Here is a 57,671-nt window from a genome sequence, read left to right as displayed (position 1 = left end):
AATGGCAGGCAAATATCTAGTACAGGATCGCGTGAGCAAGACTGTCTATGAGAGCCCGCAGTTCTTATATATGCTCGTAGGTATGTGCTTGTTTAGCCAATACGACAAGTCAGATCGTCTTGATTTCGTCAAACGCTTCTATGATGCGACCTCAGAGTTCAAAATCTCACTACCGACGCCTATCATGTCAGGTGTGCGTACGCCATCGCGCCAGTTCAGCTCGTGCGTATTGATCGAATGCGGCGATAGCTTAGACTCTATCAACGCAACCACTAGCGCTATCGTACGCTATGTGTCACAGCGTGCTGGTATCGGCATCAATGCAGGTCGTATCCGCGCCCTTGGTAGCCCTATTCGTGGCGGTGAAGCACAGCATACTGGTTGTATCCCATTCTACAAATTGTTCCAAACGGCTGTTAAGTGCTGCTCACAAGGCGGCGTCCGTGGCGGTGCTGCAACATTGTTCTACCCACTATGGCATTTAGAAGTTGAGTCATTACTGGTACTCAAAAACAACCGCGGCGTCGAAGACAACCGTGTCCGTCATATGGACTACGGCGTACAGTTAAACAAAACCATGTACACGCGCCTGATCAAAGGTCAAGACATCTCGCTATTCTCACCGGGCGACACCCCAGGTCTATATGATGCGTTCTTTGAAGATCAAGACAAATTCGAAGAGTTATACACCAAGTACGAAAATGATCCTAACGTACGTAGCCGTCAGATCCCAGCCGCTGATTTGTTCAGTCTAATGATGCAAGAGCGCGCGAGCACTGGTCGTATCTATATCCAAAACGTCGATCATTGCAACACCCATAGCCCATTTGACGCGACGGTTGCGCCGATTCGCCAGTCAAACCTATGTATGGAAATCGCGCTACCGACCAAGCCACTTGATAACATCAATGACGAAGAAGGCGAAATCGCCCTTTGTACGCTATCAGCGGTCAACTTGGGTAAAGTCGACAACGTCAGCGACATCGAAGAGCCAGCCGAGCTAATCGTCCGTGCGCTTGATGCCCTGCTCGACTATCAAGACTATCCAGTAAAAGCCGCTCAAAACGGCAGCATGCGTCGCCGTACGCTCGGTGTGGGCGTAATCAACTATGCGTATTACTTGGCTAAGAATGGCGCACGCTACTCTGACGACAGCGCGCTTGGTCTAACTCATCAGACGTTTGAAGCATTGCAATTCTATCTCTTGAAAGCGTCAAACAAATTGGCAAAAGAGCAAGGCGCGTGCCCTGCGTTCAATGAGACCACGTACTCACAAGGTATCTTGCCGATTGATACGTACAAAGCCGACTTGGATAAAATCTGCCAAGAGCCGCTACATTTAGATTGGGAAACGCTACGCGGCGAGATCACTGAGCACGGTCTACGTAACTCTACCCTAACCGCCTTGATGCCGTCTGAGACCTCTAGTCAGATCGCCAACGCGACCAACGGTATCGAGCCACCACGTGGTCTGGTCTCTATCAAAGCCTCAAAAGATGGCATCTTAAAGCAAGTCGTGCCTGAGATTGATAAGCTAAAAGATCAGTACGAGCTACTATGGCAAATGCCAAACAATGACGGTTACCTAAAGCTGGTCGCTATCATGCAGAAGTTCGTCGATCAGAGTATCTCTGCCAATACCAACTACGACCCAGTTCGTTATGCTGGTGGCCGTGTACCGATGAAGATATTGCTAAAAGACTTGCTAAACGCTTATAAAATGGGTGTGAAGACGTTGTACTACCATAACACTCGTGATGGTGCGAACGATGCCCAAGCGGATATGGAAGATGATTGTGCTGGCGGTGCTTGTAAGATTTAGGTTTGCAGGAGAGGCTCTTTAAATAGAATTTCTGATGGATGGCGGGTTTGGCTTTTGGGTTAAGCTCGCTAATTAGGATTATGGAATATCATATGGAGTTGTGAGTGAAAGTATCTAATGATAAAAGCATTAAGATTCCTATTAATAATATTTATTTGAACGATAAGTTTGATCGTGAACCTGAAGTTCTAAATATTGTTGAGCTAATAACAAAAATCTCTGATCCTTGTACTATTGCCATAGATAGCCCATGGGGAACTGGAAAAACAACATTTCTCAAATTTCTTGAAACTGAATTAGGCAAAAAAGAGATTAAAGTCTCTTATTTTAACGCTTGGGAAAATGACTTTGGCCGAGACCCATTTTTATTAATACTTAATCACATTATCAAACAATTTTCGCAAGAAAAAGATATTGAAGAAATAAAAAAAACAGCTATCAAAGTTCTTAAATCAATTGCTGTCAACGGATCTAAAGCCATAGTTGACCTAGTCGCACCGATTGGTATAGGCAATAGACTAATTGAGATCTCAGAAGAAGCGATTTCAGCATTAGCAGGTGAAGTCTTTGACAACTTCACTAAGGAAGAAAAAGAGGTTAAGTTATTGCAAGATAAGTTAAGCTTATTGATCGAGAAGGATAATAAAATGGTTATCCTGATTGACGAACTTGACAGATGTAAGCCTAGCTTTTGTATTGAACTGCTTGAAAGAATTAAGCATATATTTGATACACCAAACATTATATTCGTACTAGGAACTGATCTAGAACAACTTGGAAAGGCCATTTCAGGTGTTTATGGCGAAAGTTATAATGGACAGAAGTACCTAGAAAGATTCTTTGATTTCGAAATTAACTTAAACACACCTGATTATAATAAGTTTTGGCAAAGCCTTTCTGAAAATTATACAGGTAAAGATAGTATAAAAACTCTAGACAATAGAGCAGATATTGAAGCCTACGGACTATGGTTTACTCAACATCTTCAGTTATCTGCTAGAGATGTTACTAGGCTATACACTAAATTCTATCTAGCTTCTTTATCAGAATATGCAGGTGAGAACTTACCCTTAATACTTTTACTATCTGTAGTTAAAAGTTATTCCAGAGAACTATTCAATAATATAAAGCTAAATACGTTTGATTTAGATGATCTTTTGGACTTATTAAAAATAAGAGATATCACTTTAGTTAATACTAATAGTGAGATAACGTCGAAAATACTTGTTCTAATTCACAACTTATTATTAGCCAATCAAAACGAAATTGAATCCCTTGAAGTAATAAAATTATTGTCAGAAAGCTTTACTAACTTAAATATGCAAGGTCTTTCTAAACAATTTATTGAAGGTTATAAAGATAAGGGTGAACTTTCAATAAATAATTTAGATTCTGTGTACAAGGCAGTAGATTTACAAGGTATTTCTCATAAACAATATGCTAATGTCGTATCATCCATACAAACTCATGTGGGACAAGCTACAATTACTTCTAGTAACTGATGACTTATATTCATGATCGTAGGATAAGTTAATAATAGTCTATCTTGCTTTACATCCCAAAATATTTAAATTTAATACAATAACAAATAAAACCTAATTTTCGTGCTAAAATTAGCCCTATATTTAGAGCTTAATTTTAATGGGGAATAGGTCATGCAACCAATATTTGCGACACAAACAGCCAGTATCTCAGAGCTAAAAAACAATCCCTCTGCCTTGATTAAACAGTCAGATGGTGAGTCGATTGCCATTTTAAACCACAACAAACCCGTGGCGTACTTGGTCTCATCAGACGTGTTTGAGCGCATGATGGAAGCGATGGACGATATGGCACTCAGCCAAACCGTAAACGCACGGATGAATGATGGGCAAACACCCATCAAGGTCACGTTAGATGACTTATAGTCTTGAGTTTCACCCGTTAGCGTTAAAAGAATGGAAAAAGATAGCGCCAAGTATCCAGCAGCAGTTTAAGAAAAAATTACAGCAGCGACTCTCAAACCCTCATGTGCCTGCGTCAAAGCTCTCTGGACACACTGATACTTATAAAATTAAATTACGCACCATAGGCTATCGTCTGGTATATACCGTCAAAGATGACGTGGTGGTGGTTTATGTATTGGCAGTTGGTAAAAGAGAAAACAACAAGGTATATGACAGTCTGGCGACGCGTCAGCCATAATCAAAACCTAGATAGAATTAAAACGACGGAGGTCATGTGCAATATACCGCAATCATCAAAGACGGTGGTTTGTTTATCCCAAATGTATTTTCAGACCTAAACGATGGTGGCTCGCATATCGTACAAGTCGAGGTTGATATTGCAGAGGTGCGTCAGCAGTTAGGTGTGGATGAAGCACCAAAGGCAGCCGTCACCAAAAAATCCGTGGCAAAAGCAGTCAAAAAGCCAGTATCGAGAGCAGCTAAAAAAGACTTAAAAACAGCAGCGGAAGAGTCTGATGTCAGCACCCTACGTAAAAGCGCACTTGATGAATTAGAAGCACTCGATGATAGTGAGCTGAGCGAGATATTCAAAGCCTATATGAACGATGGGCAAGAGTCGTCGCAGATATCACTAGAGAACCTCTAAGCTAAAACGCTATAATCCAAAAACGTGTCATAACATCAAATCAAAACCAGTCAAACCCATATAAATTAATAACCGTATCAATTATAAAGGCAGTCCCATGACTTACTCGATTTTTTCTCAAACGCCAAACAATGCGCTAAAAGAGCCGATGTTCTTTGGTCAGCCAGTCAACGTGGCGCGCTATGACCAACAAAAGCATCCTATCTTTGAGCAATTGATTGAAAAACAGCTGTCGTTCTTTTGGCGTCCAGAAGAAGTCGATGTATCCCGCGACCGTATCGACTTTAGCAATCTGTCCTCGCATGAGCAGCACATATTTTTGAGCAACCTCAAATACCAGACCCTACTCGACTCTATCCAAGGTCGTAGTCCAAACGTGGTGCTATTGCCGCTGGTGTCTATCCCTGAGCTTGAGACGTGGATTGAGACATGGTCGTTCTCTGAGACCATTCACTCACGCAGCTATACGCATATCATTCGTAATATCGTCAATGACCCAAATATTATCTTTGACGACATTATGCAAAACGAGCACATCTTAGGTCGTGCTTCTGATATCGCTCAGTACTATGACGAGCTGTATCGCAACTCACAGCTATATAGCTTGTATGGGCCAGGTACGCACAACATCAATGGCGAGCAAGTCACGGTTGATTTGAGATCATTGAAGAAACAAATGTACCTATGCATTATGGCGGTCAACGTCCTAGAAGCCATTCGTTTCTATGTCTCATTTGCTTGCTCATTTGCCTTTGCTGAGCGTAAATTGATGGAAGGCAATGCTAAAATTATTAAACTGATCGCGCGTGATGAGGCGCTGCATTTGACGGGTACGCAGCACATGCTGAACCTCATGCGTAACGGTCGTGACGATCCTGAGATGGTCGAGATTGCCGCAGAATGTTTCGATGAAAGCATTGAAATCTTCCGCAAGGCGGCTGAGCAAGAAAAAGAATGGGCAGGCTATTTGTTCAAAGACGGCTCGATGATAGGTCTCAACAAAGACATTCTGTGCCAATATATCGAATACATCACCAACTTGCGTATGGAAACCGTCGGCTTGCCAGCGGCGTTCCCGAACTCAAAGTCAAACCCAATCCCATGGATCAATACGTGGTTGTCGTCTGACAATGTGCAGGTCGCGCCGCAAGAGACCGAGATTAGCTCGTACTTGGTTGGTCAGATTGACTCTGACTTATCAGACAGTGATTTTGATGACTTTGAATTATAAAAGCTGAATTGTAAGAGCTTTGAGCTAGAAAGACTTTGTATGATAAAGGCTTGAGCGGTAGAAATTTGAAGTTATGAAATTTCTACCGCTGTAATCGTCTTATGGGTTAATAGTAGGGATAGTAATAGCATAAACATATCCCAATAGGATTAACGATGACTTGGGTAATGACCAGTAAAAAGCAGTTCTATCTACATGACGACGAGAGTCTGCTAGATGGACTGCTACGCACCGGACACGATGTCAACTATCAATGCCGCGAAGGCTATTGTGGCAGCTGCCGAGTCAAGCGCATTGCTAGCTCACATACGGTCGACTATCCATTTGACCCGCTAGCGATGATTGAAGAAGATGAAATCCTTCCCTGCTGTTGCCGTGTACGAGGGGTCATCTATATCAATCATGAATTTATTGAGAAGCCTTAGCAGAATAGTAAGAACTAAAGACTGGCCTGAACATTAGCTTTGATAAAATTTAACTCAATAAAAAAGCGCGCCCCTTTAGAGAAGGAGCGCGCCTTTTTGTGCAATTTAGCAATACACTTTATTGTGTTACAGAGTCTTGCTCGAAAAGTTTCATCAGCTCTTCGCGCATGCGATCACGCTCTGCTTCTGACATCATAGGTGCTTGTTGATCACCTTGGATACTACCGCCCATACCATCCATACTCTCACCCTGTAGAACGACAGGACGATCAATAGGCTCTTGTGCGGGACGCTCCTCCAGCATTATTTTTACTTGAGCATTTTTACCTTGGCGTAATATCTGGGCATTCAGCTCAGTTGTTGGTGGCTTGCGAGCGACATACTGAATCAAGGTATTTGCATCAGTCATCTCGACACCATCGATGGTTAGAATGATATCACCAACACGTAAACCACTCTTGGCAGCTGGGCTACCTTCAATCACATTTAGCACTTCTACACCTGTTGAAGTCTCTAGCTGCGTTGGGTCACGTAGCTGTGACTGAATCTCGATACCGAGCCAACCACGACTGACGCGACCATCTTTGATCAGCGCGTTCATTACTTGCTCTACCAATGATGTAGGAATCGCAAAGCCAATACCCATCGAGCCACCAGAGCGCGAGAATATCACCGTGTTGATACCCACCAGCTCACCACGAGCATCGACCAGCGCGCCACCTGAGTTACCTGGGTTAATCGCCGCATCCGTCTGGATAAAGTCTTCGAACTTATTGACGCCCAGTCCAGTACGACCAGTCGCTGAGATAATCCCTTGGGTTACCGTCTGACCAACCCCAAATGGATTACCGATAGCCAATGCCAAATCGCCTACACGTATCGGATTTTCGCGGAAACCAAGCGGTGTCAATCCCGTCATATCGACCTTAATCACGGCTAGGTCACTATCTGGGTCAGTACCGATAATTTTGGCGCGACTCTTACGACCATCGTTAAATGCGACTGTGATTTCATCCGCTTTTTCGATGACATGCGCATTGGTCACGATATAACCGTCTTCTGATACGATCACACCAGAGCCTAAATTGGTATTGCCCTGCTCTTGTGATGGGCCACCATGATATTCAAAAAACCGGCGCAATACAGGATCATCCATATAAGGATGCTCTGTCATCGTTTGTGTGGTATAGATATTGACAACCGACTGCGACGCACGCGCAACTGCATTATGATAAGAAGAGATGGGCGCTGGCGTGTCTGCCACTGGTGCTGAGGCTTGCTGCTCAGCTGGCGTGGTTCTCGGCGGCTCCCACGTGGCCTCCGACGTCGACTTCATACTCGTGAACAACCAGATAAACGCTACTAACACTAGCAGCAATAAGACCCAAGGTAACCATTTTAATAAAGACGCCTTGTTATTGGTGTTCTGGGATGACGACATATAGAACCTCTATAAATTTAATGCAGACGGACAGTGAGAAATAAGGTGAGAAAACTGCGACTATTCGGCCATCATGGCTTGATTAGGCGATTAACAGCCAGAGCTAGGCAGACTCACATGTATAAATTATAACCGCAATGCCGTGAAATAGTAACGTATCGTGTACCATTTCAGTTATCCATCTTGTCTACTCTTTTACAGTGCCATGTTAAAATCACCGCTATCAGACATTTGCGATAGATAATGGTCAATTATTTATCTCTTATCAGTCTCCGTCTTTAAATAAACTTTTTTGAAGCACTATATTTGAATAATAATGCATTACTGCAAGGCAATAACAATAAGGAAATCTAATGACCCAAAATACTACTGAACCTTCGACCAAAAGTATCAGCGCACAAGCATTGACGCAATTTTGTGATGAGTATCTATTTGCTAGTGCGTTCAAAGACTACGCGCCAAATGGCCTACAAGTAGATGGCGGTCGTCCAATACAGCGTATCGTCACAGGTGTGACTGCGTGCGAGGCGCTGATTGATGCAGCTATCACTGACAATGCCGATGCGATTATGGTCCATCACGGCTATTTTTGGAAAGGAGAACCTGCGCCTATCACAGGTATGAAAGGTCGACGTATCCGCAAATTGATGCAACATGGCATCTCTATGATTGGCTACCATTTACCGCTTGATGCACACCCCGTGATTGGTAACAATGCAAAACTGGCAGACGTGCTAGATATGACGATTACTGGCGCTCTCTACCCCAACGAATCACACCCTGTTGGTAATATCGCCACTTGCACACCGCAGAGTGCTGATAGCCTGATCGCAAAGATTACTCAAGCGCTCGGTCGTACCCCACTACATATTTCGTCTAATTATGAACATCACTCTGATAATAATGCGAAAACGACTGCCAATAGTGAGAGAGTAATCAAACGTGTCGGTATCTGTACAGGCGGCGCCCAAGATATGATCGAACAGGCTGCCATTATGGGCTGCGATGCATTTATCTCTGGCGAGATCTCTGAGCGTACCACGCATATTGCTCGTGAGCTGGGTATTGATTATTTTGCCTGCGGTCATCATGCGACAGAGCGCGGTGGCATTCAGGCATTAGGAGAAATAGTCGCCCAAGAATATAGACTGCCAGTTACCTTTATTGATATTGAAAATCCGGCTTAGTACTGCCCATGTATCGCCAATAACATAGCCATAATTAGGAAAAAAGTAATGGGCTGAATAAATAGCAATTATAGGCGCAATTTTGGCAGTTATTGCAAGAGTCATTGATAAGTTTGTGACCAGCACGCGTATAACATGGCTAAATTTAACCGTTTATATCGCAATTGTTAAGTTTTATCGCTTTTTTCTTAACTCCACTTGAATAATGCAAGCAGTAACCGCATATTACTACCTGTAAGAAAGAACGTTTTGTCATGAAACTTCCCATTATTACAGCTTCCGGTTATGGCGCTAAAATAATGCTGGCGGTTATCTGAAACTTTATTATGCTCTGTGAGCAATGAAATTTTGGAACGTCGCTAGCCAAGACACGATGTATACACTCGATATTTGGTTTATACCGTGTTTTTATTTTTAGTGTCGCGATGACAGTTTTGCACCACCTTTTTGATAGTATATTTTTATAAGCTATCAAATATGGTTGAGCTGCTTACCCTCATTGCTGGACAATTAACTTTAGCAGCTAGCCACCTTACTACTAATCACTCAAGGTGTCGTTAGTTATTAAAGTTAGCATTACCAAAGCAGATGTATATATTGATCTAAACGGCCAATCATTACCTCACCGCTTTGCTTGATGTCGTTGTCTCAATAACTTACTCATGACCTTACCTATGTTTGATATATAGTTGTTTGGCCATTAGCCATATTGTGTTATCGATGAAGGAATCATCTGATTTACATCCTTCTTATAGTCGTGCGTCCAGATTTTGAGACGACTGTTTTATGCTTTTATTTTGAGCATATAAGCAACACATCGATAGCGGGCTGACCCATAAATCCACATCGCTAACTCTTAGAGAGAGCATGCTAGTGGCGCTATAATCAAGCAAGATGACTGGTACTTATTTTATTCAAAAGTATGATGTCGTCTGAAATGCTGTATTGATACATGCCAAATGATGTGCATGTATTTTTACGCGTTTTTGCGGTAAGAAGGATGGCTAAAATCAGGAGACATCCATGCAACGTATTACTTATCGTGTCAAAGTATCTGCGCAAGGTGCCAAACGTCGTATTTCTCATTTACTGCGTCCATCTAAACGCCTACTTAACACCAAAAGTAACATCGTTTCATCTACCCCTACTGCGTCGGGTCGTTTTGCCAGAACCAAGAAGCTGGCACAAGTATCCAGTATCGCTCTGCTCTCTTTACCTGCACAGAGCCTAACGACAATGGATACAAAGGTACCAGCCTATGCCAATGTCATGCTGGAAAACACTTTGACCATTGCCGCTGTCCCAGGTGATAGTACTTATTTTGCCACTGATGGTTTCCAACATGGCTTTGGTTTTGATCTCGTGCGCACCTATGCAGACGAGCTCGGTGTGGATATCAATCTGAAAGCCTATGCCAATGAAGAGGCTGCACTTAAGGCCTTGAGATCAGGTGACGCTGATATGGCGTTGACCACGGCTAGTACCAAACTAAAAAGCCAGCTCAATCTATCGTCTATTAATGTCAGCTGTGGCTACGACTCAAGCTTGACTAAAAACGGTCTGCATCCAAAAGTCAGCTGGACGTTCAGCTCACCTAATGATCCACTGTCCAAAAAAGCCAGTTACTTCTTGTGCGATAGCATCAAGCTAAAAAACACACAGAAATTAGCGGCATTCTACAATCAGAATTTGCTAAAAGACGCTTATAGTCAGGATCATTTCCAAAAAACACTGACAGAAAAACTGCCTGATTATCAGTCTTCGTTTGAAGAACAAGCGCGCAATTACAATCATGATTGGGAATTGTTGGTTGCTATGGGTTATCAAGAGTCACATCTTGACGCCAATGCGGTATCTCCGACTGGCGTACGCGGTCTTATGATGCTGACCAATAACACTGCAAAGGCCATGGGCGTGTCAGACCGTGTTGATCCCTATCAAAGTATCGGCGGCGGTGCTCGTTATCTGGAGCAGATGAAAGCAGATTTCGCGGATGTTCCCAAGACTGATCGCGTCTGGTTTGCACTTGCTGGTTATAATATGGGTCCAAATGCGGTGAAAAGTATTCAGCGCAAATTACGCGCCCAAGGCATTGACGACAAGAGCTGGGCGAATGTTTATGCGTACTTGGCGGACAACAAAGCATCAAATAGCCGTTATGGCCAAGCGATGCACTATGTCAGCAACATCAGAAGTTATCTTGAATCTATCAAAACTCAAACTGTCTAGTTAATAGATGCCATTAGATATCAGATATATTAAGACACCCAATTTTTACGTAAAAAAAAGCTGCTCTATATAAGAGCAGCTTTTTTATGCGTTACGATTTATATTAGCGATATGTATGTATATATCATTCGATAATACGCTACTTATTAACGATTAGGAACAGTCAAACGCTGACCACGTTGCAACATAGTATCAGCAGCGATATTATTCATCTCAGCCAATTCTTGGGTTGATACACCATATTTACGAGCTAAACCAATCAAGCTATCACCTGAGCCAACCGTGTAGCTCACCGTCGCTTTTGGCACTTTCAGAGTTTGCCCGCGCTGCAGTTGAGCATTTGTTGCCAAGTCATTGGTCGCTGCCAAATCTTCTACAGAGATACCAAACTGACGTGCTAAGGCAATTAAGCCATCGCCAGATTTGACTTTGTAATTTTCAGTATTGCCCAATTTGGTACCCGTACTTGCTGTGCTGCTATTTTTACTACTGCTAGCAGAACTGCTACTACTCTGACTGCTGTTGCTTTGACTACTAGTAGAAGCCGAAGAACTTGCCACGCTACCGCCCGCAGGAATAGTGATGGTACGACCTAATATCAAGTTAGAAGTCGTGCTCAGGTTATTTGCTGAGGCTAAATCGCTCAAGCCGATATTATAGCGTTTGGCAACACCCGTTAGTGTATCACCTGATTTTACTTTATAACTGACGGCTTTATCATTCAGTTGGCGATCAACTAACTCTTTTGAAACCGGTACTTTAATCGTTTGCCCACGTTGTAGGCGCGCTCTTGCATCAAAGTTACTGTTTACAGCAGCAATCTCTGCTGCACTAACACCCACGCTATTGGCAATACCGATCAAGGTATCACCTGATTTTACTTTATAACTGGTGGTCGCTACTGAGCTTGTATTACTAGCGTTGCTAGCACTGCTAGAGCTTGCGGTACTTGCTGCATCAAAATTAGCGCTAGCAGGTACTTTTAGTGTTTGACCCACATACAGCGAGCTTGTGGTACTCATGCCATTTAAGCTAGCTAACGTGTCTGTCGATACGTTAAATTGACGCGCCAATGCAATCAGGCCGTCACCCGGTTTTACTTTATAGTTCTTAGTCGCCGTGCTTGATTTACTCGGTCTAGTAGATGGTGCTGCAGGTGTTGTGGCAGGAGCTTTGACCTTACCAGGTACTAGCCAGAGCTTTTGTCCTCTGAGCAGATCAGCACGGCTACTGAGATTGTTGTAGCTGGCAAGCTGTGTCACTGATAAACCAAAACGGTTAGCCGTACCAATAAGCGTGTCGCCACCTTGTACAACATAGCTTTCAGGCTGATTGGTGGCTGGGTTACTGGCAGCGCTTAGCGGCTCGATAGTTTTGGCGTTATATAGATATAACGTGCTGCCAGATAGTAAGTTGGCACTGGCATCTATTTGGTTCCATTCTGCGATATCACGCCAGTTTACCCCTGCACGGCTCGCGATATTCGATAAAGTATCGCCACGTTTGACCGTATAAGTGGTACGCGTGCCCTGTGGTTTTGGTTTACTAACTGACGTTTTAGCAAAGCTCAGCTTTTTCTCTTCACCGCTTGCTTCCAAGATAGACTGCTGCGTCTGTACGGCTGATAGGTTGATGTTACCATCTGCATTAATAACGTTGGTCTCAGAGGTATTGCTACGAATTTGGTTGGCAATGAAGTCGCGCTCTTCTTTGCTAAGCGGTGGTTCTTGGACAATCGTATTATTCTGAGTAATCTGAGCTGAGGTAGTCGGTAGACTGTTGCTGCTCTTGAGCTCAGCATTGATTTTTTTGGTTTCTGCATTGGTTATTGGCGGCTCGGTACGTACTGAGGCATTACCACTATAGACAGAGCTGCTAGTCGTTTGAGCAGACGGTGAGATATAGCTCGTTGTTTGCTGAGGTACGCTTGCGCTGGCAGCATAATCAGCCAATGCGCTACTGCTGGATGGCAATGACGACGAAGTGTATGGCTTGCTATTGTAGCTTGGCATCGTTGTGGTTGGGGTACTTGTATTGCTAGAAGCCAATACATTGCCTGTGCCATTACCACGCAATAGGCTCAGTTTGGCATCAGCATTTAAGCTAACATCGTTAGGAATGATAACGCGCTGTGGACCAGAGGAATCCACACGACCTGAAGTCAATGCTGTATTGAGTCGCTCTAACTCATCATAACTCACGCCTGTAAGCTGTGATACTTCAGACAAGCTCACACCGTAGTTGACCGGCACACTACGGAAATGCTGACGGTTAGCGATAGCTGGTAGATATACACCATACTGTTCAGGCTTGGCCACAATTTCGGCTACTGCCAAAAAGCGCGGCACATAATTCATGGTTTCAGTTGGTAGTTGCAGTGACCAGTAGTCTGTTGGTAGTCCACGTGCGGCATTGGCATCAATCGCTTTTTGGATACGACCAGGTCCTGCATTGTAGGCGGCTAGCGCCAGCTCCCAGCTACCAAACTGATTGTGTAGCGCGGTCAAAAAGTCGTAAGCGGCACGCGTCGATTCGATAACGTCACGGCGACCATCGTAGGTGCTGCTTTGATTCAGACCATAGATACGACCCGTACTTGGGATAAACTGCCATAGACCTGCCGCTGCTGCACTACTGGTACCACTTGGATCGTACGAGCTTTCGATAACTGGTAACAACGCCAGTTCTGTTGGAATGTTGCGGCGCTCAGCCTCTCGTACCGTATGGTAAATGTAGCGACTGGCACGCGCCGTCAAACGGTTTAGATAGTCTTGTCTGCTGGTAAACCAACTCTTTTGCCCTTCGATACGCTGATTATAAATCGGCTTACCGCCGTTCATACGATAGCCAGCACGTAAACGATTCCATAGGTCACCATACTGCTGAATAGCAAGTTGGTTGCCCTCCACCATCGTCATGTCAGTGGCTTCTAATAGATCTGCCAATTCATCCAGACTCTCTGCATCCAAAAATGCAGTTGAGTAATCCGCACTACCCGTAGTCGCCCCTTGATTAGCAGGACGCTTGGTAATAACAGCTGAGCTATTGGTTGCACCTTTATTTTTTACTGTTGAGGTGTTGCTACACGCACTGATAAGTAAAGTTGATACCGCAAGCGTCAATGGTAACGCAACAAACGAGCGAGATTTTGATAGCACAGTAGACATGATATTGGAAGTTTCCTAACGACAGAAAGTGATAAGACAAAGTTGAGAGATAGTATAGTATGCAACGTAAAGTAAAGACCAGCCTAATATAAAAGATACTAATAATCATTTTTATTAGTATCTAATAGATTGTATTGACCAGTACTTAGTTAATAGCTATTTGTGATACTGCGCGTAATAATACAGCGTTACCAGTAGATACCGTCAGCGTTACGCGAGATGTCGTAACAAATGATGTTTGCTGACCGTCTTTCGTCCAGCTCTCATTTGTTGTTACATTGGCTTTGGCCTGATCTCCTGTAATAACGATGTTATCTACAGAAATATCGTATCGATAATTGGACGTATCATTCCAGCTGTTTTGCAGCAGCTTCAAATATGCATCTTTGTCTAAGCTAGTAGATTTACCTTTTCTGGATAACGAAATCAACGCATCGTCAGATACCAGACGCGCGACTTGATTGATACTCTGGTTGTTTGCAGATGATTTCATTGCTGCGGCATAGTTTTGCACCAAAGCTTCGGTCATGGTGGCAGCTTGCGCACTGATACTCACTGTGCTGGCCACTGCTACTATCGCAGTTATGCTAGCGCCCTTCAGTAATAGAGCCATTAAGCTCTTTCCCCATAGTCGTTTCATGATAGTCCTTAGCGATGCTATTTTCGTTATTGTCATATATTGGTTATCGTCATATATTGGCAAGGAGCGTCTTTATATCATCTAGTTTAGCAGTATATTGGTATAAGCGTACTCATATAATAGGCCGAGCCTATCATTGAATTCTCACAGCCTTGTGACACCCTGTGTAATTATTGCGAATATAAAAGCACAGGATGCTCACAAAAGCGGTCCTTTAAATCACAGGTTATTATATCGTCTGATTTCAACAACTTTGGTCGTGATAATAGCAATAGCACTCAATCGATAACGCTAGAATTTGTTTTCGCTATTGCTGTCTTCATACTGCTCATCATCACTGAGCTTCATACCCAAACGCTCTACGCGTCTGTCCATCATTTGTCGAGCTAAGGCCTGCATGTCTTCCACGCGATCTATTTCATCGACAATCTCAAGACCTAATAATGTCTCAAAGACATCTTCTAGCGTGACCAACCCTTTGACTTCACCGTATTCGCCAACCGTAATTGCGATATGAATACGGTTTTTTAGCATAAGCTCCAACAGATCAAACAGTTTCATTTTAGAGAATACAAACGTGATGTCTCTTTTGAACTGCGTCAAAGGCTTGTGCATGGCATGGTTGACTTTTGCCAATAGCATGTCGGTTTTTAAAACAAAACCAGTAATGTTATCTAGATCGCCATCATAAATGGGCAATCGAGAAAACGTGAGCTTTGGACGATCAACCAATAACTCAGCCACTGTTTTGTTTTCTTCAAATGCGAGCATCACTGAGCGCGGCGTCATGATGTCTTCAACTTTAATCGCGCCGAACGCTAGTAGGTTGCGAATGATGCGCGACTCTAGTGGATCGATTTGACCCGACTCTTCACCGATACTAGCAAGCGCAGCAAACTCACGACGGCTAAATGCTTGTGGCTCTTTGCCACGTACCAGCAGTTTCGTTAGCCGCTCCGACACCCAAATAAGCGGATAAAGCAGCAAGATGATACCGCGCACGAAATAAGCGACCATACCACTTAACTGACGCCAATATACCGTTCCAAGTGTCTTTGGGATAATCTCAGATAAGAATAAGATAGCCAACGTCATAATGGCAGAAAATAGCCCAAACCAAGCACTACCAAACACGATCGTAGCCTGAGCACCCGCTCCGATAGAGCCAAGTGTATGGGCAACGGTATTCAACGTTAAAATAGCGGCCAACGATTGATCAATATTATCGACCTTTAAGCGTCTTAGCATATTTGCTTTTTTTGGATTCGTTTCTTGCACATCCGCAATATAGGATGGTGTCATGCTCAGTAATGCGGCCTCTGATAAAGAGCACACAAATGAGATACCGATAGCAACAGCCACAAAAAATATCAATAATGCTACGCTAAGTGCGGTTGGTGCTGCTACAGCAGTTGGTGTTGCTACAGCACCAGCTGCCCACACTGCCTGCGGTAGCATAAGAATTGCCAATGCAGATAGTGCTGAAAAAGAAGTATAACCCAATCGAGAACTGGTAGTCATTCTCGGGGGAGGCTCTGCAGATGCGTCTTTACGATGAGCACGCGGACGACACAAACGAGGTACAAACATAAAAGTGGTGAACAAGTTAAGTAACCTAAAAAGAGAAAAGGGAATATGTTGTAACGAGCAAACCATGTCGATTGACAATGTGATATAGAGTATCGATTAATCAATATTCATAGTCGCTCAAAGCTGACTTAGTCACTGTTTTAAAGCGATATTATGCTTCTATAGACAGCATACTAAATGCAGGCAATCATTGCCATTTGATAGTAGCATTGATGATACCAATGCACAATAAGTCGCTATTTTTAAGTTTTTATTTTTTGACACTTTTTATTGTTGCGTTTTGCCTCCATACTCATTATTAGTCAACGCCTCTCTTTGGCTTATCATTTTGTATTTTATCTTTGCTGATTTGAACCTATTGAAGCGTGAATCCTTAGCTGGGTGGTATCTGACTGTATTTGACGTCAAGTTAGCACGACGTAGCACTAAGAAAAACGTGCCCCGTCTATGATTAACAGTTACCAAGTCTGGGATTTTTTGTTACTATGCGTCTAATTTTATTTTTACCTATCCTTTATTGAGAGAGAAATATGGAACAGTTCGGTCAACTTATATTGCCTGTTGCCTTTTTTGCCATTTTTTACTTTTTGGTTATCCGTCCACAGTCTAAACGTACCAAAGAGCACCGTGCAATGGTCAATGCATTGACTGCTGGCAACGAAATCATCTTTGCTGGTGGCTTGATGGGTCGTATTAAAGCGATAGAAGGCGATTACGCCGTCGTAAGCTTAAACAACAACACTGATGTAAAAGTACAACGTGCTTCTGTTATTTCAGTATTGCCTGCTGGTACGATCGAAAGCGTTTAATTGTTACTGAGCTTTATCGGTAGTAATTTAATGGTCGTATCACCACTGGGTGCAATGACCAAATAATGACCGTATATTATTTACGGTCATTTTTCGCTATTAAGGTAGTAAGGTACGGCTGCTATATAAGTTAGCCTAGCCTGTAGATATATTGACTTTGCCTGTTTCACCAATGATATTTTTGGTGACTCGATAAAGATACGTCTGTATTATTTGCTTTACTGTTTTATGTTTTACTATCACCGCGGATGATCGCAATGAAGTCTGCTGAATGTGGCAGTCGACCATTGCTGTCGCTAACTTCCCATCTGCTAACTTGTGGCTCACGTCGCCAGTCGTTTATTAACTTAAAGAAGTGATTATGCAATATCCCGCTTGGAAATACTTACTTATTGCCGTCGTGCTCATCATTGCCGGTCTATACGCTGCCCCTAACTTATACCCTGACGAACCTGCCGTGCAGATTACGAGCGCAGCAGCAGGTACGCAATTGTCTGAAGGTATCTTGACCCAGTCTCAAAGCTTACTCGAAGAGGCGGGTCTAGAGAACCATAATGGTACGTTTGAGGGCAACAGTGCGCTGGTACGTCTTAACAACCCAGTCGATCAGCTAAAAGCGCAAGAAGTACTACGTCAAAACTTGGGTGAGGACTATGTGGTCGCTCTCAACTTGGCACAAACGACCCCGCAGTGGCTGCGTGATATCGGTGCCAGACCGATGAAGCTTGGCCTTGATCTACGCGGCGGTGTACGTTTTGTACTAGAAGTCGATATGGACAAGGCGCTCGAACAGCGCTTGAACAGTGCCAGTCGCGATATGCGACGTGATTTACGTGCCGAGCGAGTGGCGATTAAAGGTATAAAAACTGAAGATCGCGGCGTTGTATTACATTTTGCTGATACAGATACCCGTAATCGTGCGCAAAACATCTTGCAAGGCTCGATGAGTAACACTTTCAACTTACAGTCTTCTATTGATAACCAAGGTCCTGCATTGGTGTTGTCATACAACGATGCCACGCTTGACGAAATCAATAGCTATGCGGTCAATCAGAACTTAACAACGCTACGTAATCGTATTGCTGAGCTGGGTGTGACTGAAGCACTAGTACAATCTCAAGGCTCAAGCCGTATCGTGGTTGAGCTGCCTGGTGTACAAGATACTGCTGAGGCAAAACGTGTTCTTGGTCGTACTGCCAACCTTGAGTTCCGTATGGTAGCAGAAGACGCTGATACCTATACAGGCGGTATTCCTCCAGCAGGTACTGAAGCATTCCCATTTGAGACACTCGATGGTCCACCAGTATTGCTAGATCGCCAAGCGATCGTCACAGGTGATAAAGTGACCAATGCACAGACTGGCTTAGATGAAAGTGGTCTACCGGAAGTAAGCATTACCTTGGACAGTGCTGGCGGCAAGCTGATGCAAAACGCCACTCGTACCGCTGTTGGTAAACAGATGGCTGTCCTGTTCATTGAAAACAAGCAAAGAATCACTTACGAAGAAGATCCAGCAACTGGTGAGACAACTGAAGTACGCACACCTTACGCTGAAACCAAAGTCATCAACCGCGCCAATATTCAAGCAGTACTGGGTTCATCATTCCGTATTACTGGTCTTGATAGTACTGCTGAAGCCGCTGAGCTTGCGCTGTTGCTACGCTCAGGCGCACTTGCCGCACCGATGTACTTTGTAGAAGAACGCACCATCGGCCCATCATTGGGTCAAGAAAATATTGATAAGGGCTTATTCTCTACGCAGGTCGGCTATCTATTAGTCTTTGCATTTATGATCATCTTCTATCGCTTGTTCGGTGTGATTGCCAACGTGGCATTGGCAGTGAACGTTATTATTATTATTGCGATTATGTCAATTTTGGGTTCGTCACTGACGCTACCTGGTATTGCTGGTATCGTCTTGACCATTGGTATGGCGGTTGATGCCAACGTACTGATCTTTGAGAGGATACGAGAAGAGATTGCCAATGGTGTACGGCCAAAATCCGCCATCGTGGCAGGTTTTGATCGGGCATTTAGTAGTATTTTTGATGCCAACATTACAACCTTATTGGTCGCGTTTATCCTATTTGCGATTGGTACGGGTCCGATTAAAGGCTTTGCGGTTACGCTAGCTATTGGTATTGTCAGCTCACTGTTCACCGCTATTTTGGTGACGCGTGCACTGGTACAAATTGCTTATGGTAAGCGTAAATCCATCAAAAGTCTGAGCATCGGTTAGGAGAACATTATGGCGATCGAAAATAATAACCCTTTAGAACAGCAGAATAACCCTGATCGAAATGGCTCAAACGGTGATGCGACTACTGCAAGTACCCGCCGCCGTAACAAACCACGCCGTGATGGTAAAGGTAGCAATACCAAAACCAACAACCCTACCACAGCGAAATCTGGTAAAAGTAGCAGCCGTCGTGGCGGTAAAGGCCAAGCTGGTAAAGACAATCAAGCACTCGCGACCACTGTTGATCCTAATCTAGTATCAAGCGATGCCGCTGATGATGCGGCTGCAGTCGCTGAAGGTGGCATCAAAGCGGTTGGCAATCAACGTATCATTCCATTTATGAAGATAGAAAAGCCAATGGCGCTGCTATCTTTATTTATGGTGATCGGTAGTATCATTGCTATTGCCGTCAACGGTTTGAACTTAGGTCTTGATTTTACTGGTGGTGTCTCAGCAGACATTCGTTATGAGCAGCCTGTCGAACAGGTTGCCGTGGTACAAGCATTGGCAGACAATGGTTTTGATGATGCGGTTGTACAGTATTTAGGTACGCGTGAAGAGCTACTCGTACGTTTGCCGCCCCAGTCTGATAATGTGGATGGGCTAAATACTGACCTAACTCAAGCATTAGCATTGCCTAACAATACCGCTACTATCAGTAACGTCAATATCATTGGTAGCCAAGTGGGTAATGAGATTTACCTCAACTCAGTCATGGCACTCGTGCTAGCATTGGTATCTATGCTTGGTTATGTTGCCTTACGATTCCAGTTCAAACTATCGTTAGGTGCCGTATTATCGCTATTCCACGATGCAGTGGTGACCATTGGTGTATTTGCGCTATTTGGCTTCCCATTTGACTTAACGGTATTGGCTGCTGTTTTGGCATTGATTGGTTATTCATTGAACGATACGATTGTTGTTTATGACCGTATCCGCGAAAACTTCCGCCGCGTCCGTGGTATTACCCCAGAGCAGACGATTGACTTGTCTTTGACTGAAACCCTACGCCGTACTATTATGACCATCTCAACGGTGTTATTGGTCGTCTTGGCCATGTTGTTCTTGGGCGGTGAAGGACTATACTGGTTCTCGGTCGCATTATTTATTGGTTTGCTAGCAGGTACGTATTCATCGACCTATATCGCAAGCTCGATTCCATTACGTATGGGTCTATCGCGTGATGACTTTATTGTGAAAGTGAAACCAGAGTTCGAAGAAGAGATTGTCACTTTTAATGATCCAAAGATGTTTGAACAAGACAATGTCTAATAGAAGTTACTAAAAAAATAATGCACTGACCTAGTGTGTTATTAAGCTTAAAATCATCACTTGTTAAATGCGAATGATGATTGAACAAAGGCACCTGACTCGTGAATAGTGAGTCTAGGTGCTTTTGTCTTTATAGCTATTTTGCCTCACATATCAACCATATCGCACTGCTGTTTTGCCACAGATTAAATAATATATTGCCCTCTTTATCGCCTCAGTATAAACGAGCCAACAATGTCAGCAAATTCCTCAATACCTAATGCCATGCCGCTTATCGATACAAGCTATAAGCGTATCATTGCGATTGCCCTGCCTGTACTACTCGCCAATCTCGCCATGCCATTACAAAGTGTTATCGATACGGCCATTGTGGGCAATATGAATGAGACTGCCAAACTCGCTGGTATGGGCTTGGCGATACAGCTGCTATCCTTGTTACTTGTCAGCTTTAACTTTCTGCAATATGCCTCGTCTGGACTGTCCGCGCAAGCATTAGGACAGCTGGCCAATCATGCTGATAACAACGACCGCACTGCGACAACAGCCTCACCGTTACTGTCTATTTTACAGCGCGCGTTGTTATTAGCCTTCTTAATCGGCGCAGTTTTGCTACTGGCCAAACCGTGGCTGATCGATATTGGTTTACAGGCATTATCTGCCAATCCTGAGAGTGGTCTTGCTGCCAAAACTTACTTAGATGTCCGCTTTTGGGGCGTCATAGCCGAACTGATGAATTTTGCATTTATTGGATGGTTTGCAGGACAAGGTAAAACGCGATACATGCTCTACCAACAAGGATTTATCGCTATCCTCAACATTGTGCTGACCTTGTTTTTTGTGTTTATCATGCAAGTGGGATTGGTCGGTGTGGCGCTGGGTACGACCATTGCATTTTGGTTAGGTGTATTATTGGCATTGTGGCTCAGTCGTCATCATTTAAAAATATCTTGGGCCGCGTTATTCAAAGCTGATAGACAGCATTTTACAAAAGAAAAAATACTTAGGCTATTTTCTTTAAATAAAGATATTTTCGTACGCACTCTTATCTTAACGCTCAGTTTTGCTTGGATTACTCGACTGTCTGCCCAAAGTGGCGATGTCATACTGGCAGCCAATGCTATTTTATTACAAGTACTAAGTATCTCAGCCTTTGCGCTTGATGGCGTTGCAGTCTCTGCTGAGACCTTAAGCGGACAAGCCGCTGGTCGACGTGATTGGCCGCGTTTTCGTACTATCATCAAACGCACAGGCGTCGTCAGCTATGGGCTTGCCATTATGTTAAGTGCTATCTGGTGGCTTGCAATGCCAACTTATCTAGATTTTATGACCAATATTGAATCGGTGTTTGCCCTCGCCTATGAGTACCACCTATATGCAGTGTTGCTACCCCTCGTGGGTGTTGGAGCCTACTGGTTGGATGGTATATTTTTTGGTTTGACAGCAGGCAATGTGATTCGTAATGCCGCACTGATATTAGCTGCTATTTTCTTTCCGTTGAGCTGGCTGCTTTATCAGCAATGGGATATGACCGGTATTTGGCTGAGTGTATGGTGCCTACTGCTATTGAGGCTAATTATATTGGGCGGATTTTTGTACCGTGCTCATCAATCAGATAGTTATGAGAGGCTACAACCAGAGGCTTAAGCATTTTTTATTGTACAGCCACTGATCACACAGTCATTTATCATACAGCCATCACATACCATTTTGACGCAATACAGTGTTTATTTTTAAGTGTAAAACAATCCGTTTATAAAAATAGTGTAAGAAAATTTAGGATGCCATGTGACCACTCATTCAAACGAACTCAGTCATCAACAAGAACGCACTCACGATTGGGCTGAGGGCTTCAAAAAAAGCTTGCCCGTTGCGATGGGATATCTGCCTGCTGGCATTGCCTTTGGTGTACTGGCACAAGTTGCTGGCATCCCTATATGGGCAACGATTATGCTCAGCATTATGCTCTATGCTGGAGCGGCTCAATACGCTTGTTTGCCAATGCTCAGCGCTGGTCTACCGATCGGTAATATCGCGACCAATATCGCCGCCATTAATTTACGCCACGTGTTTTATGGTATACCATTGTTACAGTATCTACCAAAACATAAACTGGCAAAAACGTATTGCTTATTTGCCCTGACTGACGAGACTTTTTCAGTCATGACCAGTTTACCAAACGAGGCACGACAAGCACTCATACTCCCTATTAGCTTATTTAACCAAAGCTGGTGGGTGCTCGCGAGTACCATTGGCGTGATAATTGGAAGTACGCTTAGTGACTTAATTCCACATTTGGATTTTGCCTTGGTTTGTCTGTTTGCGATTTTGGCGTATGAACAATTCCAAAGTATCAAACGTTATTTCCCCATTGGCATCGCTATAATTGGTTTAGTCATTGCCTCACTGTTTACCAGCGATTGGTTGCTGCTAGTCGCCATTACTATCTGTATGCTGATGATTTTGGTACGTGGATTTTGGATGCAGCGTCAAAATATAGGAGAGCGTCATGACCAGTAGTTATCTTATTTTTGCGACGCTTGCCATGGCAGCGGTGACGTTTATTACTCGTGCATTGCCAGCATTAATCCCTAGAAAAGTTTTAGATACGCCTTGGCTACATCGATTGAATGAAAGCTTACCGCTGTCAGTGATGGTGCTACTTATCTTGACCAGTCTGTCTTATCAAAACCTGCCAGTAGACATTGCCTTAAATGATCCTGAATTACATCTATTGATGGCACAGGTTTGCGCACTTGTACTGGTACTTTTTATTTATCATATTAGCAGGCAGCTATTGGTCAGCATGGTCGTTGGTATTGCCGCGATCAATGGTTTTGTCTGGATATTTACCAACTTTTTGACCTAACAGCCGCCTATCTTATACCAACATTCAGTATTGATTTTACTTGTATTTTGGACACAAAAAAGCTGGACTCTTAATAGAATCCAGCTTTTTATTTTCAAGCAATATATTTATTGCTATCTGGCTTAAAGCTCTTCAACACCCATCATATCAACTGGGGTATCCGCTACTATCTGTACGCCTTTTTTACCAGTCTTGGCCGTATCATTACGCTGCTCTTGCAGATGGTCAAGATACGCTTCATTGATCTGGCCCGTGATGTAACAGCCATTAAAGACAGCACAATCAAACCCTTCGACTCTGCTGTGCTTAGTATCTTTGACGGCATCGATCAAATCATCTAGATCTTGGAAGATCAGACGGTCAGCGCCAATGATCTCACGTACTTCCTCAACACTATTACCTGAAGCAATCAGCTCGGTACGCACTGGCATATCAATGCCGTATACGTTTGGAAACTTCACTGGTGGCGCAGCACTCGCAAAAAACACCTTATTAGCACCTGCATCACGCGCCATTTGAATGATCTCATGACACGTCGTACCACGAACAATTGAATCATCAACCAACAGCACGTTTTTGCCTTTAAACTCTAACGGCACCGCGCTTAGCTTTTGACGAACGGACTTTTTGCGCTGCTGTTGACCCGGCATGATAAACGTACGACCGATATAGCGGTTTTTCATAAACCCTTCACGGTACTTGACGTTCATTTTTAGCGCTAGCTCCATCGCTGAGGTACGTGACGTATCTGGAATCGGGATAACCACATCAATGTCATGATCCTCGCCCCACTCTGCAAGGATTTTATCCGCCAATTTTTCACCCATACGTAGGCGTGATTTATAAACTGAGATATTGTCCATAATAGAATCTGGACGAGCAAAGTAAACATACTCAAAGATACAAGGCGTATATTCTTTCGGCTCGACACATTGATGCGTATGCAACTTATGGTTCAAATCGATGAAGATTGCCTCGCCTGGTTTTACATCACGAACGATAGTGAAGCCAGAACCTGTCAATGCGACTGATTCAGAGGCGACCATATATTCGGTGCCACCGTTTTCTGCCATGCGCTTACCAAAGATAAGCGGACGGATACCGTTTGGATCGCGGAACGCTAGTAGTCCATGACCAGTAATCAAGGCCACAACGCCATAAGCACCTTCACAGCGTCTATAGACGGCTTTTACCGCTTCAAAGATGTCATCGGCTGTTGGATGCGTCTTGCCTAGATTTTGCATCTCATGTGCGAGTACATTTAGCAGCACTTCAGAATCTGAATCGGTATTGAGATGGCGACGATCTTCGATATATAAAGATTTGGCCAGACTCTCAGCATTGGTCAAGTTACCATTGTGCGCAAGCGTAATACCATAAGGTGAGTTAACATAAAATGGCTGAGCTTCAGCGCTACTAGAAGTACCAGCGGTTGGGTAACGAACGTGACCGATACCAAACTTACCGACCAGCTTCATCATGTGACGATTCATAAATACGTCACGTACCATACCGTTTTCTTTACGTAGGTAAAGTCGACCATCTTGCAAAGTGACAATACCTGCTGCATCTTGCCCGCGATGCTGTAGCATCGTTAAACCGTCATAAAGTATCTGATTGACTGGCTCATGAGCTGCAACTCCAATGACTCCACACATATAGCTATATCCTATTTTAACTCATACATTAGTACGACAATAACGGCAAAACTGCTGACAGTATGTGGCTAAAATCACGCACTGTCGTCCACCGCTAACCTGATGATTTTGTAAGAAACTTCATGATAATTTTTGATCATCTGTTTTCGATGATCAGTGACACATGCAAACGTTTAGAAGTATAAAAAGAATTAGAACAATAGAAAATTACGACTGATTGACTTGATCCCAAGCCATACCTAATACATCTGATACCAATGCTTTACCCATAGGCGCATAAGGTAGCAGCTCAGGGGCAAGGACTGAGGTTTGCCATTGCGGCATTTGTACTAGTAATGGCGCACTCACACTTAAAACAACCAATACCATCAGTATATTTTTGGCAGCACCAAGCACCCCGCCTGCCATTTTATCGACCACACTCAAGCGTAAGGTTTTGAGCACACCTGAGAATACAAAAGCCACCAAGTGCATAACCGCCAATATCACAATCACCACCAGCAAAAAGGCCATCGCCATTTGTAACACTGGGCTTTGCACGATACCAGATAATTGAGGCGATACCGATCCTGCGAGCCGAGTCGCAGCGATAAGAGCGATAAACCAGCCTACTAAGCCAACAGCTGTTTTGATCAGGCCAACTTGAAAGCCGCGCCACAAACCAATCAAGACAACAATAGCAATCACAATATCTAGACCGCTCATATTTTGCGCCTCACCATCTCATTCATTTGACTAGCTTTCCATGGCATCATAATAGCCACCGATTGCTTGAATACAAGACTGTACTAGCCCAGGTCCTTTATATATAAGACCTGTATAGAGCTGTACCATGTCTGCACCTGCTTCGATTTTTTTGACAGCTTTGGCACCACTATCGATGCCACCCACCCCTATCAAAGCAACTTTACCATCTAGCTGATCAGAGAACTGTTGTAAAATCTGGGTACTAATGTGGCTCACCGGACGACCTGACAAGCCGCCCATTTGATCGCCATCACGCAAGTCTTCGACACCCACGCGGCTCAGTGTCGTATTGGTTGCAATCAAACCGTCAATTTCAAAGTCTAATAATTGCTGTGAGATATAGTCAACTTGCAGTGGCTCTAGATCAGGCGCAACCTTGAGCACCAATGGCACATAAAAACCATATTCGGTGGCTAGTTGACTGTGACGGTTTTTAATTGTATCCATCAGCTGGGTCAAAGCCTCACCACTTTGCAAATCACGTAAGTTTTTGGTGTTTGGCGATGAGATATTTACCGTGATATATGAGGCGTGCGGATACACACGTTCTAAGCAATACACATAATCATCAGCGGCTTGCTCGACTGGTGTATCAGCATTTTTACCAATGTTGATACCGATATTGCCTTTGTATTTGCAGCGTTTGACATTATCAATCAGATAATCAACGCCTTCATTGTTAAAGCCCATACGATTGATGATGGCATCTGCTTGCTTGATTCTAAACAGTCTTGGCCTATCGTTGCCTGCTTGCGGTCTTGGCGTGACCGTGCCTACTTCTATAAAACCAAAACCCAGCTCAGCCAGTGCGTCAATATAATCACCGTTTTTGTCCAGTCCTGCTGCCAGACCCACTGGATTAGAGAACTGCAATCCCATACAGTCAGTAGGCTGCATCGACTGACCATACGCCAAACCTAAAACACGCGCTTTATGTGCTTTATCCAATAAAGATAGCGTCATCTCATGGGCGTGTTCGGGATCCATATTAAACAAAAAAGGACGAAGTAAGGCATAAGACATAGTGATGGCGGACCCTGCTCGAAAGAAATAGTGGATAAAGAATATGAATGAAATCAGGCGGAGCGATTATATCAGCTTAACAGAAACAAGAGCAAAGTTTCACACGGTAAATTTCCACATTTAACCCGCCGTCAGCGCATACAAGCATTTATTAAGTAGCAATAATAATTCACTGTCTTTTAAGCTCAGCTGAATCAACAGCTACAGTATCGTATTAAGGCACTGGGCGACCGTCAGTGAGTGCGATCCAACCACGTATGATTCGATATAAATGCCAGATAAAGGTGAATGTCACAATCAACAGACCAAAGCCAGCCAGTAACGTCGAACCAATAGCGATATTGCCACTATCAGCTAGCATACTCACACCAAAACCACCTAAAGCAAAAGCAGTGATGACAATACCAATAATAAACCAAACGATACTGTACCAAAACGTTTTGATTTGCCAATCAAAATGCGTGGATAACCATGTGCCATCAGCATCGTGGCGCTTGGCATAATTCATCACAATCGGCACGATCCACAGCAGACCAGCGGTAAAATAGCTAATCACGTATAAGAAATAAGTGATGTGATTATAAATGGTTAAAGAACGGCGCTTATCGTTGCTCATACTGTCACTCATTGGTTTGCGTTGTCCTTACTGGTCAGTAATATTGTCTGCTGAAAACTATGCTCATCAGTATCGTTATGAAGAAAGTGCTGTATGCTAAATATCTATCGTTAGCAGTGACTAGTAAATATTTAATGGTGACAGATAAAAGGCTTTTCAATGACATCTAACTCAAAACGCCACTTGAAAAGCGAGTTACCGATATATTGAATTGGAACATATCATGTTCTGTTACTTATATTCTACTATTAAGCCCATACCTTGCTACTAAACAGTATCGAGTTATAAAGTGACAGTGGCTTGCACTTGGATAGATTTATTCATTAGGTCTTGCTGCATGGACAACTGTGTGAACTGCCAACCTTGCTGCTCTAACTTGCCAAGAGCGGTACTTACGACAGCTTGACTGGGGTGGATAAAGCTTAACTGCACTGAATCACCAGCTGCAACGACCTGAGCATCTGTAATTCCTGTGGTATTTAGCAGCGCACTAATGCGATTGGCAGGCGGCATGTCAGCCTCTCCATTAGCGTTATTGCCAGTACTTAATGCATTACTATCGATATTACCTGCTTGCGCCCGCAACCAAAAATAATCAGCCACTTGTTCCTGATAATCATTTTTACTCTCTTTTGCCGCTTGATGAATGCTATAACCGCCATAACCGCCGATAAACAACAGCAAAAATACGGACAGTATAGCTAACGCTAATTGATCGCGTGGCGGTAGCGCTTGCCAGCGCGTTAATAGCACATTTTGGTAACTGCTCATACGCTCTGAGAATGCGTGCGTTTTAGTATTGGTTGCAGAGACAGCTACACTGCGTTTGGTACGGCGCTGTAATCGTTTCATGTTTTGACCTTTTCTTACCAATACTCTGATGAATTATGATGCTGCTGGAGTGTTCGCCGTATCGCTGTTTTCTACCACATCCACAGTGACCTGAGCACTAAATTGACCTTGATCATTACTACTCACTTGCGCAAGCTTGGCATTCAAACCTTGCGCTACTAGCGTGCTCGTGAATTGATCCAAACTGCCACGATCAGGAGCAATGAGCGTAAAGCTGAGTACAGACGGCTGCATCACGAGCGTCTGCGCACGCAATGAAGACTGCTTGATTAAAGGGGATATTTTTGACAACGCTGCCATATGTGATGCAGGTGCTTGGCTGTCGCTAAGCAGTTTTGGCTGTAATTGTACTTGGAGCTTGGTTCGAGTACTGAGTGGCTCATCAGCGAACCAAGATTGATATTGCGCTGCTATTTCAGTCTTGGTTGCAGCTGTTGCCTCATTATACTTGTACCACTGCACCCCATCGGTTGCCATCTGTAGTACTAAAGCCGATAACGCAACCATCATTGCTACCCGTAAATACGGTGATAACTGTGAGTCGGTTGATTTGATAAAAAAGTTCAGCGCATGACGTTCTGGGTTTTCAATGGGCGCTGGTGTCGTGGGCAAGCTCGTTAATAACAGCTGGTGATCGGCGATCAGCGCTTTAGTTTGCGTTATAGAACTGGTTGTCGTTGATGTTGCTGGGATATCATTGACACCCATATTATCCATTTCATTAGCGGCTAAATCACTGATAGCAAGGCGATCGGTTTCAATAGAGTTCAGCAACATCACTTCGCTTAAATGCGGAAAGCGCTCAAAAATCAACGGTAAATAGCTGACAGCCATGCCTTGGCGCAATGATTGGCGCAATAACAGAGTATGCTCGTCTTGATACAATGTCACTTGCTGACCTGCACCTTCTTCTGGCGGTGGCAGTAATAGGAAATCTGGCAGTAGTGCCACTATATTCATACCCACGAGCTGAGCACTCTGCTGCCATGCCTCAATATCGTTTTGTGCCAATGCGTACAGCTGCGTCATATCAGCATGGCTCAACTGACGAATAACCAACTGCTCAACTGGCGTTAGAGAGGTTTCTTCAAACAAATACTGCTTACCACTATTGCCCAGCTGCTTAAGCTGAGCAGTATTGAGCGCTGTGTCTACTTGCAGTACATGACTTGAAGGGAAATATAAACAAATTGCCTTTTGGCCATTGGGTTTATGATGACCATAGAGAGTTTGTAGCTGTTGCCAACTATCAACCGTCTGCCATTGCTGTACATCTTCGTGCCAAACAGCTAGCGGGCTATACTGCGCTCGTAACCAAACATGTAACACTAAACGTGTCCTCAATTATTGCTGCGGTTATAAAAGTACTGTGATGAAGCAGTGTTACTATTCAAAAAGGATTGAGTCATTTTATCTACTGAGCCAGTCGCTTAATCGGTATGATTGCCTCACTCTGAATTCATCCTATCTAAGAAATGGCTAGGTCAGCCTAGTATGGTTGGTCAGGTACAAAACGATCCACTTCTGTGGCCATCCCAGTCATGACAAACTCCATTTCAAACACTCTGGCTTCTGCCAAAGAGAATGACTCAGGATAATCACCGGTCAACAAGCCTGCGATATAAGCGACAATAGACATGTGGCAAACAACGACCAGACATTCTGCATCAATATTCGCAATATCAATTAAAGCCTGACGGGCATCATCAGAGGGCGTGATATTGTCCTGCACTGTTGAAGGTACTTTTGGCATTCGTGACTGGAATGTAGCCAGCGTCTGCTGCGCCCTATCATAAGGACTGACGATAAAACGATCTGGATGATAGTGTGTGGTCACATACTCTGCCGTTTGTGCCGCTTGCTGTTGACCAAAGTCAGTCAGCTGACGCGCACTATCTGGACGCGTCTCATCTTCGGCTTGACCATGACGTACTAATATAATTTTCATAACCTTCCTTGGTGCGCTGAGTTAGCACTGTCTCTCAATAGTGCCTTTTGATAAAATATCTTACTTATCAGCATCGCTATTTTTACTTTTGGCGTCGTCTTTGGTATTGCCTTTAGCGCTGTTACTTGAGTTTTTCATATGAGCCGTAAGCGCAGCATTGCTATGATCATGCGCCATCACAAACTCAACATCACTACGGAATCCCGCTTCCATCAGATGTAGTGCCACGCCTAATGCTGCTTTATCTTCATAAATCACGGCATAGAGCGCATGGGTGATAGGCATATAGATGCCCGCTTTAGTGGCTTTTTCGTGGACCTGCTGAATGGTATTGACCCCTTCAGCAGTTTGACCCAGCTTTTTGACTGCGGCATCAATACTCATGCCGCGACCGAGCATGTTACCAATACGATAGTTGCGGCTTAGCTCTGAGCTACAAGTGGCATATAGATCCCCTACTCCTGACAAACCTAAAAAGGTTAGCGGATTGGCTCCCTCTTCGACACCGAAACGACTCATTTCTGCCAAGGCACGAGTAAGAATCATTGCTTTGGTATTTTCACCCACTTCATAAGCAGCTGCCATACCCATGGCGATGGCATAGATGTTTTTGAGCGCGCCGCCAAGCTCGACACCGCGTACGTCATCACTCGCGAACACTCTAAAGAAGGCACTGTGTAATGCCGCTTGTACCGCATGACGCAATGGCTCAGACTCACTTGCAATCACCGTGGCAGACGGCATGTTTTTCATGATTTCTATGGCAAGGTTTGGCCCTGACATGACACCGAAATTCACTTCAGGCAACACTTCTTTAATAATGTCGCTCATCATGGCAAAGGTATCTTTCTCCATTCCTTTGGTCAGCGATACGATAGACTGGCCACTGATCAAAGGCGCAATGTTTTTTACCGTTTCGCGAAAAGCCAATCCCGGCACGGCGATAAAAATAATATCTTTGTCTTTGACGGTAGCCGCCAGATCATGACTGTATTTCAAACGGTCATCAAGCTTGTAGCCAGGCAGATATTTTTTATTGGTCTGAGTTTTTGCCATCGCTTTTACGGTACGTTTATTACGTACCCACAGCGTAGCATCGCAGCCATTACGCGCAGCCAAATTTGCCATTGCCGTACCAAAGCTACCACCACCTAAAAACGCCAAACGCAGCTTGGTAGGGTTGCTATGAATCTCTGCCATGTCTTTTGCGACTGCCGACTCAACTGGACTGGGCGTTGATTTTTTACGACCGATGCCTGACTTACTTGCACGCTCTAAGATACCTGCCAACATACCGTTTTGTTTTTCAGACGTATTGTTGCCCGCCTCATTGTTAGCGCTGTTGTTATCTTTATTGCTATCGTTAGGACTTGTCATGTTCTTTTATCCATGTTGACTGACTTATTCTCAATAGGAGCTACTGTTCCCAGATATTTCCGATACTCGGGCTCGCGGTCTTTTTGAGTTAATAATTTTACCAAGAGACAACACCGAGTCAAATTATGACTCGAAGCGTACTAACGGCTCGATATCAATAGGTTTGCGTTTGGATTCATCTTTTGGACTGGTGCCAGTATAAACAAAAGCGGTCACATAATCATCTGGACCCACATCAAAATAGGCTTTTACCGCAGGCTCATTACATAACAGTCCAGTACGCCACACCGTGCTAAATCCCTGAGCTTTGAGTGCCAGTATCAAATTTTGCACAGCAGCACCCGCACTTAGCATTTGCTCAAAGGGTGGTACTTTTTTATGCTCTTGCATTTGCGTCACGACCGTTATGATAACCGGCGCTCGGAGCGGCATGGTATGGGTTTTTTTGATAGTTTTCTCAGATAACTCTTCGCCATCTTTGAGCGCTTTTTCTTTTACTGCGGCTACCAAAGCATTACCTAACTCGTGACGTGCCTCCCCTTGGGTCACAATAAAGCGCCATGGACGCAGTTTTTTGTGATCGGGCGCTGTCGCTGCACACTCAATAGCAGACTCGATTTGATCCCGCGTTGGGGCTGGTGCATCCAAATTGCCCATGCTGCGTCTTGAATTAATCCAACCAATTAGCTCTTCACTGCTAGCTGAGACATCATTTGCGGCTACATTCTTAACAGGCAGTTTATTGTCCTGTGGCGCTTGGTTATTTTCATCTGTTGTAGTCATTGTCTGTCCTTATTTATTATTATTTATTTCTTTTCACGAACTACTTTTAAATCTGATACTTGTCACTGAAAAGACTAAGTACCTAATGCTAAAAAACATTTGAGCTCTAGCAATACCGTTTTAAAAAACATCCACTACGCAGCATCTTCGACACGGTGATCCATGCGCAGATAGTCTTCTGACTGCATCTCAAGCAAGCGCGAACGGGTACGTTCAATCTCGAACGCTAGCTTTTCCCCTTGATACAAGTCCAAAATCGATTGCTCTGCTCGTACCAACAGTTTTACACGGCGATCATAAAACTCATCGACTAAATAAATAAAACGGCGCGTTGGATCACGCAAATCATCATCTAAAGCGGGTACTGAATCAACTAATACGGTGCTGAATTGTTTTGCAAGCTCAATAAAATCGGATGCCGAGCGCGGCGCCATGCATAAATGTCGAAAATCGCAAAACAAGATATCTTCGGTACGCGCGTTGACTTTGACTTCGCGGCCATTGATAGTAATTGGCTCGTTGCTGATTTTTTGATTATTGGACAAGCTGGCAAAGCGGTTGGCTAACCAATGATGATTGGCTTTAGTCATTGGTGATTCATACAATTCTGCTTGCTGAAGCACGCGCAGACGATAATCAATACCAGAATCGATATTCATCACTGTCGTATGGCTCTCAACCTCTGCAATGGCTGGTAAAAAACGGTCACGGTGCAAACCATCTTTATACAAACCAGACGGCTCAATGTTTGACGTAGCGACCAAGGTAATGCCGCGATTAAACAGCATCGTAAACAAATCACCCAAAATCATGGCATCAGAAACGTTAGACACAAAAAATTCATCAAAGCAAATAATGACCGCTTCTTTATAAATAATATCGGCAACTTTTTCGAGTGGATCACTTTCGCCTTGCAGTTTATTCAATTCTTGATGAACACGCTGCATAAAATGATGAAAATGCAGACGCATTTTGCGCTCAATGGTCAATGAATCATAAAACATATCCATCATCCACGTTTTGCCGCGACCGACACCGCCCCACATATATAATCCAGTTGGCGCGACAGGCTTGGATTTCAAAAACCCAAAGAACCCTTTCTTTTGCGGCGCGCTATTGATGAGCTGATGGTAGATCTCATCAAGATAACTCATGGCCTGAAACTGCTGCTCATCCCGAGTAAACTCATCTGTACTGACGGCTTTCTCGTAACGTTGCAATGGAGATAAACTCATAATACGACTCATCGTTGGATTAAATAAATATCAAAATATTGGAGTGGCTAAGTGCTACCCTAAAACATGCATTAGCGTTTAGGGTCAAAACTATGCACTGCTATGCGTTTCTAATAACTTTTTAAGCTCTGATAAGCGACCGTGAAAAAAGTGACCAGCACCATCGACGACGCTTACTGCAATTCCTAAACGATCTGCAAATGCCTGCATATTTTCAGGCGCGATTACTTCATCCGCATTACCATAAATCTCAAAGGTTTTATCCGCGGGTAAACTAATATCAGTACTGTCATTTTTTTCGACTGAGGGTGCGATAAGTGCGATTTTTGACACGTCAAAATCATCCAACCCCCATATATGCGCGGCTTCAAGTACTTGCTCAGCCACGCGGGCCGTGACATACCCACCAAAAGAAAAACCGCCAAGCCATAGCTTTCTGGCATTGGTTTGTTCAGCAATCCATTGTAGCACGGTCATTGCATCGACCACTTCACCTTCCGCATAATCATGCTCGCCTGTCGATTGACCAACGCCGCGAAAGTTGAAGCGTATCACATGCATGCCATTGTCACGGGCAAAGCGGTACATAGTTGTGACCACTTTATTGTTCATTGTCCCATCGAACAACGGATTGGGATGGCACAGTAGCGCGACGGTATCTGTATTTGGGTCGTTAGGATTGTCTTGTTGCCATAGTGCGTCGACCTCGAGCACACCAGCAGGACCAGGAATCAATTGCATAGCATTACTTATTAATAAAAATGAATGGCTCAATTATCCTAGATATGATTTTTATTTCAAGTGATTTGCTGTGTACGGGTGCGACTTGTTTTATTTTGGGCCAAAATTGATGCTCAGCAGCTGAGTGTATTATTTATTTAAGCACGCTTTGTTTGTCATAGATTGGATAGGCAATACTGCTGTAATACCGCACACAATAAGCGCCTAGACAGGTAATATCTAGATACGTTACATTCATGAAGCTTTGCCTATCGCTAAGACATTCTGTCTATATACATTAGGAATTATTTATGAATACCTTTAACAAAACTACCAGTTTAGGTGCAATATTGGCCGGTGCGCTCGTTTTAAGCGCTTGTCAAAGCACGCCATCATCACCAGTGATCCAACGCGCCAACTCTGTTTATGAGACCACTGGCATCGCTGATACCAAAGTCAAAGCACAGCAAAATGCAATTGATAGCGCGCAAAAAACCTGTCGCAGCAAACAAGTCATTATCGTTGATGACAATGTCAAATATAATGGCATCTTAAATGAACGTACTGGCCGTATGGTTGGGCAAGTGGGTTCCGTGGTCGGCTCAATCTTTGGCACAGGCACACCAGATTTGTCACGCAATGATGATTATGAGTATAAGATCAATTTTCGTTGCCAGTAATTCTCTATCAGTAACTCTCTAAATGAGCGACGCCATTTGCGTTTCTCTAGCATCACCTGACATACTGTGATTTATGAAATAGCCAACAAGCTGCGATATGGATAATATATCAGTTAAAGCTTGTTGGCTTTGCTTTTTGTGTATGCCCTTTTGGGTTAAACTATTCGCTATCGTATTCAGCACATCCTCACCAGTCTTTATATTTTCATTATCTTTGGTCTTATATCATGCGCAAACCTAACCTTTCAAATGTCAAACAGGCCAAAGTACTCGCACCTGCCAAAGATTTGGCTACTCTAGAGGCCGAACTCGCTGCGCAAGAAGACCATTTAGAGGATACGGTCCTACGTCTGAGTGATTACTTATCCGCGGTTGAGATGGTCATCAAACAGACCTTTGACCACCGTGTCTGGGTCAAGGCAGAAATCCGTAACCTATCGAGTAAAGGTGGTCACTATTATTTTGAATTGGCAGAAAAAGACGATGATGGCAAAGTGGTCGCCAGTTGCCGCGGCAACCTTTGGCGTTTTAAAGCGGCTCGTGTATTAGCCAAGTTTGAGCGCGCGACTGGTATGCCGCTTGAGCGTGATTTGACCGTACTCCTCAAAGTATCGGCAGGATTCCATGCCCAGTATGGCTTTTCAATCACGATTGAAGATATCGACCCCAGCTATACGCTAGGCGATTTGGCACGGCAGTATGCAGAAATGGTCGATCGCTTAACAGGCGAAGGGCTATTACATCTCAATCAGCAGCTGCCTACCCCTTTTGATATCGAGCATGTGCTGGTCATCGCCCCTGAAAAGGCGGCTGGATTGGGCGATTTTCAAGCAGATGCGGATCGCTTAGCCAGTACAGGTGCTTGTCATTTCCATTACCATAATGCGACTTTTCAAGGCAATCATGCGCCCGCTGAGATACGTCAAGCCATCGTTAATGCACAGCAGCAGTTTTACGACACTTATCAGCGCCTACCAGATTTATTAGTCATTATTCGTGGCGGCGGTGCCGTGGGAGACTTGGCTTATCTTAATGATTATGAGCTGGCAGCGTTGGTTGCTGAGCAGCCTGTGCCTGTCTGGGTGGGTATCGGTCATGAGCGTGACAAAGTCATCTTAGATGAAGTGGCGCATACCAGCTTTGATACGCCCTCAAAAGTGATTGCTGCTATCCATAGCCATTTAGCCCAGCTCGTCACTCAAACGCTGCACTATCAGGCGCAAATCAAGCAAGCTGCTCAGCGTCAATTGAATACTGCTGAGCAACAAACCGCACGTCAGTTAAGCCAAATACAGTCACAGACTATCGGACAACTCACCGCTCTACGAAAAGACAGTGACTATGCGTGGCGCAGCATTCAACAAAGCGCACAGCGCCAAGTAAAGCAAGCAGTCAGACTAACAGCTGAGCGATATACGCAAACGCAAACCTTGGCACGTCAACAACTGACGAAAGCCGCGACTAATAGCAGAAGTCATCAAGAGTCAATCATGCAAAACGCGCAGCAGCAAATTGTGCAAGCACAGCGCGATAGCGAACATCTACGTGATATTGTGCTATTACATAGACCGTCTCGCGTGCTAAAACAAGGCTATGCCATGCTAACGGATGCTCAAAATAGGCAGACGCTCACGAGCAGCACCCAACTGTCTCCTGAGCAAACTGTCAATATCATTTTAAAAGATGGTAATGCAAAAGCACAGATTATCGATATCAATATGGATAAGAAAGCGACTGAACTCTCAGACATGCCAATTTAACCACATCATAATATCTAACAACTACTCATCTATTGACCTTTAGAAATTAGGAAACTCTATGACTACCCCTACTCGCAGACGCAAAAAAGCCGCCCCAAAAACCTTTAAGGCGGCTTACGATATTTTAAAAACCAATGCGGCTGAACTGCAGCAGCAAGACGAGCCTGATATTGATAACCTAATGACCACGGTTGAAGAATCTATTGCCGCTTATCGCGTTTGCGAAACCCGTATCAATGCTGTACAGCAAGCATTGGATGCAGCCTTCGCCGAAGAAAAATCTACTAGCAGCACGGACAATTAGATTATTCAGGCTCATCAACTTCAAAGACTTGGCGTAGATAGGCAAGATACGTGTCATTATTAATCATGGTCTTGCCTGGGCTATCAGACAGCTTGGCCACTGGCTGACCATTGCACTCCACTAATTTAAGTACGATATTGATCGGTGTAATGCCCATGTCATTGGTCAAATTGGTGCCAATACCAAAGCTGGTTCTAATACGATCTTTGAAGTATTGATGCAACTCCCAAGCCTTTTCTAAATCCAGCCCATCACTGAAAGTCAAAATCTTTGTCTTTGGATCTATCTTTAGCTTTTCATAATGTGCCACTGCCTTATCACCCCAGATATAAGGGTCGCCACTATCGTGCCGTAACCCATCAAAGAGCTTGGCAAAATACAAATCAAAGTCGCGCAAGAACGCATCCATACCGACCACGTCTGTCAATGCAATACCCAAATCGCCACGATACTCATGCACCCACGCTTCAAGCGCGGCCTTTTGTGAATCACGCAAACGCACATCTAATGCCTGAAATGCTTGCATAAACTCATGTGCCATCGTGCCTATCGGCGTCATTCCTAGCTGTTTTGCCAGATATACATTGGATGTACCGCCCACGATTTTTGGCTCAGCTTTATGTAATGTCTCCACCACATGTGCCTGCCAGCGTTTACTAAAGCGTCGACGCGTCCCAAAATCAGCGACGATAAATGGCGGTATATCACGCCCATATTTTGCCTGCTCTAGGGCATATTGATGCAACAGCGCTACTTTTCCATCAAGGCGACGTTGCCCTTCTTCAATCACACTATCGTTCGATAACGCATTAAAATAAAGCTCATTGACGATAGCCAGTACAAATACTTCAAAGAACATTGCCTGAATCATCGGTCCTTCGATATCGATAGATAAACGACCTTTTTCATCGGTACTGACGGTAATAAACCGGCGTTTTAACTTAAATAACTCAAGATAATCGACAAAGTCTGAACGCATAAAGCGCAAACTACGAAGGTAGTCCAACTCATCTGGCAAAAAACGCAGCTCACACAGGCTATCTAGTTGCTGCTCTAGATCTTTTTGAATATCGGCCAGTGGATAAGCCGACTCTTTGTTATTGCGGCAGCGAAAACGATACACGCCATGTGTCTGTGGAAACTGATGCAGCATAGCTTGTAACATCGTAAATTTGTACAAATCATTATCTAGCAGTGAGGTAATAATGGGTGAATAGGTAGCAGTCATGCTATGGCCTTAAAAGTGCAGAAATGAGAAACAAGCGTCACCGAAACGACCAAGCGACCTTATGTCTGAATAATAAATGCTATCTGGATAATAAATAATAGACACTCATAGAGTGTGCATTACCAATAAGCCATCAAGTATAACGAAGTTTGGGGTTTATTTCAGAATTCGCGTTAGATTGCAGCAAAATTCGTACAACTAGCGAAAATGACAATCAAATATCTAATAGCTACATGAAACAAAAAAGACGCTAAGATTGAACTTAGCGCCTTTTTTATCTATTCAAAGGTGGCAATAAAACGACTATGATTTAACCAGTTTTACCAAGGGTGCATAGCCCGATTGCGGCATCACACTCACTGGGATGAACTGTAGCGCCCCGCCATTGATACAATAACGCAGCCCGCCACGGTCTTTTGGACCGTCAGGAAATACATGACCCAGATGTGAGTCAGCCACGCGGGAACGAACTTCAGTACGTATCATATTAAAGGCATTATCCTGATGCTGGGTAATCACTTGCATATCAATAGGCTTGGTAAAGCTGGGCCAGCCGCAGCCTGATTGGTATTTGTCCGTCGACAAAAACAACGGCTCACCACTGACCACGTCGACATAAATACCTGGCGCAAACAAATCGTCATATTCATGACTAAAGGCACGTTCCGTCCCAGCCTCTTGCGTGATATTGTACTGCGCTTTGGTCAATGTGTTCTTTAGCGCATCTTTGTCAAATTTAGCATAGCGCTTGGGATCTAACGTCTCAGCGACCGTATTAGCTGGCGCAAGTTTGGTACGAGCTGCCCCTTCAGGCTTATCATCAGCAAGACTCAAATCAATATGACAATAGCCATTTGGATTTTTTGCTAGATAATCTTGATGGTACATCTCAGCCAAATAGAAATTATCTAAGGGCTCGTTCTCGACCACAACTTTTTGCTCGTATTTGCTTTGTACACGCTTGAGCGCAGCATCAATCACCGCTTTGTCTTCTTTGTCAGTGTAATACACACCTGAGCGATACTGCACACCGCGATCATTGCCTTGCTTATTTAAGCTCGTTGGATCAACCACTCGGAAATAGTATTTTAAGATGGTATCGAGGTCTGTTTTGTCGGCATCATAGGTAACTTTTACGGTTTCTGCATGCCCTGAGCCACGAATGACCTGCTCATAGCTTGGGTTGGCTGTATCGCCATTGGCGTAACCTGATACGGCATCGATGACGCCATCAACGCGCTCCATATAAGCTTCAACACCCCAAAAACAGCCCCCTGCAAGGTAGATTGAGCGGGTGTTGATTGGTTTGCCTGTCTCATTGTAATACACACCATCTTTTTGCTTGATGGTTTCGATTTTATTATTGTCTGATGATTGTGCATTGGCAGGTTTGGCGTTACCTGCTTTGAGCTCAGCAAAGCCATTATCTGCATTTTCGGCAAGTGCATAAGCCTGCTCTGCTGATATATTACCTTTTACCAAGTGTACCAGATTGCCATTTTTATCAAGGATAGCCCAGCTCGGATAAACTTGCACGCCAAGCTTATTGATGAGCTCGCCTGAAGGGTCAGTCAAGACAGGCAAGTTTGGGTAGTCAGCCTGTACGCCCGCATACCAAGTACTAAATTCACCATCAGCTTTTTCATTAAGATGACCGGGGCTGGCGACTGTCACCACGTTTAAGCCTGAAAACTTAGGATCAGTGCGCCACGTCTCAGTCTCCTCCAATGTGCCCAAACATAGCGGACACCAACTCGCCCAAAATTTTACCAAGGTCGGCTTATTAGGATCGATCACTGCAGCCCCCGTATCGCCCAGCCCTTTTGTTAGCTGCGGCAATGCTTGCATTTGTTTGAGCATATCAGAGGGCAACATGTCACGCGAGCTGGTGACGCCAGTATTTTGACTACCTGATTTGGTACTACTGCTTGCGCTGCTTTCTGCATTGCTCATCTGGCCACAGGCGACTAATATGCCTGCACTCAGCACTGTCGTCATGCTAAAGGCGCTAACGTTTTTTAGCCAGCTTGATGAGCGAGGTTTCTTAATTTCTTCATGATTACTATTTTTTTGATTGTTTTTATATGACATGACGTGTCCTTGTTACGGATGGTACTAGTTTTGGCAACCATGAGCGAGTAAATAGCTCAAAATTCTATTATGAGGGAACTCAAGTTAAAGAGATAAGACTTTGAAAAATAGTGGAGAGACAGTGATTCGGATTGTTGAAACGCATTAGTTTGTCTTAATAGTATACAACGCTATTGGAGCCTACTTTAATAGTAAGCTGTCGATAGCTACACTTATTTAACAGGATAGTAAGAGTCCTGATATAGAGGGCGCTTCAATACAATAACCAGTGTATATCACGCTTTTGCACTCATAAATTGCTCGACATAGTCGTCGGCAGGATTGTGTCGTAAGTCGTTTGGTGTACCTGTCTGTATTAAGCGTCCACCATTTAGGATACTGATGCGCTGACCGACTTTGACTGCCTCATCAATATCATGGGTGATAAAAACAATGGTTTTATTGAGTCGATCTTGCAATGCAAGCAGTTGATCCTGCAACTGGGCACGAATGAGGGGATCAAGCGCAGAGAACGCCTCATCCATTAGTAAGATGGGATTGTCCGTTGCTAAGGCTCGAGCCAGCCCAACACGCTGCTGCATCCCGCCAGATAACTCATCAGGATAACTGTGCTCTAAATTGGTAAGCCCCACTTCATTGAGCCAATGTCGCGCTGTTTCATGTCGCTCGCTTACACTCATTTTACGCACACGCAGACCATAAGCCACATTTTGGATGACTGTCATGTGCGGAACTAAGCCGAAATGCTGGAAAACCATGCTGACTGTCTGCTGGCGGTAGTGCTGCAATTGTTTATCATTGAGTTCTAAAATATTGATAGCGTTAGATGAGCTTTCGTCTACTGGCGCAGTGTTTGCCTGAGTATTAACCTTGGCGTGCGTTTTAGTATTGACCGTCGTGTTAACCCATATCTCGCCGCTGGTTGGATCAATCAAGCGGTTGAGATGACGTATCAAGGTCGATTTGCCAGAACCTGATAACCCCATGATGCAATGTAGCTCGCCTGCCTTGATATCCAAGTTGATATCGTAGAGCCCCACCGAGTAGCCCGTTTGTTCTTTGACAGCAACGCTATCCATACCCTCAGCCAGTAACGCCATTGCAGACTGGGCTTGCGTGCTATTGGCATTATAGATTTTACTGATATTTTTTAGCTGGATATGATTCATCGTGACTCTCGCTATTTGCTTGATTTTTTATGCTGGCTTTACTCATTGACTATTGGACGCATTACTACCCAATCGGACGCCTGCCTGCTTTGATCGTTTTTTGACGAGCGCGCTTTCCTTGACCAAAGGCTTGAGTAATGCGGTCAATAATAATGGCGACGATAACGATAGCCGTACCCGCTTGTAAGCCTTGCCCGATATTAAGCGTTTGGATAGATTGCAATACATCTTCACCAAGGCCCGGGGCACCAATCATCGACGCCAGTACCACCATCGCAAGCGACATCATTACCGCTTGATTAATACCTGCCATGATACTAGGCAGTGCTTGTGGCAGTTTGATCCAAATGAGTAGCTGTAAATGCGTACTACCAAAAGAGCGTCCTGCTTCGACCATTTCATGATTAACTTGCGTGATACCCAACGTTGTCAGGCGAATCAGTGGTGGCAGCGCATAAATAACCGTTGCAAAGAGTGCAGGCACTTTACCAATACCAAACAGCATTAGCACCGGTATGAGATACACAAAGCTTGGCATCGTCTGCATTACATCGAGTACTGGCGTCACAATCTTGCGCAGCAGCTTGCTACCCGACATAGCAATACCGATAGGAATACCGATCACCACCGTGACCAGTACGGATACGATGAGTAACGCCAAGGTATCAATCAGCGCACCCCATAACCCAAAAGCACCAATCAAAAACAGCCCTGCACCGCATGCCAGCGCGAACCAAATCTTGCGTACACCAAACCAAGCAAGCACCGTCACAAGCGCGATAATGAGCCAAGGTGGAATAATCGTTAATAATCGCTCAATGGGTAAGAGCAAATACGTGAGTGTCACTGTGCTAATAGTACGAAATACGTCTCCATAGTTTTGGACGACGCTTGATAAGGCATTGTTGAGCGGGGTCTCAAGCGACCACGAAGGGAAGCTGGATGAAAGTGCTGACTGATCACTACTAGAGGCAGCTGTATCAGCATTGATAACAGCACCGTTTAAGCTAATGCCGAGCTTAGTCGCAAGATTGGTAGCAGCGTCTTCAGATAACCATCCTTTCCAAATATTTGGGTTATCACGCAAAAATGCCAACGCCTGCTCATCGCCACTACGCTTACTCTCACTCATTTCCAAGATAGCGCCGTTCAGCTCATCAGGCGTAAACTGCACCTTTTTGAAGACCTCTGCTAGCTCAGGGTTAGATTCGATAAATGGGGTAGATACGGCAATACCTAGCGGCGATACTGGAAAACCAGATACGCAATCAGATGTGCCGTCAGCGAGTAATAGGTCTTGCCAGCAGGCATCTTTGTGATCTGGGAAATCCAAGGGCGCAAAGTCATATTTTGCCATTAGCCCCGTGGGTTGCCAGTAGTAAAACAATAGCGGCTTGTGCTGCTCAAAAGCAGAGGCGATTTCGGCATCGAGCGCAGCGCCAGTACCGGGATGAGCATTGTTAAAAATACTATCGAGCCCCGTATTTTTTAGCAGACGCGTATTAAATATCTCACAGGTCCAGCCAGAGGGACAGTTCATAAAGCGAGATCTGCTCGGATCTTCAGGGTCTTTGAATAGATCAGCATATTTGGGCAAGTCTTGATAGCTGCGCAACCCTGGGTTTTCTTCCAACACGTATTTTGGGACATACCAGCCTTGGGTTGCGCCGCCTTTGAGTGTATCGCCAATGACGGCCACTTTATTCTGTGCAATGGCATCTTCCATAATTGGTGAGCGTCCAATCCACTGCTCACCGATGATCTGAATATCGTTTTGAGACAATGCAGTCTCAAGCGCAGGTCCTGCTCCTGGCACTTCTTCTACCGTGCAACCATAACCATCTTCAGCGATATACTTAAGCACCCCAGAGGTAAACTGTCCGCTCTCCCACGTCAGTGCGCCAAACTTGATTGGTGACTCACAAGCTGCGGATGCTGATACAGGCAGCAACAACGCGCTCATACACAGTAAACTTAATGCAATCCATTGGCGCATGTTCTGTCCTATTTATTGTTTTTTACTGGCATGAAAGAAGCATCAAAACCACAGAATTTCACGATACCATGTTGATTCATAACATCTATGAATCATCCACTGTTGTTTAGGCTTACTACAAAGTGTAGCGACTTATAGGAGTAATAACAAATGCTTATTTATCGATTACTGAGATGATTCAACTTCAGGCCATGCAGATATAAACACTATCATTGATAACACTTCCCCCAATGCTAACCTTTGATTTTTTGGAAAAAAATAGCACCTATTTTGATAGGTGCTATAGATATAAGTCCTATAGATTATGGTATCAAATGAAGAGAGTTCAAAATCAATTTTTGAATAACTCCCATAGGGCAACTATTTCAAAAACAGTGCCATCGCCTTTTTAAACAGTCCACCATAAGGCGGCAATAAGAAATTGAGACCATTGAGCTTGGTCTGTACAAAGACAGGTTTCATATGGCTCAAGCGCTCAAAGCCCGCTTTGCCATGGTATGCACCCGTACCAGAGTCACCTACCCCACCAAACGGTAAGTCATGCTGGGCGACATGCATGATCACTTCATTGATACATAAGCCACCAGAGACCGTATTATTACGTACGTTTTCGACGCTGCTATAGTTGTCACTAAAGACATATAGCGCCAGTGGCCGTGGACGCGAGTTCACAAAATAGATCGCATCGTCGAGTGTCTCATAGTGCATGAGCGGCAGGATTGGGGCAAAAATCTCATTTTGCATCAGATCGCTATCAGGCGCAGGCTCACTCACAATAACTGGTGGCATCAGACGCGTTTCTATATTGGGCTCAACCGCAGTAAGTGCGTGTATCTCATCACCTGTTAGCGCATCTAGGTAGCCCTTAACCCGTTTAAACTGCTCACCATTGATAATGCGTGAATAGTCTGGATTGTTTTCGATATTGGGATAGTGCTTGGCCATCCACTCTTTTGCCAAGTGGATAAACTGGTCATGATATTGACGCTGAATCAATACATAGTCTGGGGCAATACAAGTCTGACCTGCATTTAGTGTTTTGCCCATCATGACACGGTTGACCACCGACTCTAGATTGGCATCATCCAATACAATCACTGGTGACTTACCACCAAGCTCAAGCGTCACTGGTGTCAAGTTAGGCGCGGCGGCTGCCATCACTTTTTTGCCTACAGCAGTCGAACCCGTGTATAGCAAGTGGTCAAATGGCAACTCACTAAAAGCAGCAGCAATATCAACCTCGCCCAGTACCACACAGATCATATCTGGCGAAAAATAACGAGAAATGGCATCAGCAAATGTCTGAGCAAACTGCGGCGCGGCTTCGCTCATTTTGACCATGATTCGATTACCCGCGGTGATTGCATCAATCATTGGACCAATCGCCAAAAATAACGGATAGTTCCACGGCACCATAATGCCGACCACACCCAATGGCTGCGGCTGAATCTCATTGTGAGCTGGCATATACAGCGCTGAAATAGGCGCGCGATGTGCTTTCATCCACTTTTTGCCGTGTTTTTTGGCGTGACTGATACCTGTGAAGCTCGGAAACAGCTCCGCAAACTGAGTCTCTGATTGGCTACGATACCCAAAGTCTGCGCTGATTGCTTTTGCAAAGCTTTCTTGATTGTCGCTCAGCATCACTTCTAAATTATCTAGCTGAGTCTCACGAGTGCCCCAGTCATTGATCGGCCGCGTACGGCTCAATGTTTGCAGGCGTGAAAATTGAGATTTCATCTCATCGATGGTTTTTGCGGTACTCAGTGCTTCAGGCATACGCTGCAGCGCAAAACTTGCATCGGTTGGTGCCTGCTCATGGGCATTTTGGTTGCTATCTGTCATTTGTCTTCCTTGTCGTAGTCACATGTACTCATATGTCGTGTAGTCACTACATTATATTGGGTTATAGGCGCTGTCTTTCTAGTCAGGCGCGCGCTTTAATAACCTGCCCTGACTGTCAATTTCATCAGATTCCATTCATTATACTTTAATGTAGCGCATCAACTGTGCAATGAACAGCATCTTTCATTGACTGCTGCGTTTGTAATAGTCCACTAAAGCCATGATATTAAAATGGTTCTAATTTTTTCTAGCGCATTTCCTATAGGTACTCACATACCAAATCCGATACTAGACTGCAGATAAACTTTGGGTGATAGACACCAAAACTGCTACACTACCTATTGATATTATCTATATTTAAACCAGACAATAATAAGACAGACACGCTCATGCAAAACGACACACAACCGCTCAATGACATGCTAATCAGTAAATCTCTGTCAGCAGCCGATTATGTTCCCACTCTCGATGCCATGCTGTCACGTACTCTCGAACGTATCGATCTAAAAAAACGGCAAGGACTACGTACGCCTGATGAGTTATGGATCGTTGATCATAACGATGTTTATACGCTTGGACAAGCAGGCAAAGAAGAACACATATTGCAGCGCACCGATACGCCTATCATCAAGACCGACCGCGGTGGTCAGGTAACTTGGCATGGTCACGGACAGCTGGTCCTTTATTGGTTGTTTGACTTAAACAGTTTGGGCTGGAGTGTGCGCCATCTGGTCTCCCACGCTGAGCAAGCGATCGAAGACGTCGTCAATGACTGTCTGCATAGCTCGCCATCTAGTCGTGACAATATCAGTGCCCATGCCCGCCGTGATGCACCTGGCGTTTACATTTATTCTGACCCCACTGTAGCGGATGACAGTAGCAATGCTAATAGCAACTCGCTAGATAACCCAGCTCTTGATAATAAGATTATGCTTGGAAAAATAGCGTCGTTGGGCTTCAAGATTAAGCATGGCTTTAGCTATCATGGTATCGCGATTAACTTAGACTGTGATTTGTCAGCATTCAATGCTATCAATCCCTGCGGTTATGCGGGGATGCAGATGTTGCGCTTGTCTGATTTTGTAGCCATGCAAACAGAATCAGAGCAAAAAGAATCAGAAACACAAACGACTCAGCAAATCAGCGACGCATTAAACTACAAGATAGTCACCCAAAAACTTATCGATAATATCGCCAAGCGTCATGCTGGACTGATTGAATTGAGAGCCATCGCGCCAAAGTAAGTTTTGAGTCCATTTTTGCATAATCTTTTTTTGCATAATATCTTGCACGCTTAGACTTAAGCATTAAGAGAAAATTTAGACCAAACTTGTTATAATCGCACCCAGTACAAATCGGGTGCGGTAAAAATTTTGCAGTATCCCTAGCTACATCAATCATTCAAACCTCTAAAACAAAAGCAAATTGGAGTATTTCATGGCAGATTTTAATAAAATTTTGGACGCAGGCGACGTAGACGGCGGTATCATCAACGTAGTCGTAGAGATCCCAGCTGGTAGCAGCCATAAAATTGAGTGGAATCGCGAATTGGCCGTATTTGAGCTTGATCGTATTGACCCACAGATTTTTGCTAAGCCATGTAACTATGGTTTCATCCCGCAAACGCTTGACGAAGATGGCGATGAGCTTGATGTATTGCTATTGACTGAACAGCCACTACCGACTGGTATCTTCCTAAAAGCCAAAGTCATCGGTGTGATGAAGTTTGTTGATGATGGCGAAGTAGATGACAAGATCGTTGTCGTACCTGCTGATGACCGTGACACAGGTAATGCTTACAACAGCCTAGAAGACCTACCAAAGCAACTTATCAACCAACTAGAGTTCCATTTCAGCCACTATAAAGACCTGAAAAAAGCGGGCACTACTGTAGTTGAATCTTGGGGTGATGTTGCGGAAGCAAAAGAAGTCATCAAAGAATCTATCCAACGCTGGAAAGACCTATAATTTATCAAAATTGGCATAAATGCTAATCATAGATAAATACCAAAATACCGCGATCGCAATGTGATCGCGGTATTTTTTTGTTTGAATATCGCTTGTGTAAAATGGTTATAATAAACCCTATTACTCATTCACACGCATACGCCGTAATAAGGACAGCCATGTTTAACCCCGACCCTAGCAAAAAGCCGGTCAATACCAAGTTGCCAAAAGACGTCATCATGATGGTCGAAAAAAACAACTTGGTAATGGCCATCAAAACGTTGGCGGCAGACGAAAACATCAGTATGGATGAAGCCAAAACTAGGATTGATGCCTATGAGACAGCACTAAAGGTAAAACAACAGCAAAAGCTCAATACCATCGCTAGCAAACAAGGTATCCCCAATCAGGCCATTAGCTTCGATAGAGAGCAAGAGATTGATGATGGGCCTGGACCATTGGTAAAAAATCGTGCCAAAACCACCAAGCAAAGCCAAGGATTTAAGAGCTTACAAGATGGTGTCGATGGTCAGCTGAATGACTTGGGCTATAAGAAACCTTTGCTCCCTTATTGGCTAAAACGATTACTCGTCATCGCTGTCTTGATGATAGGTATATTTTGGATATTGTGGCGAGTGTTTGTTTAAATCAAGTACTGAATCGCGATACTTTTTATAGAACCATTTATCGCTGATACTGTAGCCTGCGAGTATTGTTACTCACAGGCTGGACAATAGAAAAGCCTAACAAGGCCTGCTGGTTTCGCTAGTCTGTTATAAGTGGTTCCATTATAGCAGTCTGCTTTAAGTAGTCTGTTAATAGGTTTGAAGAGTGAAATAGCTGGTTCCGTTGAGGTATACTTTAGATATTATGATTTCTGATATAGCTGAGACTTTTATTGCTTATTTTAACGAGTTGAATACAAAGTCTATTCTTTATTCATGATTAAGCTCAAGATGATTTGGCCATGGCAAATCGCCCCTGCCGTATTCCCAGCCTTGGCTAGCATAATAAACAAGGCATCTATTGTGAGGTAAAAGAACTTCAAAGGTATCTTCTTCTTCGCTACAAGCTAAAAACTCTATGCGAATGTCATTATCAAGTATCATAGCTATATTAAGAGTATTTATGACTGTGACTTCTATCAATCTCCCAAAAGAAATTTGCTGCAGGATGCTATCTGTCTCTTCGTAATTGACAAAGTCATTCTGACCTTCAAGAATTATTTTATTACCTTTCAAAATCCGCCACAGTTTATGATAGCAACTAAAACTCCATTCACCATAGAAGGGATCTGCCATTTTGGATTTATTATGAGATACTTTATTTCCAAAATCTATACTCACGCTATTACCAAAACGTACTCGCTTTCGACAACATACTTCTCCAAAACTCTTTTCAATCAAAGGTAGTATTTCTTCAAATTTATACATGACCAAAACCTTTATTATGAAACTCTGTCTATTTAAGCCAACTAGGTAAGGGGACGCCCTTTCTGTCGTATGGATCACGAGCATACTCTCTGAGCTCCTCTTTGGTTCTATTTTCTCTTAGCTTTAAACAGTCTTAAATCAATCAATATGTACGCCATGAAGTACACTGTGACTATCTCATCCATTTAACACTTTGATACCATTAGCCTACAGCTGTAGATTCAAGTTCTCACTAGGGAACTGCACTTCTTCCCATAAAGGTGGATTATGGTAAATAAACTTTAACCGAAGTAAATTGCTAAGAACAAAAGGCTACTAACGCCTTACCTATTTATATTATAGGAACATTAATACAAATAGATAGGGCATTAAAAAAGGATACTATCGTATCCTTTTTTTGTTTTCGTAATAATTGAGAGTAAGCCAATTTTAGTGATGCTCACCAGGGAGAATTCTAGCAAAGGCACGCTGAGCAAAGTTAGGCTTGCTGTCAGTCGTTTGCGCTGCTGTCGAACTTGGGAAGATACGATAACCAATTGATTGAATACCGACGTTAAATGCTGGCACCAACGAGTACGTCGCTGAGGCAAATTTGCCCATGTTACTGGCGATACTGTTTGGCTTATGGACAATCGCTTTTGCGACCATTAATGCGGCTTCATCAGGCATCAAAGCTGGCATATAACGGTATAGCTTGGTTGGGGCGATCATAGGGGTACGTACCAAGGGCATAAAGATATTGGTGACCTTGATATTATCGCCTTTGACTTCCGCGGCTAAGCAACGACTAAACGCATCTAGCGCAGATTTTGACGCCACATACGCAGCAAAACGAGGGCTGTTGGCCAATACACCAATCGACGAGATATTGACGACTTGACCCGTTTGGCGGCTAATCATCGTCGGCAAGAAACCAAGAATAATTTTGACCGCGCCAAAATAATTGATCTCCATGGTGCGCTCAAAGTCATGAAAACGGTTGACCGACTCATGGACTGAACGGCGAATCGAACGACCAGCATTATTGACCAATACATCCACATGTTTAAAATCAGCAAGGATTTGTTCGCTGGTTTTTTCAATCTCATCCATATTGGTAAGGTCACATGGATAATAACTGGCCCTGCCACCCAATATTTCAATATTTTCTTTGACGGTTTTTAGTTTGTCTTCGGTACGCGCCAACAAAATCACATGCGCCCCGCACTCACTTAATAAAAAAGCCGTACGCTCGCCAATACCACTTGACGCGCCTGTAATGATAATATTTTTACCTTTTACTGCTTTGGTTATTGCTTTTTTCGAGGGATTAGCCATAAAAAGTCCTTTTTGTCTGTCCTATGCCAATGAATATTCGTTTACAGCATAGCAAAAAAATATCGCATACAGTGAACAAAACACCAGTAGCGGATAGTTAATTTGACGGTTTTAGAGGTTTATAGTGATATATCATCATATAATAGTGACGATGTTTAGCGCCATACTTTTTGCTGACTGATACAGAGGAGACATTATTTTGATCGGAAACCTAACCCACTATATTGACTTGATTGCCAAGATAGTCGAAGTCATTGGTGTCTTAATTATGTTTTTTGGACTCCTCTTTGCTTTTTACAAAGCATTTCGGATATCGGGCGGCCTGAACCACAATACTTACGTAGAAATCAGACAGACCGTTGGCAAATCCATTCTTTTGGGACTTGAGGTACTGATTGCCGCAGACATTATGGCAACAGTGGTGACAGAGCCGACATTACGCAGCGTCTTGGTATTGGGTATTATCGTGCTTATTCGTACGTTTTTGAGCTTATCACTACAAGTTGAGCTAGAAGGCCGATTCCCTTGGCAAAAAGAAAAGCCCACACCTGAGAAAAATCCTGATGTTATGCCTTTCAATGAAGCCGCCCCTATTGATAAAACATAGCTTTAATCAACAGGATTGAAAGACGTATCAGTGATTTATGATTATGATAAGCATGATGAAACTGTGCAGACCATTACTACTCATGCGTCTGCAAAAAACTCTCAACCACGCGGAACTGCCCTGCTGTGCTCTCCTCGCCATACATCGCTTGACGGAAGGCGTTAGAGTTGGGGATGCCTGTCGTATACCACGCAATATGCTTGCGGGCGATACGGCAGCCAGAGTACTCGCCGTAAAAGTCATACAGCTCTTGCAAATGTGCCAATACAATCTCTTTTATCTCACTGACACTAGGGGCATCTAGACGCTCGCCAGTACGCAAAAAATGCTCGATATCACGAAATATCCACGGCTGCCCTTGCGCGGCTCGCCCAATCATCACTGCATCACAGCCTGTCATTTCATAAACACGCTGCGCTTTTTGCGCGCTGTCGATATCGCCATTCGCAATGACAGGAATGCTAATGCTGTCTTTGACTTCGCGTATTAACTCGTAACGCGCCTCTCCCGTATACATATCCTCGCGCGTACGCCCATGGATGGCAATCGCGGCAATGCCGGCCTGCTCAGCACGCTTGGCGACTCGTAGGATGTTTTCGCGACCATTCTCAAATCCCAATCGTGTTTTTAGTGTCACAGGCGCATCAACAGCATTTACAGCGGCATCAAGCAGTCTTGCTACTAAATCCTCATCTTGTAGCAGCGCTGAGCCTGCCAGCTTACGACAAACCTTTTTGGCCGGACAGCCCATATTGATATCGATAATCTGCGCGCCATTATCAATCTGATAACGAGCCGCTTCAGCCAATTTATCTGGCTCTGCGCCTGCTATCTGTGCAGAAATAGGCGCAATCTCGTTATCAAAGTTGGCACGATATAGCGATTTTTTGCGTGCATAAAGTGCCGTATCAGCGATGATCATCTCACTAACCGCATGACCTGCGCCAAAGGATTTGCACAATCGGCGAAAGGGGTTATCAGTCACACCTGCCATTGGTGCGACCATCAAACGGTTTTCAATCGTCAGGCCACCGATATTTAATGGCTGCAACAATGGATGGTCAGACAAAGTCGAGGAAGAAGGTAAAACAGGAGAATCAATAGACATAAAAAAACGGCTTGATTTGTAAGGAAAACAAGCCGTTATTCTAAGGATTCCTGCACTTATTGCAAGCTATTAACGTGAATAGCTTGCATAAGCATTGGTCGTTTTTAATACATGCCATACATTATTTATCAAGCACACTGCCCTGCTCTAGCGTGATGTCATCATCATGCTCTTGCATGCGCCACGGTAGGCTATCAGGCGATACATTGAGGAAATGTAAATACTTCTCGAACTGATCGATGATGTCATTAATCACTGATTCAGATTTGTAGCCGTATAAATCATATGTCTGACCACCACGGCGTAGATACACCTCAGCACGATGATGATGCTCTTGCGGCAAGGTATCTGCACTGTCTTCAGTATAATAATCGGGCGCATCATGCTCAGATAAGCGCACTTCATACCAAAACTCGACATCGTCACCACGTTGCAACTCAAGCACCGCACGGTTATTAACCGCGTCATAGTTGACCTCAGTCGTCCAGCCGGTTTCTGCAAATTTAGACGACACTTCCATCATTGAAGGCATCACCACTTCTTTGATGTAGTTCAAGACCTTTTCACGCGTCGGCTTGTCGGTCATATAATCAATACGCTCACGCCATGCAGACGGTTTGAGTAGATGCGGTGGCAGTCTGTTGTCATTACCGAGGCTCTGATTACGATGTCCTTCGATACGCAGCGCACGCCACATACCAAACATTGAAATAAGAATAATAATCGCAAATGGTAACGCACTGACGATAGCCGCCGTTTGCAGCGCCGTTAGGCCACCTGCAATCAGTAAAACCGCAGCAACAGCACCTTCGGTCACTACCCAAAAGCTACGCTGCCACCATGGCGTATCACTGCGACCACCAGCTGCTAGCGAATCGATCACCAATGAGCCAGAATCCGATGACGTCACAAAAAAGGTAATAATCAATAAAATGGTCAATGACGACACAAATTCAGTAAATGGTAAGTTCTCTAATAGTTTAAATAAAGCAATCGCTTGGTTGTTCTGTACTTCACTGATCAATGAGGTATAACCATCGACCATAATCATGTGTAGCGCGGTATCACCAAACACTGAAAACCAAAAGAACGTAAAGAAAGTCGGTACCAGCATCACACCCAATACGAACTCACGGATGGTACGACCACGGCTAATCTTGGCGATAAACAGACCCACAAAAGGCGCCCATGCAATCGTCCATGCAAAAATAAACAAGGTCCAGCTACCGATCCAATCGCTATTTTCGTACGCTTGTAAACTAAAGGTACGCTCGACAATATTACCCAAATAGCTACCCGTATTTTCCATAAAGGCATTCAAGATAAAAATGGTCGGACCGACAACGAATACAAACAGCATCAACGCAGTTGCCAACAGCATATTTAAAATAGATAAGCGTTTTACACCCTTATCCATCCCTGCCAATACCGATACCAATGCCGCGGCGGTCACCAAGGCAATGGCAATCACCTGTACGGTCGTATTCACTGGAATGATATCTGGCAACAGATAATTGAGTCCCGCATTAATTTGCGATACTGACAAGCCCAAACTGGTAGCAATACCGAACATCGTACCCAATATCGCAAACACATCGACCGTATGACCGATAGGGCCATGAATCCTGTCACCAATAATCGGATACAGTGTCGAGCGTATTGATAATGGTAGACCATGACGAAACGCAAAATACGCTAAGGATAAACCAACAACACCGTAAATCGCCCAAATATGAAAACCCCAATGAAAATATGCAATTTGCATCGCCTCTTTTGCCGCGGCGATAGTCTGCGGATCCGACATTGGCGGACTAGAAAAATGCATCACCGGTTCCGCTACTCCATAAAACAGTAGCGCAATCCCGTAGCCTGCTGAAAACAGCATGGCAAACCATTCAAGGAATCCGTACTCCGCCTCAGCATGATCAGGGCCCAGCTTGATACTGCCATAAGACGAAAACGCCAGTACAATAATGAACATCAAAAACAGGGCCACTGCCAGCATGTAAAACCAGCCGAATGTCTCAGTCGTAAAACTAAGCACATCACTGAACAGAGCACCCGCTGCCTCAGGATCGATCGCGGTACCGATGACTAGCAGCAGCATAATGACCGCTGCAGGTATAAAAACCGGCAATAAAATGGTGGAGCGTGAACCGTTACTCATAAGCAGTGGTATCCTCAAAGCCAAGAAAATAGGAGATAAAAACGATATCCCTAAACATAATCAACATAGAACTATCAATATAGAGACTGCTAAATCATCATAGCGGTGGTAATACCGACTGATGACAGCCAAGTCATATGCTTGGTAGTGTTAAACAAGGATACTGTGTAACATAATCTTTGCCTAAACCCTAGAACGGGCGCGTATTTATAACAATAACTTAACGATTCTTACACAATTATTACTGGGCAATAAAAAAGGCAACTTGTTAGTTGCCCTTCAATCTTATATACCTATCATCCTAGCAGTTTATACCTCGATATCAGGCGGCACTAATAGCTGTAGCAAGTCGCTGAGCAATATTTGCAAGCTCACCTTGATCAGCCTGCGTTACTGCATGACGTCCTAACTCATGAATGCTTGATGGAATCAGATGCACATGATAATGAAATACCGTTTGACCGGCTTGTGAGCCATTCAACTGCATCTGAATAACGCCTTCACGTTCAAACACTTGACGCTGGGCCTGCATAATCTTTTTAGACGTCATTAATACCGCAGCGGCATACTCTGGCTCAAGATCTGCCAAATCTACTGCTTTTTGCTTGGGTATCACCAATACATGACCTTCGGCTTGCGGCATGATATCCATAAAGGCAAGCGTCTTATCGTCTTCATAGACTTTGTGACAAGGAATATCACCGTCCAGCATTTTGGCAAAAATATTGTTGTCGTCATAAGTAGTCTTTTGATTTACTTCAGTCATTATTTTTTCCTTTGGTTATTTGATTGTTGGATGCTTAACAGCTTTTAAAATGGTTTAGAGCGCTTGTCATATAGTGGACGAAATATAAGTTTAGTACAAGTTGCTATCATTTCCGTCGTTGATAAAATCAAGCTGTATACTCACTAGCTTATCCCACTAATTTATTGGCGAGTCATGCCTTTTAAATGTTATATTAACCCTCTATTTTAACAACGCTATGTTTATGGATTTGCCTACTTTGCCGACCAATACATCAGACAACTCAGATAGCCTAGATAACGGCGACCCGTCTTCAACACTCAATGACAATGCCCAAACCAATGGCAATGTCCAAACGTCTGGATCAAATATCTCTGTGCCTGATAGTACTGGCTTAGAGCAACCTAGTATTGAGTCTGACAATAGTACTCAAACTATCGATCCAAACGCTATTATCTTAGCAGAAGCTTTGACTGACAAAGCTATCAGCTGGCAAATACACAACTGTAAAATCATCAAAAAAACGGTCACGCAAGATTTGCCACTGCCTTTTCTTTATCATTACGATAGCTTAGACGATGCCGTCAAGCAGTCGCATCCACTCACCCCTGAGCTACTGCTTCAATTCAATACTCCTATGTCAGCTCACGAAGCGGCTAAATTGATTGGCATTGATGACGCCTTATTGACCAGTCCTTGGCATGTGAAAGTCATTGGTTCCTTGGTGGTGTTTAGTGAAGCATTGCAGTTAGCCGTTCGGCTACATTGGACCAATACGGGCAAAGAGACGCAGCAAATCTATACTAAGGATGCCGCCGACGCTATTATTGCCGCTTTTGAAGACTGGCAGTTTTTTGGTCGTGTCGACGTCCTTTATAAAAATAATAAGCAGACGTTAATCAGTATTGATGCGCAAAATGCCAACACTCAAGCATTACCTGCCGAATCGCTATTGACGATTGAGGCAAGTAGTGATTATCAACAACTACTAGCCACCCATGCGCTGGCAGCTATTGTGAAGTTAGAAGCCGACAAAGCTGAATTGCCTTGGTTTGATAAGGCGATTTTAGCTCGCATCGAATAGTTCCTTAACTCTATTTTTATCATATTAAACCCATTACCATTACTAAGCTATTTTCAATTATTCATATCTAATGGTATGGTAAAGACTTAGTATTATTCACTAGTCTTCATATCAGATAAAAAGCAAACTATAAGCATCACACTTGCGAGTTCACACTCAAAAAAATCTCGCCTATTTGTAAGGAATATCACATGGATTATCGCTCAAAAACCTCTACCGGCGGTCGTAATATGGCAGGCGCGCGCGCATTATGGCGTGCCACCGGAATGACTGACGGCGACTTTGGCAAGCCAATCATTGCGATTGCCAACTCTTTTACCCAATTCGTACCCGGCCATGTGCATCTAAAAGATCTTGGACAGCTGGTCGCGCGTGAGATTGAGCAAGCTGGCGGTGTGGCAAAAGAATTCAATACCATTGCGGTCGATGATGGTATTGCAATGGGCCATAGCGGCATGCTGTACTCGCTACCAAGCCGTGATTTGATCGCTGATTCTGTAGAATATATGGTCAATGCGCACTGTGCGGATGCGCTAGTGTGTATTTCCAACTGCGATAAGATCACCCCCGGTATGCTGATGGCGGCAATGCGCCTTAACATACCCGTGGTATTCATTTCAGGTGGCCCAATGGAAGCGGGCAAAATCCTAGCCAGCACCGTTGGTAAGAGCCACAATACCGATAGCAATGACAGCAGTGCCGTTCGTAAGCTTGACCTCGTCGATGCCATGATGGACGCGGCTGATGATAGCATCAGTGATGAAGATGTCGCCGCTATCGAGGCTTCAGCTTGCCCTACTTGCGGCTCATGCTCTGGGATGTTCACTGCCAACTCGATGAACTGCTTGACCGAAGCGTTAGGATTGGCCTTACCGGGTAATGGCTCACTACTAGCTACCCACTCACTGCGTCGCGAGCTATTCTTAGAAGCTGGTCGTACAATCGTTTCACTAGCTAAACGCCGCTACGAGCAAGATGATGATTCAGTATTACCACGCTCAATCGCGACCAAAGCAGCTTTTGAGAACGCGATGAGCTTAGATATTGCCATGGGCGGCTCAACCAATACGATTTTGCATCTACTTGCTGCGGCCAATGAAGCTGAGATTGATTTTAAAATGGCTGACATTGACCGTCTAAGCCGCGGTGTGCCATGCCTAGCAAAAGTAGCCCCTGCCTCACAAAAATTCCATATGGAAGACGTGCATCGTGCGGGCGGTGTCTTTGCCTTGTTGGCTGAACTTGATCGTGCGGGATTGTTGAAAACTGACGTGCCGACTATCCATAGTGCGACGATGAAAGAAGCGATTGATAAGTGGGATATCATGAATCATGATAACCATGAGGCACGCGCGCGCTTCCTTGCCGCACCGGGTGGCGTTCGCACCACCGAGGCATTTTCACAATCAAAAGAGTGGTCAAACCTTGACGTTAACCGTGAGTCAGGTTGTATCCGTAGTGCCGAACATGCCTACTCTGCAGATGGTGGCTTGGCCGTACTGTACGGCAATATTGCCGAGCGTGGCTGCGTGGTCAAAACCGCTGGTGTCGATGAGAGTATCTTAACCTTTACCGGTCGCGCACGTATTTTTGAATCACAAGATGATGCAGTTGCTGCAGTTTTAGACGACAAAATCGTTGCAGGCGATGTGGTCATCATCCGCTATGAGGGCCCTAAAGGTGGCCCTGGTATGCAAGAGATGCTCTATCCAACGACGTAT

49 protein-coding genes (2 of these 49 cut by a window edge) are annotated in these 57,671 nt (G+C 44.1%); 24 read left to right on the top strand and 25 right to left on the bottom strand.

Annotated features, from left to right (window positions below; all coding sequences use genetic code 11):
* The 7 genes from nrdA to yfaE form a co-directional block, all read left to right on the top strand.
* Positions 1 to 1,822 carry the 3' portion of a class 1a ribonucleoside-diphosphate reductase subunit alpha gene (gene nrdA, locus QO189_RS02260; protein WP_371531325.1) on the top strand. Its footprint begins 455 nt before the window's first position, so the window shows 1,822 of its 2,277 coding nt (coding positions 456-2,277); its start codon lies off the left edge, out of view; the stop codon is at positions 1,820 to 1,822.
* Between the two features lie 104 nt (positions 1,823 to 1,926).
* Positions 1,927 to 3,324, top strand: a complete 1,398-nt coding sequence (locus tag QO189_RS02255) for a P-loop NTPase fold protein (RefSeq protein WP_371531324.1) — start codon at positions 1,927 to 1,929, stop codon at positions 3,322 to 3,324.
* A gap of 153 nt (positions 3,325 to 3,477) precedes the next feature.
* Positions 3,478 to 3,729 (top strand): type II toxin-antitoxin system Phd/YefM family antitoxin, encoded by a 252-nt coding sequence (locus tag QO189_RS02250; protein ID WP_075102948.1) that lies wholly within the window; start codon positions 3,478 to 3,480, stop codon positions 3,727 to 3,729.
* Complete coding sequence (locus QO189_RS02245) at positions 3,719 to 4,006, top strand: type II toxin-antitoxin system RelE/ParE family toxin (protein ID WP_071001399.1); 288 nt, start codon at positions 3,719 to 3,721, stop codon at positions 4,004 to 4,006. The genes QO189_RS02250 and QO189_RS02245 overlap by 11 nt, the downstream gene beginning before the upstream one ends.
* A 36-nt stretch (positions 4,007 to 4,042) precedes the next feature.
* On the top strand, positions 4,043 to 4,414 hold the full coding sequence (locus QO189_RS02240; RefSeq protein WP_371531323.1) for a hypothetical protein: 372 nt from the start codon (positions 4,043 to 4,045) through the stop codon (positions 4,412 to 4,414).
* 97 nt (positions 4,415 to 4,511) lie between these two features.
* Positions 4,512 to 5,645, top strand: a complete 1,134-nt coding sequence (gene nrdB / locus QO189_RS02235; RefSeq protein WP_201600993.1) for a class Ia ribonucleoside-diphosphate reductase subunit beta — start codon at positions 4,512 to 4,514, stop codon at positions 5,643 to 5,645.
* Positions 5,646 to 5,800: 155 nt separating this feature from the next.
* Positions 5,801 to 6,070, top strand: a complete 270-nt coding sequence (gene yfaE / locus QO189_RS02230) for a class I ribonucleotide reductase maintenance protein YfaE (protein WP_201547354.1) — start codon at positions 5,801 to 5,803, stop codon at positions 6,068 to 6,070.
* Between the two features lie 118 nt (positions 6,071 to 6,188).
* On the opposite strand, the gene QO189_RS02225 is transcribed toward yfaE, so the two are convergent.
* Complete coding sequence (locus QO189_RS02225) at positions 6,189 to 7,511, bottom strand: S1C family serine protease (protein WP_371531322.1); 1,323 nt, start codon at positions 7,509 to 7,511, stop codon at positions 6,189 to 6,191.
* A gap of 353 nt (positions 7,512 to 7,864) precedes the next feature.
* On the opposite strand from QO189_RS02225, the gene QO189_RS02220 reads away from it, so the two are divergent.
* A complete protein-coding gene (locus QO189_RS02220; protein WP_371531321.1) occupies positions 7,865 to 8,698 on the top strand; it encodes a Nif3-like dinuclear metal center hexameric protein in 834 nt (277 codons plus the stop codon).
* A 1,023-nt stretch (positions 8,699 to 9,721) separates the two neighbouring features.
* Positions 9,722 to 10,927 carry a transglycosylase SLT domain-containing protein gene (locus QO189_RS02215; RefSeq protein ID WP_371531320.1) on the top strand — a complete coding sequence of 402 codons (1,206 nt, stop codon included), beginning with the start codon at positions 9,722 to 9,724 and terminating at the stop codon, positions 10,925 to 10,927.
* A gap of 146 nt (positions 10,928 to 11,073) precedes the next feature.
* Here the strand turns inward: QO189_RS02215 and QO189_RS02210 are convergent, their stop codons facing one another.
* The 3 genes from QO189_RS02210 to QO189_RS02200 all read right to left on the bottom strand — a co-directional run bounded on the left by QO189_RS02210 (position 11,074) and on the right by QO189_RS02200 (position 16,255).
* Positions 11,074 to 14,094 carry a LysM peptidoglycan-binding domain-containing protein gene (locus QO189_RS02210; protein WP_371531319.1) on the bottom strand — a complete coding sequence of 1,007 codons (3,021 nt, stop codon included), beginning with the start codon at positions 14,092 to 14,094 and terminating at the stop codon, positions 11,074 to 11,076.
* A gap of 145 nt (positions 14,095 to 14,239) precedes the next feature.
* Entirely contained in the window at positions 14,240 to 14,734 is a 495-nt protein-coding gene (locus QO189_RS02205; protein WP_371531318.1) for a hypothetical protein, read from the bottom strand.
* A gap of 291 nt (positions 14,735 to 15,025) precedes the next feature.
* Positions 15,026 to 16,255, bottom strand: a complete 1,230-nt coding sequence (locus QO189_RS02200; RefSeq protein ID WP_371531317.1) for a hemolysin family protein — start codon at positions 16,253 to 16,255, stop codon at positions 15,026 to 15,028.
* A gap of 599 nt (positions 16,256 to 16,854) precedes the next feature.
* Here QO189_RS02200 and yajC point away from each other — a divergent pair.
* The 6 genes from yajC to QO189_RS02170 all read left to right on the top strand — a co-directional run bounded on the left by yajC (position 16,855) and on the right by QO189_RS02170 (position 23,510).
* The gene (yajC, locus tag QO189_RS02195; RefSeq protein ID WP_058024991.1) at positions 16,855 to 17,133 is read left to right on the top strand and encodes a preprotein translocase subunit YajC; all 279 of its coding nucleotides are present in this window, start codon (positions 16,855 to 16,857) and stop codon (positions 17,131 to 17,133) included.
* 361 nt (positions 17,134 to 17,494) lie between these two features.
* On the top strand, positions 17,495 to 19,372 hold the full coding sequence (secD, locus tag QO189_RS02190) for a protein translocase subunit SecD (protein ID WP_201601012.1): 1,878 nt from the start codon (positions 17,495 to 17,497) through the stop codon (positions 19,370 to 19,372).
* 9 nt (positions 19,373 to 19,381) lie between these two features.
* On the top strand, positions 19,382 to 20,644 hold the full coding sequence (gene secF / locus QO189_RS02185; protein WP_371531316.1) for a protein translocase subunit SecF: 1,263 nt from the start codon (positions 19,382 to 19,384) through the stop codon (positions 20,642 to 20,644).
* 234 nt (positions 20,645 to 20,878) lie between these two features.
* On the top strand, positions 20,879 to 22,288 hold the full coding sequence (locus QO189_RS02180; protein ID WP_371531315.1) for an MATE family efflux transporter: 1,410 nt from the start codon (positions 20,879 to 20,881) through the stop codon (positions 22,286 to 22,288).
* Between the two features lie 141 nt (positions 22,289 to 22,429).
* Complete coding sequence (locus tag QO189_RS02175) at positions 22,430 to 23,161, top strand: AzlC family ABC transporter permease (RefSeq protein ID WP_371531314.1); 732 nt, start codon at positions 22,430 to 22,432, stop codon at positions 23,159 to 23,161.
* Positions 23,151 to 23,510, top strand: coding sequence for an AzlD domain-containing protein (locus tag QO189_RS02170; protein WP_371531313.1), 360 nt, complete (start codon positions 23,151 to 23,153; stop codon positions 23,508 to 23,510). Before QO189_RS02175 ends, QO189_RS02170 begins: the two co-directional genes overlap by 11 nt.
* 122 nt (positions 23,511 to 23,632) lie before the next feature.
* Here QO189_RS02170 and purF read toward each other — a convergent pair whose 3' ends face one another.
* The 11 genes from purF to QO189_RS02115 all read right to left on the bottom strand — a co-directional run bounded on the left by purF (position 23,633) and on the right by QO189_RS02115 (position 34,490).
* Complete coding sequence (gene purF, locus QO189_RS02165; protein WP_371531312.1) at positions 23,633 to 25,168, bottom strand: amidophosphoribosyltransferase; 1,536 nt, start codon at positions 25,166 to 25,168, stop codon at positions 23,633 to 23,635.
* A 207-nt stretch (positions 25,169 to 25,375) separates the two neighbouring features.
* Positions 25,376 to 25,873: a CvpA family protein gene (locus QO189_RS02160; protein ID WP_238037587.1), complete on the bottom strand. Its 498-nt coding sequence runs from the start codon at positions 25,871 to 25,873 to the stop codon at positions 25,376 to 25,378.
* A gap of 30 nt (positions 25,874 to 25,903) precedes the next feature.
* Complete coding sequence (locus QO189_RS02155) at positions 25,904 to 26,938, bottom strand: quinone-dependent dihydroorotate dehydrogenase (RefSeq protein WP_371531311.1); 1,035 nt, start codon at positions 26,936 to 26,938, stop codon at positions 25,904 to 25,906.
* Positions 26,939 to 27,152: 214 nt separating this feature from the next.
* Positions 27,153 to 27,554: a hypothetical protein gene (locus QO189_RS02150; protein ID WP_071003577.1), complete on the bottom strand. Its 402-nt coding sequence runs from the start codon at positions 27,552 to 27,554 to the stop codon at positions 27,153 to 27,155.
* 282 nt (positions 27,555 to 27,836) lie between these two features.
* The gene (gene gspM, locus QO189_RS02145) at positions 27,837 to 28,406 is read right to left on the bottom strand and encodes a type II secretion system protein GspM (protein WP_371531310.1); all 570 of its coding nucleotides are present in this window, start codon (positions 28,404 to 28,406) and stop codon (positions 27,837 to 27,839) included.
* 33 nt (positions 28,407 to 28,439) lie between these two features.
* Complete coding sequence (gene gspL / locus QO189_RS02140) at positions 28,440 to 29,735, bottom strand: type II secretion system protein GspL (RefSeq protein WP_371531309.1); 1,296 nt, start codon at positions 29,733 to 29,735, stop codon at positions 28,440 to 28,442.
* Positions 29,736 to 29,895: 160 nt separating this feature from the next.
* Positions 29,896 to 30,354 (bottom strand): histidine phosphatase family protein, encoded by a 459-nt coding sequence (locus QO189_RS02135; protein WP_371531308.1) that lies wholly within the window; start codon positions 30,352 to 30,354, stop codon positions 29,896 to 29,898.
* A gap of 60 nt (positions 30,355 to 30,414) precedes the next feature.
* Positions 30,415 to 31,731, bottom strand: coding sequence for an NAD(P)H-dependent glycerol-3-phosphate dehydrogenase (locus QO189_RS02130; protein WP_371531307.1), 1,317 nt, complete (start codon positions 31,729 to 31,731; stop codon positions 30,415 to 30,417).
* Positions 31,732 to 31,854: 123 nt separating this feature from the next.
* On the bottom strand, positions 31,855 to 32,514 hold the full coding sequence (locus QO189_RS02125; RefSeq protein WP_371531306.1) for a nitroreductase: 660 nt from the start codon (positions 32,512 to 32,514) through the stop codon (positions 31,855 to 31,857).
* A gap of 134 nt (positions 32,515 to 32,648) precedes the next feature.
* Positions 32,649 to 33,749: a cell division protein ZapE gene (gene zapE, locus QO189_RS02120; protein ID WP_201600950.1), complete on the bottom strand. Its 1,101-nt coding sequence runs from the start codon at positions 33,747 to 33,749 to the stop codon at positions 32,649 to 32,651.
* Positions 33,750 to 33,839: 90 nt separating this feature from the next.
* Complete coding sequence (locus QO189_RS02115) at positions 33,840 to 34,490, bottom strand: alpha/beta hydrolase (RefSeq protein ID WP_371531305.1); 651 nt, start codon at positions 34,488 to 34,490, stop codon at positions 33,840 to 33,842.
* Positions 34,491 to 34,780: 290 nt separating this feature from the next.
* Between QO189_RS02115 and QO189_RS02110 the strand changes: the two genes are divergently transcribed.
* The 3 genes from QO189_RS02110 (at position 34,781) to xseB (ending at position 37,213) form a co-directional block, all read left to right on the top strand.
* Positions 34,781 to 35,149, top strand: a complete 369-nt coding sequence (locus QO189_RS02110) for a hypothetical protein (protein ID WP_371531304.1) — start codon at positions 34,781 to 34,783, stop codon at positions 35,147 to 35,149.
* A 227-nt stretch (positions 35,150 to 35,376) separates the two neighbouring features.
* Positions 35,377 to 36,909, top strand: coding sequence for an exodeoxyribonuclease VII large subunit (gene xseA, locus QO189_RS02105; RefSeq protein WP_371531303.1), 1,533 nt, complete (start codon positions 35,377 to 35,379; stop codon positions 36,907 to 36,909).
* Positions 36,910 to 36,967: 58 nt separating this feature from the next.
* The gene (gene xseB, locus QO189_RS02100; RefSeq protein ID WP_371531302.1) at positions 36,968 to 37,213 is read left to right on the top strand and encodes an exodeoxyribonuclease VII small subunit; all 246 of its coding nucleotides are present in this window, start codon (positions 36,968 to 36,970) and stop codon (positions 37,211 to 37,213) included.
* A gap of 1 nt (position 37,214) precedes the next feature.
* Here xseB and pncB read toward each other — a convergent pair whose 3' ends face one another.
* The 5 genes from pncB to QO189_RS02075 all read right to left on the bottom strand — a co-directional run bounded on the left by pncB (position 37,215) and on the right by QO189_RS02075 (position 45,542).
* A complete protein-coding gene (gene pncB / locus QO189_RS02095; RefSeq protein WP_371531301.1) occupies positions 37,215 to 38,441 on the bottom strand; it encodes a nicotinate phosphoribosyltransferase in 1,227 nt (408 codons plus the stop codon).
* A gap of 303 nt (positions 38,442 to 38,744) precedes the next feature.
* Positions 38,745 to 40,490, bottom strand: coding sequence for a bifunctional peptide-methionine (S)-S-oxide reductase MsrA/peptide-methionine (R)-S-oxide reductase MsrB (gene msrAB / locus QO189_RS02090; protein ID WP_371531455.1), 1,746 nt, complete (start codon positions 40,488 to 40,490; stop codon positions 38,745 to 38,747).
* A gap of 317 nt (positions 40,491 to 40,807) precedes the next feature.
* A complete protein-coding gene (locus tag QO189_RS02085; protein WP_371531300.1) occupies positions 40,808 to 41,701 on the bottom strand; it encodes an ATP-binding cassette domain-containing protein in 894 nt (297 codons plus the stop codon).
* A gap of 64 nt (positions 41,702 to 41,765) precedes the next feature.
* Positions 41,766 to 43,697 (bottom strand): glycine betaine ABC transporter substrate-binding protein, encoded by a 1,932-nt coding sequence (locus QO189_RS02080; protein WP_371531299.1) that lies wholly within the window; start codon positions 43,695 to 43,697, stop codon positions 41,766 to 41,768.
* A gap of 360 nt (positions 43,698 to 44,057) precedes the next feature.
* On the bottom strand, positions 44,058 to 45,542 hold the full coding sequence (locus QO189_RS02075) for a coniferyl aldehyde dehydrogenase (protein WP_371531298.1): 1,485 nt from the start codon (positions 45,540 to 45,542) through the stop codon (positions 44,058 to 44,060).
* 389 nt (positions 45,543 to 45,931) lie between these two features.
* On the opposite strand from QO189_RS02075, the gene lipB reads away from it, so the two are divergent.
* The 3 genes from lipB to QO189_RS02060 all read left to right on the top strand — a co-directional run bounded on the left by lipB (position 45,932) and on the right by QO189_RS02060 (position 48,136).
* Positions 45,932 to 46,786: a lipoyl(octanoyl) transferase LipB gene (gene lipB / locus QO189_RS02070; RefSeq protein ID WP_371531297.1), complete on the top strand. Its 855-nt coding sequence runs from the start codon at positions 45,932 to 45,934 to the stop codon at positions 46,784 to 46,786.
* Between the two features lie 193 nt (positions 46,787 to 46,979).
* Entirely contained in the window at positions 46,980 to 47,510 is a 531-nt protein-coding gene (locus tag QO189_RS02065; RefSeq protein WP_057759479.1) for an inorganic diphosphatase, read from the top strand.
* 158 nt (positions 47,511 to 47,668) lie between these two features.
* Positions 47,669 to 48,136 carry a hypothetical protein gene (locus QO189_RS02060; protein ID WP_371531296.1) on the top strand — a complete coding sequence of 156 codons (468 nt, stop codon included), beginning with the start codon at positions 47,669 to 47,671 and terminating at the stop codon, positions 48,134 to 48,136.
* 288 nt (positions 48,137 to 48,424) lie between these two features.
* Here QO189_RS02060 and QO189_RS02055 read toward each other — a convergent pair whose 3' ends face one another.
* Together QO189_RS02055 and QO189_RS02050 are read right to left on the bottom strand one after the other, a co-directional pair.
* Positions 48,425 to 48,922 (bottom strand): hypothetical protein, encoded by a 498-nt coding sequence (locus QO189_RS02055; protein WP_371531295.1) that lies wholly within the window; start codon positions 48,920 to 48,922, stop codon positions 48,425 to 48,427.
* 429 nt (positions 48,923 to 49,351) lie between these two features.
* Entirely contained in the window at positions 49,352 to 50,239 is an 888-nt protein-coding gene (locus tag QO189_RS02050) for an SDR family NAD(P)-dependent oxidoreductase (protein WP_201600931.1), read from the bottom strand.
* A gap of 199 nt (positions 50,240 to 50,438) precedes the next feature.
* On the opposite strand from QO189_RS02050, the gene QO189_RS02045 reads away from it, so the two are divergent.
* Entirely contained in the window at positions 50,439 to 50,846 is a 408-nt protein-coding gene (locus QO189_RS02045) for a DUF1622 domain-containing protein (protein ID WP_371531294.1), read from the top strand.
* Positions 50,847 to 50,922: 76 nt separating this feature from the next.
* Here the strand turns inward: QO189_RS02045 and dusB are convergent, their stop codons facing one another.
* The 3 genes from dusB to QO189_RS02030 form a co-directional block, all read right to left on the bottom strand.
* Entirely contained in the window at positions 50,923 to 51,954 is a 1,032-nt protein-coding gene (dusB, locus tag QO189_RS02040) for a tRNA dihydrouridine synthase DusB (protein WP_371531293.1), read from the bottom strand.
* Positions 51,955 to 52,075: 121 nt separating this feature from the next.
* The gene (locus tag QO189_RS02035) at positions 52,076 to 54,121 is read right to left on the bottom strand and encodes a BCCT family transporter (RefSeq protein WP_201600925.1); all 2,046 of its coding nucleotides are present in this window, start codon (positions 54,119 to 54,121) and stop codon (positions 52,076 to 52,078) included.
* A 322-nt stretch (positions 54,122 to 54,443) separates the two neighbouring features.
* On the bottom strand, positions 54,444 to 54,887 hold the full coding sequence (locus tag QO189_RS02030) for an HIT family protein (protein ID WP_371531292.1): 444 nt from the start codon (positions 54,885 to 54,887) through the stop codon (positions 54,444 to 54,446).
* A gap of 223 nt (positions 54,888 to 55,110) precedes the next feature.
* On the opposite strand from QO189_RS02030, the gene QO189_RS02025 reads away from it, so the two are divergent.
* Together QO189_RS02025 and ilvD are read left to right on the top strand one after the other, a co-directional pair.
* On the top strand, positions 55,111 to 55,950 hold the full coding sequence (locus QO189_RS02025; RefSeq protein WP_371531291.1) for a hypothetical protein: 840 nt from the start codon (positions 55,111 to 55,113) through the stop codon (positions 55,948 to 55,950).
* Between the two features lie 191 nt (positions 55,951 to 56,141).
* Positions 56,142 to 57,671, top strand: the 5' portion of a protein-coding gene (gene ilvD / locus QO189_RS02020) for a dihydroxy-acid dehydratase (protein WP_371531290.1). The gene runs 357 nt beyond the window's last position; the window shows 1,530 of its 1,887 coding nt (coding positions 1-1,530); it begins with the start codon at positions 56,142 to 56,144; the stop codon falls past the right edge of the window.

The organism is Psychrobacter sp. Arc29, from assembly GCF_041431175.1.
Taxonomy (GTDB): domain Bacteria; phylum Pseudomonadota; class Gammaproteobacteria; order Pseudomonadales; family Moraxellaceae; genus Psychrobacter.
Note: the sequence above shows the minus strand (reverse complement) of the source record. Positions and strands in the feature narration are given on the sequence as shown.

Coding starts and splice junctions, on each gene's coding strand:
- xseB (WP_371531302.1), top strand. CDS start 36,968: ATGACTACCCCTACTCGCAGACGCAAAAAAGCCGCCCCAAAAACCTTT.
- pncB (WP_371531301.1), bottom strand. CDS start 38,441: ATGACTGCTACCTATTCACCCATTATTACCTCACTGCTAGATAATGAT.
- QO189_RS02220 (WP_371531321.1), top strand. CDS start 7,865: ATGACCCAAAATACTACTGAACCTTCGACCAAAAGTATCAGCGCACAA.
- dusB (WP_371531293.1), bottom strand. CDS start 51,954: ATGTCTATTGATTCTCCTGTTTTACCTTCTTCCTCGACTTTGTCTGAC.
- QO189_RS02080 (WP_371531299.1), bottom strand. CDS start 43,697: ATGCGCCAATGGATTGCATTAAGTTTACTGTGTATGAGCGCGTTGTTG.
- QO189_RS02250 (WP_075102948.1), top strand. CDS start 3,478: ATGCAACCAATATTTGCGACACAAACAGCCAGTATCTCAGAGCTAAAA.
- yajC (WP_058024991.1), top strand. CDS start 16,855: ATGGAACAGTTCGGTCAACTTATATTGCCTGTTGCCTTTTTTGCCATT.
- QO189_RS02170 (WP_371531313.1), top strand. CDS start 23,151: ATGACCAGTAGTTATCTTATTTTTGCGACGCTTGCCATGGCAGCGGTG.
- QO189_RS02135 (WP_371531308.1), bottom strand. CDS start 30,354: ATGAAAATTATATTAGTACGTCATGGTCAAGCCGAAGATGAGACGCGT.
- xseA (WP_371531303.1), top strand. CDS start 35,377: ATGCGCAAACCTAACCTTTCAAATGTCAAACAGGCCAAAGTACTCGCA.
- lipB (WP_371531297.1), top strand. CDS start 45,932: ATGCAAAACGACACACAACCGCTCAATGACATGCTAATCAGTAAATCT.
- QO189_RS02215 (WP_371531320.1), top strand. CDS start 9,722: ATGCAACGTATTACTTATCGTGTCAAAGTATCTGCGCAAGGTGCCAAA.
- QO189_RS02025 (WP_371531291.1), top strand. CDS start 55,111: ATGGATTTGCCTACTTTGCCGACCAATACATCAGACAACTCAGATAGC.
- QO189_RS02200 (WP_371531317.1), bottom strand. CDS start 16,255: ATGACTACCAGTTCTCGATTGGGTTATACTTCTTTTTCAGCACTATCT.
- QO189_RS02125 (WP_371531306.1), bottom strand. CDS start 32,514: ATGACTACAACAGATGAAAATAACCAAGCGCCACAGGACAATAAACTG.
- QO189_RS02065 (WP_057759479.1), top strand. CDS start 46,980: ATGGCAGATTTTAATAAAATTTTGGACGCAGGCGACGTAGACGGCGGT.
- nrdB (WP_201600993.1), top strand. CDS start 4,512: ATGACTTACTCGATTTTTTCTCAAACGCCAAACAATGCGCTAAAAGAG.
- QO189_RS02030 (WP_371531292.1), bottom strand. CDS start 54,887: ATGACTGAAGTAAATCAAAAGACTACTTATGACGACAACAATATTTTT.
- yfaE (WP_201547354.1), top strand. CDS start 5,801: ATGACTTGGGTAATGACCAGTAAAAAGCAGTTCTATCTACATGACGAC.
- QO189_RS02035 (WP_201600925.1), bottom strand. CDS start 54,121: ATGAGTAACGGTTCACGCTCCACCATTTTATTGCCGGTTTTTATACCT.
- gspM (WP_371531310.1), bottom strand. CDS start 28,406: ATGAAACGATTACAGCGCCGTACCAAACGCAGTGTAGCTGTCTCTGCA.
- QO189_RS02050 (WP_201600931.1), bottom strand. CDS start 50,239: ATGGCTAATCCCTCGAAAAAAGCAATAACCAAAGCAGTAAAAGGTAAA.
- QO189_RS02130 (WP_371531307.1), bottom strand. CDS start 31,731: ATGACAAGTCCTAACGATAGCAATAAAGATAACAACAGCGCTAACAAT.
- QO189_RS02110 (WP_371531304.1), top strand. CDS start 34,781: ATGAATACCTTTAACAAAACTACCAGTTTAGGTGCAATATTGGCCGGT.
- QO189_RS02060 (WP_371531296.1), top strand. CDS start 47,669: ATGTTTAACCCCGACCCTAGCAAAAAGCCGGTCAATACCAAGTTGCCA.
- QO189_RS02085 (WP_371531300.1), bottom strand. CDS start 41,701: ATGAATCATATCCAGCTAAAAAATATCAGTAAAATCTATAATGCCAAT.
- QO189_RS02210 (WP_371531319.1), bottom strand. CDS start 14,094: ATGTCTACTGTGCTATCAAAATCTCGCTCGTTTGTTGCGTTACCATTG.
- secD (WP_201601012.1), top strand. CDS start 17,495: ATGCAATATCCCGCTTGGAAATACTTACTTATTGCCGTCGTGCTCATC.
- QO189_RS02225 (WP_371531322.1), bottom strand. CDS start 7,511: ATGTCGTCATCCCAGAACACCAATAACAAGGCGTCTTTATTAAAATGG.
- QO189_RS02160 (WP_238037587.1), bottom strand. CDS start 25,873: ATGAGCGGTCTAGATATTGTGATTGCTATTGTTGTCTTGATTGGTTTG.
- secF (WP_371531316.1), top strand. CDS start 19,382: ATGGCGATCGAAAATAATAACCCTTTAGAACAGCAGAATAACCCTGAT.
- QO189_RS02075 (WP_371531298.1), bottom strand. CDS start 45,542: ATGACAGATAGCAACCAAAATGCCCATGAGCAGGCACCAACCGATGCA.
- QO189_RS02150 (WP_071003577.1), bottom strand. CDS start 27,554: ATGAGCAACGATAAGCGCCGTTCTTTAACCATTTATAATCACATCACT.
- QO189_RS02155 (WP_371531311.1), bottom strand. CDS start 26,938: ATGTCTTATGCCTTACTTCGTCCTTTTTTGTTTAATATGGATCCCGAA.
- QO189_RS02055 (WP_371531295.1), bottom strand. CDS start 48,922: ATGTATAAATTTGAAGAAATACTACCTTTGATTGAAAAGAGTTTTGGA.
- QO189_RS02180 (WP_371531315.1), top strand. CDS start 20,879: ATGTCAGCAAATTCCTCAATACCTAATGCCATGCCGCTTATCGATACA.
- QO189_RS02245 (WP_071001399.1), top strand. CDS start 3,719: ATGACTTATAGTCTTGAGTTTCACCCGTTAGCGTTAAAAGAATGGAAA.
- zapE (WP_201600950.1), bottom strand. CDS start 33,749: ATGAGTTTATCTCCATTGCAACGTTACGAGAAAGCCGTCAGTACAGAT.
- QO189_RS02115 (WP_371531305.1), bottom strand. CDS start 34,490: ATGCAATTGATTCCTGGTCCTGCTGGTGTGCTCGAGGTCGACGCACTA.
- QO189_RS02205 (WP_371531318.1), bottom strand. CDS start 14,734: ATGAAACGACTATGGGGAAAGAGCTTAATGGCTCTATTACTGAAGGGC.
- purF (WP_371531312.1), bottom strand. CDS start 25,168: ATGTGTGGAGTCATTGGAGTTGCAGCTCATGAGCCAGTCAATCAGATA.